The organism is Labrys okinawensis (genome assembly GCF_002982075.1).
Classification (GTDB): domain Bacteria; phylum Pseudomonadota; class Alphaproteobacteria; order Rhizobiales; family Labraceae; genus Labrys; species Labrys okinawensis_A.
In genome coordinates this window covers 57,672-114,361 of sequence record NZ_PUEJ01000012.1, presented here as the reverse complement: position 1 = coordinate 114,361, position 56,690 = coordinate 57,672, and the positions used below count along the sequence as shown (strand labels likewise).

General features: G+C 64.1%; 53 protein-coding genes (2 of these 53 cut by a window edge). 35 read left to right on the top strand and 18 right to left on the bottom strand.

Annotated features, from left to right (window positions below):
• On the top strand, positions 1–1,199 hold the 3' portion of the coding sequence (locus C5L14_RS26035; protein WP_105864973.1) for a glucan biosynthesis protein. Its footprint begins 397 nt before the window's first position; 1,199 of the gene's 1,596 nt are visible here — the last part of the coding sequence; its start codon lies off the left edge, out of view; the stop codon is at positions 1,197–1,199.
• On the opposite strand, the gene C5L14_RS30485 is transcribed toward C5L14_RS26035, so the two are convergent.
• The gene (locus C5L14_RS30485; protein ID WP_181161334.1) at positions 1,184–1,339 is read right to left on the bottom strand and encodes a hypothetical protein; all 156 of its coding nucleotides are present in this window, start codon (positions 1,337–1,339) and stop codon (positions 1,184–1,186) included. The two genes, C5L14_RS26035 and C5L14_RS30485, sit on opposite strands and share 16 nt — an antisense overlap.
• On the opposite strand from C5L14_RS30485, the gene C5L14_RS26030 reads away from it, so the two are divergent.
• The 5 genes from C5L14_RS26030 (at position 1,338) to C5L14_RS26010 (ending at position 5,373) form a co-directional block, all read left to right on the top strand.
• On the top strand, positions 1,338–1,991 hold the full coding sequence (locus tag C5L14_RS26030; protein WP_105864972.1) for an alpha/beta hydrolase: 654 nt from the start codon (positions 1,338–1,340) through the stop codon (positions 1,989–1,991). The two genes, C5L14_RS30485 and C5L14_RS26030, sit on opposite strands and share 2 nt — an antisense overlap.
• 133 nt (positions 1,992–2,124) lie before the next feature.
• On the top strand, positions 2,125–2,649 hold the full coding sequence (gene purE / locus C5L14_RS26025) for a 5-(carboxyamino)imidazole ribonucleotide mutase (protein WP_105864971.1): 525 nt from the start codon (positions 2,125–2,127) through the stop codon (positions 2,647–2,649).
• Complete coding sequence (locus tag C5L14_RS26020) at positions 2,646–3,740, top strand: 5-(carboxyamino)imidazole ribonucleotide synthase (protein ID WP_105864970.1); 1,095 nt, start codon at positions 2,646–2,648, stop codon at positions 3,738–3,740. The genes purE and C5L14_RS26020 overlap by 4 nt, the downstream gene beginning before the upstream one ends.
• Before the next feature lie 136 nt (positions 3,741–3,876).
• On the top strand, positions 3,877–4,110 hold the full coding sequence (gene rpsU / locus C5L14_RS26015) for a 30S ribosomal protein S21 (protein ID WP_068285423.1): 234 nt from the start codon (positions 3,877–3,879) through the stop codon (positions 4,108–4,110).
• A 393-nt stretch (positions 4,111–4,503) separates the two neighbouring features.
• Positions 4,504–5,373, top strand: coding sequence for a tetratricopeptide repeat protein (locus C5L14_RS26010; RefSeq protein ID WP_105864969.1), 870 nt, complete (start codon positions 4,504–4,506; stop codon positions 5,371–5,373).
• Between the two features lie 214 nt (positions 5,374–5,587).
• On the opposite strand, the gene C5L14_RS26005 is transcribed toward C5L14_RS26010, so the two are convergent.
• Positions 5,588–7,045: a hypothetical protein gene (locus C5L14_RS26005; RefSeq protein ID WP_105864968.1), complete on the bottom strand. Its 1,458-nt coding sequence runs from the start codon at positions 7,043–7,045 to the stop codon at positions 5,588–5,590.
• 311 nt (positions 7,046–7,356) lie between these two features.
• Between C5L14_RS26005 and C5L14_RS26000 the strand changes: the two genes are divergently transcribed.
• The 3 genes from C5L14_RS26000 (at position 7,357) to C5L14_RS25990 (ending at position 9,900) form a co-directional block, all read left to right on the top strand.
• On the top strand, positions 7,357–8,412 hold the full coding sequence (locus C5L14_RS26000; RefSeq protein WP_105864967.1) for a CobW family GTP-binding protein: 1,056 nt from the start codon (positions 7,357–7,359) through the stop codon (positions 8,410–8,412).
• Positions 8,413–8,624: 212 nt separating this feature from the next.
• Positions 8,625–9,635, top strand: a complete 1,011-nt coding sequence (locus tag C5L14_RS25995) for a WD40 repeat domain-containing protein (protein ID WP_428832661.1) — start codon at positions 8,625–8,627, stop codon at positions 9,633–9,635.
• Between the two features lie 4 nt (positions 9,636–9,639).
• A complete protein-coding gene (locus C5L14_RS25990; RefSeq protein WP_105864965.1) occupies positions 9,640–9,900 on the top strand; it encodes a hypothetical protein in 261 nt (86 codons plus the stop codon).
• Between the two features lie 59 nt (positions 9,901–9,959).
• Here the strand turns inward: C5L14_RS25990 and C5L14_RS25985 are convergent, their stop codons facing one another.
• Entirely contained in the window at positions 9,960–10,346 is a 387-nt protein-coding gene (locus C5L14_RS25985; RefSeq protein ID WP_105864964.1) for a RidA family protein, read from the bottom strand.
• 153 nt (positions 10,347–10,499) lie between these two features.
• Between C5L14_RS25985 and C5L14_RS25980 the strand changes: the two genes are divergently transcribed.
• From C5L14_RS25980 to C5L14_RS25945, 8 genes are all read left to right on the top strand, one after another.
• Positions 10,500–11,516, top strand: coding sequence for an ABC transporter substrate-binding protein (locus C5L14_RS25980; RefSeq protein ID WP_105864963.1), 1,017 nt, complete (start codon positions 10,500–10,502; stop codon positions 11,514–11,516).
• Positions 11,517–11,640: 124 nt separating this feature from the next.
• Positions 11,641–12,435: an ABC transporter ATP-binding protein gene (locus C5L14_RS25975; protein ID WP_245443594.1), complete on the top strand. Its 795-nt coding sequence runs from the start codon at positions 11,641–11,643 to the stop codon at positions 12,433–12,435.
• 50 nt (positions 12,436–12,485) lie between these two features.
• Positions 12,486–13,325: an ABC transporter permease gene (locus C5L14_RS25970; protein ID WP_105865047.1), complete on the top strand. Its 840-nt coding sequence runs from the start codon at positions 12,486–12,488 to the stop codon at positions 13,323–13,325.
• Positions 13,326–13,327: 2 nt separating this feature from the next.
• The gene (locus C5L14_RS25965) at positions 13,328–14,665 is read left to right on the top strand and encodes a cytosine deaminase (protein WP_245443593.1); all 1,338 of its coding nucleotides are present in this window, start codon (positions 13,328–13,330) and stop codon (positions 14,663–14,665) included.
• A gap of 60 nt (positions 14,666–14,725) precedes the next feature.
• A complete protein-coding gene (locus C5L14_RS25960) occupies positions 14,726–16,135 on the top strand; it encodes an FAD-binding oxidoreductase (protein ID WP_105864960.1) in 1,410 nt (469 codons plus the stop codon).
• Between the two features lie 2 nt (positions 16,136–16,137).
• The gene (locus C5L14_RS25955; RefSeq protein ID WP_105864959.1) at positions 16,138–16,446 is read left to right on the top strand and encodes a cupin domain-containing protein; all 309 of its coding nucleotides are present in this window, start codon (positions 16,138–16,140) and stop codon (positions 16,444–16,446) included.
• Positions 16,446–17,027, top strand: coding sequence for an NAD(P)H-dependent oxidoreductase (locus tag C5L14_RS25950; protein WP_105864958.1), 582 nt, complete (start codon positions 16,446–16,448; stop codon positions 17,025–17,027). Before C5L14_RS25955 ends, C5L14_RS25950 begins: the two co-directional genes overlap by 1 nt.
• A 125-nt stretch (positions 17,028–17,152) precedes the next feature.
• Positions 17,153–17,638 carry a MarR family winged helix-turn-helix transcriptional regulator gene (locus C5L14_RS25945; RefSeq protein WP_105864957.1) on the top strand — a complete coding sequence of 162 codons (486 nt, stop codon included), beginning with the start codon at positions 17,153–17,155 and terminating at the stop codon, positions 17,636–17,638.
• 59 nt (positions 17,639–17,697) lie between these two features.
• Here the strand turns inward: C5L14_RS25945 and C5L14_RS25940 are convergent, their stop codons facing one another.
• The gene (locus C5L14_RS25940) at positions 17,698–18,318 is read right to left on the bottom strand and encodes a glucose-6-phosphate isomerase (protein WP_105864956.1); all 621 of its coding nucleotides are present in this window, start codon (positions 18,316–18,318) and stop codon (positions 17,698–17,700) included.
• Positions 18,319–18,590: 272 nt separating this feature from the next.
• On the opposite strand from C5L14_RS25940, the gene C5L14_RS25935 reads away from it, so the two are divergent.
• The 9 genes from C5L14_RS25935 to C5L14_RS25895 all read left to right on the top strand — a co-directional run bounded on the left by C5L14_RS25935 (position 18,591) and on the right by C5L14_RS25895 (position 30,981).
• Positions 18,591–19,559 (top strand): substrate-binding domain-containing protein, encoded by a 969-nt coding sequence (locus tag C5L14_RS25935; protein WP_105864955.1) that lies wholly within the window; start codon positions 18,591–18,593, stop codon positions 19,557–19,559.
• A 196-nt stretch (positions 19,560–19,755) separates the two neighbouring features.
• Entirely contained in the window at positions 19,756–21,273 is a 1,518-nt protein-coding gene (locus C5L14_RS25930) for a sugar ABC transporter ATP-binding protein (RefSeq protein WP_105864954.1), read from the top strand.
• Between the two features lie 4 nt (positions 21,274–21,277).
• A complete protein-coding gene (locus C5L14_RS25925; protein ID WP_068285370.1) occupies positions 21,278–22,267 on the top strand; it encodes an ABC transporter permease in 990 nt (329 codons plus the stop codon).
• 153 nt (positions 22,268–22,420) lie between these two features.
• Positions 22,421–23,569 carry a glycerol dehydrogenase gene (locus C5L14_RS25920; RefSeq protein ID WP_105864953.1) on the top strand — a complete coding sequence of 383 codons (1,149 nt, stop codon included), beginning with the start codon at positions 22,421–22,423 and terminating at the stop codon, positions 23,567–23,569.
• Positions 23,570–23,624: 55 nt separating this feature from the next.
• On the top strand, positions 23,625–24,641 hold the full coding sequence (locus tag C5L14_RS25915; RefSeq protein ID WP_105864952.1) for a galactitol-1-phosphate 5-dehydrogenase: 1,017 nt from the start codon (positions 23,625–23,627) through the stop codon (positions 24,639–24,641).
• A gap of 188 nt (positions 24,642–24,829) precedes the next feature.
• Positions 24,830–26,347: an FGGY-family carbohydrate kinase gene (locus C5L14_RS25910; protein ID WP_105864951.1), complete on the top strand. Its 1,518-nt coding sequence runs from the start codon at positions 24,830–24,832 to the stop codon at positions 26,345–26,347.
• Positions 26,347–27,345 (top strand): sugar-binding transcriptional regulator, encoded by a 999-nt coding sequence (locus tag C5L14_RS25905; RefSeq protein ID WP_245443592.1) that lies wholly within the window; start codon positions 26,347–26,349, stop codon positions 27,343–27,345. Before C5L14_RS25910 ends, C5L14_RS25905 begins: the two co-directional genes overlap by 1 nt.
• The gene (gene deoC / locus C5L14_RS25900; RefSeq protein ID WP_105864950.1) at positions 27,338–28,399 is read left to right on the top strand and encodes a deoxyribose-phosphate aldolase; all 1,062 of its coding nucleotides are present in this window, start codon (positions 27,338–27,340) and stop codon (positions 28,397–28,399) included. The genes C5L14_RS25905 and deoC overlap by 8 nt, the downstream gene beginning before the upstream one ends.
• 185 nt (positions 28,400–28,584) lie before the next feature.
• Entirely contained in the window at positions 28,585–30,981 is a 2,397-nt protein-coding gene (locus tag C5L14_RS25895; protein ID WP_105864949.1) for an aldehyde dehydrogenase family protein, read from the top strand.
• Between the two features lie 85 nt (positions 30,982–31,066).
• Here C5L14_RS25895 and C5L14_RS25890 read toward each other — a convergent pair whose 3' ends face one another.
• The 5 genes from C5L14_RS25890 to C5L14_RS25870 form a co-directional block, all read right to left on the bottom strand.
• Positions 31,067–34,171 (bottom strand): ABC transporter transmembrane domain-containing protein, encoded by a 3,105-nt coding sequence (locus C5L14_RS25890; RefSeq protein WP_105864948.1) that lies wholly within the window; start codon positions 34,169–34,171, stop codon positions 31,067–31,069.
• Positions 34,172–34,372: 201 nt separating this feature from the next.
• On the bottom strand, positions 34,373–35,149 hold the full coding sequence (locus tag C5L14_RS25885; RefSeq protein ID WP_181161333.1) for a winged helix-turn-helix domain-containing protein: 777 nt from the start codon (positions 35,147–35,149) through the stop codon (positions 34,373–34,375).
• 263 nt (positions 35,150–35,412) lie between these two features.
• Complete coding sequence (locus C5L14_RS25880) at positions 35,413–36,495, bottom strand: helix-turn-helix transcriptional regulator (protein WP_105864946.1); 1,083 nt, start codon at positions 36,493–36,495, stop codon at positions 35,413–35,415.
• 81 nt (positions 36,496–36,576) lie between these two features.
• A complete protein-coding gene (locus tag C5L14_RS25875) occupies positions 36,577–37,044 on the bottom strand; it encodes a GNAT family N-acetyltransferase (protein ID WP_105864945.1) in 468 nt (155 codons plus the stop codon).
• A 28-nt stretch (positions 37,045–37,072) separates the two neighbouring features.
• Entirely contained in the window at positions 37,073–37,993 is a 921-nt protein-coding gene (locus tag C5L14_RS25870; protein ID WP_105864944.1) for a LysR family transcriptional regulator, read from the bottom strand.
• 240 nt (positions 37,994–38,233) lie between these two features.
• On the opposite strand from C5L14_RS25870, the gene C5L14_RS25865 reads away from it, so the two are divergent.
• Both C5L14_RS25865 and C5L14_RS25860 read left to right on the top strand, forming a co-directional pair.
• Complete coding sequence (locus tag C5L14_RS25865; protein WP_105864943.1) at positions 38,234–39,178, top strand: ring-cleaving dioxygenase; 945 nt, start codon at positions 38,234–38,236, stop codon at positions 39,176–39,178.
• Positions 39,179–39,455: 277 nt separating this feature from the next.
• Entirely contained in the window at positions 39,456–39,827 is a 372-nt protein-coding gene (locus C5L14_RS25860) for a cupin domain-containing protein (RefSeq protein WP_105864942.1), read from the top strand.
• A 166-nt stretch (positions 39,828–39,993) separates the two neighbouring features.
• Here C5L14_RS25860 and C5L14_RS25855 read toward each other — a convergent pair whose 3' ends face one another.
• Positions 39,994–40,323, bottom strand: a complete 330-nt coding sequence (locus tag C5L14_RS25855) for a GNAT family N-acetyltransferase (protein ID WP_105864941.1) — start codon at positions 40,321–40,323, stop codon at positions 39,994–39,996.
• Positions 40,316–41,875, bottom strand: coding sequence for a VOC family protein (locus C5L14_RS25850; RefSeq protein WP_105864940.1), 1,560 nt, complete (start codon positions 41,873–41,875; stop codon positions 40,316–40,318). The genes C5L14_RS25855 and C5L14_RS25850 overlap by 8 nt, the downstream gene beginning before the upstream one ends.
• A 204-nt stretch (positions 41,876–42,079) precedes the next feature.
• Here C5L14_RS25850 and C5L14_RS25845 point away from each other — a divergent pair, with 204 nt between their 5' ends.
• From C5L14_RS25845 to C5L14_RS25820, 6 genes are all read left to right on the top strand, one after another.
• Positions 42,080–43,015, top strand: a complete 936-nt coding sequence (locus C5L14_RS25845; protein ID WP_105864939.1) for a pirin family protein — start codon at positions 42,080–42,082, stop codon at positions 43,013–43,015.
• A 285-nt stretch (positions 43,016–43,300) separates the two neighbouring features.
• The gene (locus C5L14_RS25840) at positions 43,301–44,734 is read left to right on the top strand and encodes an extracellular solute-binding protein (protein ID WP_105864938.1); all 1,434 of its coding nucleotides are present in this window, start codon (positions 43,301–43,303) and stop codon (positions 44,732–44,734) included.
• 209 nt (positions 44,735–44,943) lie between these two features.
• Positions 44,944–45,825 carry a carbohydrate ABC transporter permease gene (locus tag C5L14_RS25835; protein ID WP_105864937.1) on the top strand — a complete coding sequence of 294 codons (882 nt, stop codon included), beginning with the start codon at positions 44,944–44,946 and terminating at the stop codon, positions 45,823–45,825.
• Positions 45,825–46,661: a carbohydrate ABC transporter permease gene (locus tag C5L14_RS25830; RefSeq protein WP_105864936.1), complete on the top strand. Its 837-nt coding sequence runs from the start codon at positions 45,825–45,827 to the stop codon at positions 46,659–46,661. Before C5L14_RS25835 ends, C5L14_RS25830 begins: the two co-directional genes overlap by 1 nt.
• Positions 46,662–46,665: 4 nt before the next feature.
• On the top strand, positions 46,666–46,899 hold the full coding sequence (locus tag C5L14_RS25825; protein WP_105864935.1) for a DUF2160 family membrane protein: 234 nt from the start codon (positions 46,666–46,668) through the stop codon (positions 46,897–46,899).
• Positions 46,900–47,150: 251 nt separating this feature from the next.
• The gene (locus C5L14_RS25820) at positions 47,151–48,047 is read left to right on the top strand and encodes an NAD-dependent epimerase/dehydratase family protein (RefSeq protein ID WP_105864934.1); all 897 of its coding nucleotides are present in this window, start codon (positions 47,151–47,153) and stop codon (positions 48,045–48,047) included.
• A 131-nt stretch (positions 48,048–48,178) separates the two neighbouring features.
• Here the strand turns inward: C5L14_RS25820 and C5L14_RS30480 are convergent, their stop codons facing one another.
• The 6 genes from C5L14_RS30480 to C5L14_RS25790 all read right to left on the bottom strand — a co-directional run bounded on the left by C5L14_RS30480 (position 48,179) and on the right by C5L14_RS25790 (position 54,811).
• Positions 48,179–48,481 (bottom strand): helix-turn-helix domain-containing protein, encoded by a 303-nt coding sequence (locus tag C5L14_RS30480; protein WP_281062587.1) that lies wholly within the window; start codon positions 48,479–48,481, stop codon positions 48,179–48,181.
• Positions 48,482–48,802: 321 nt separating this feature from the next.
• Positions 48,803–50,200 carry a porin gene (locus tag C5L14_RS25810; RefSeq protein WP_105864932.1) on the bottom strand — a complete coding sequence of 466 codons (1,398 nt, stop codon included), beginning with the start codon at positions 50,198–50,200 and terminating at the stop codon, positions 48,803–48,805.
• 622 nt (positions 50,201–50,822) lie between these two features.
• A complete protein-coding gene (locus tag C5L14_RS25805) occupies positions 50,823–51,794 on the bottom strand; it encodes a 2-hydroxyacid dehydrogenase (RefSeq protein ID WP_105864931.1) in 972 nt (323 codons plus the stop codon).
• 150 nt (positions 51,795–51,944) lie between these two features.
• A complete protein-coding gene (gene denD, locus C5L14_RS25800) occupies positions 51,945–52,949 on the bottom strand; it encodes a D-erythronate dehydrogenase (RefSeq protein WP_105864930.1) in 1,005 nt (334 codons plus the stop codon).
• A 256-nt stretch (positions 52,950–53,205) separates the two neighbouring features.
• Complete coding sequence (locus C5L14_RS25795) at positions 53,206–53,976, bottom strand: VOC family protein (RefSeq protein WP_105864929.1); 771 nt, start codon at positions 53,974–53,976, stop codon at positions 53,206–53,208.
• A 103-nt stretch (positions 53,977–54,079) separates the two neighbouring features.
• Positions 54,080–54,811 carry a DUF899 domain-containing protein gene (locus C5L14_RS25790; RefSeq protein ID WP_105864928.1) on the bottom strand — a complete coding sequence of 244 codons (732 nt, stop codon included), beginning with the start codon at positions 54,809–54,811 and terminating at the stop codon, positions 54,080–54,082.
• 80 nt (positions 54,812–54,891) lie between these two features.
• On the opposite strand from C5L14_RS25790, the gene C5L14_RS25785 reads away from it, so the two are divergent.
• Entirely contained in the window at positions 54,892–55,413 is a 522-nt protein-coding gene (locus tag C5L14_RS25785; protein ID WP_105864927.1) for a MarR family winged helix-turn-helix transcriptional regulator, read from the top strand.
• A gap of 65 nt (positions 55,414–55,478) precedes the next feature.
• Here the strand turns inward: C5L14_RS25785 and C5L14_RS30475 are convergent, their stop codons facing one another.
• On the bottom strand, positions 55,479–56,690 hold the end of the coding sequence (locus tag C5L14_RS30475; RefSeq protein ID WP_181161331.1) for a beta strand repeat-containing protein. 10,350 nt of this gene lie beyond the right edge of the window; only the last 1,212 of its 11,562 coding nucleotides appear in the window; its start codon lies off the right edge, out of view; its stop codon occupies positions 55,479–55,481.

Genomic DNA, 56,690 nt, shown 5'->3' with positions numbered 1-56,690 from the left:
CCTTCGACATGCCGCCGGACAGCCCGGCACAGGCCATGCCCGACGGTGTCGGTTTTGCCGGTTTCCGTTTCCAGGAGCCGCGCAACGGGCCGGTCGACTGGAAGAAGAATGACTGGGTCGCCTTTCTCGGCGCCTCCTATTTCCGCGCCATCGGCGAGCTCTACCAATATGGCCTGTCGGCCCGCGGCCTCGCCGTCAATGCGGCTGACCCCAACCCGCCCCACCAGGAAGAATTCCCCGATTTCAAGGAGTTCTGGCTGGAAGCCGTCCCCGGCTCCGCCGACCAGGTCAAGGTCTATGCCCTCCTGGACGGCCCTTCCGTCGCCGGCGCCTTCTCCTTCCTGATGACTCGTGCCAAGGCCGTACTGATGGATATCGAGGCGCAGGTCTTCACCCGCAACGACATCAACCGCTTCGGCCTGACGCCGCTGACCTCGATGTACTGGTTCTCCGAGACGGCCAAGCAGACCGCGATCGACTGGCGTCCGGAAGTGCACGATTCCGACGGCCTGGCGATGTGGACGGGCGGCGGCGAGCATATCTGGCGCCCACTCAACAACGTGCCGGCCACCACGACTTCGACCTTCACCGACGCCAACCCGCGCGGCTTCGGCCTCCTGCAGCGCGACCGGCTGTTCGACCACTATCTCGACGGCGTCAAATATGATCTGCGCCCCTCGCTTTGGGTGGAGCCGCTGGCGCCGTTCGGCGAAGGCACCGTCCAGCTCATCGAGATCCCCACCAATGACGAGATCCACGACAATGTCGTGGCGATGTGGGTGCCGAAGGATCCCGTCAAGGCCGGCCAGCAATTCACGCTGAAATATCGCCTGCATTGGGCCGCGGACGAGCCCTTCCCGACCAATCTCGCCCGCGTGGTGGCGACGAGGCTGGGCAATGGCGGCCACCCAGGCACGCAGCGGCCGGTGGGTCTGCGCAAATTCGTGATCGAGTTCCTGGGCGACCCGCTCAAGGACCTTCCCTATGGCGTCAAGCCTGAGCCGATCATCACCACCTCGCGCGGCGAATTGTCCTACATCTTCACCGAAGCGGTACCCGACGGCATCAACGGCCATTGGCGCGCCCAGTTCGACCTGCACGCCACCGGACCGGAGCCGGTGGAAATGCGCTGCTATCTCAAGCTCGGCGACAAGGTGCTGAGCGAAACGTGGCTCTATCAGTATCATCCGTTCGCATAGCGCCGGATGGTCTGAGACATCACGTTCCGGCGATCCGGGGGTACTGCGCCCCGGAAATCCACGGCGGAAATGACGAGATCCTGCCGCGCCCGCCACAGGGCCCGGCGCCAAGGCTCCGCCTTGGGGGAGAACAAGGACATGGCCACCTTTATCCTGATACCCGGAGGCTGGCAGGGCGGCTGGGTCTACCAGAGGGTGGCGGAGATCCTGATCGCGCACGGGCACAAGGCGGTGCCGGTCACGCTTTCGGGCCTCGGCGATGTTCCCGCCCCCACGGCCAATCTCGAGACTCACATCGGCGAGGTCGTTCATGCCGTGGGGTCTCTCGGGGACGATCTCGTCCTTGTCGGGCAATCCTATGGCGGCATGCTCGTGAGCGGCGCGGCTGATGCTGCGCCATCGCAGATCCGGGCATTGGTCTATGTAGACGCTTATGTGCCGGATACCGGCGACTCCGTCTTGTCGCTGACGACGCCGCGTTTTCGGGATCTCTTCATCGCTGGCGCGAAGGCTGACGGGCTGACCTGCGCACCGCCCGCCTCTATGGATCCCCGCTGCAGGCCGCATCCGATCGGAACGTTTCTCCAGTCCATCAGTCTCGGCGGGCGTTGGCGTGAGGTGCCGCGCAAGACCTTCATCGGCGCATTTGGATGGGAAGGCAGCCCGTTCCTCGACCTCCACCGGCGCCTCAGCAGCGAGCCGGAATGGTCGACCTTTGCTTTCGATTGCGGACACAATGTCGCGCGGCTGAAGCCCGAGGCGCTCGCTGAAATCTTGCTGGCCCAGGTTTGAGCACCAGGGACCGCGATCCGCCCGTTCGCGGCCTCTGCATAAAATGCGCCGTGCGGTGAAGCGCAGAACGATGCGCTGCCTTCCCAAAGCCGGCGTCTTGCTCTAGACACCCCTTTTACCGAAGGGAGTCCCGATGCCATCCAGCACTACGGCTGGGCAGGCCGTACCTGTCGCCATCATCATGGGAAGTCAGTCCGATTGGGCCACGATGCGCCATGCAGCGCAGACCCTGGATACGCTCGGCATCGGTTATGAAGCTCGCATCGTCTCGGCTCACCGCACGCCGGACCGCCTCTACGACTTTGCCAAATCGGCCAAGGCGCAGGGCTTCAAGCTGATCATCGCCGGCGCTGGCGGCGCGGCCCATCTGCCTGGCATGGCCGCGGCGCTCACGCCCCTGCCCGTCTTCGGCGTTCCTGTCGAATCCAAGGCGCTTTCGGGCGTCGACAGCCTGCATTCCATCGTGCAGATGCCGGCCGGCATACCCGTCGGCACCCTGGCGATCGGCCGGGCCGGCGCCGTCAATGCCGCCTTGCTCGCCGCTGCGGTGCTCGCCCTCGGCGATGAGGCCTTGGCGACGCGGCTCGAACGCTGGCGCGCCGCCCAGACGGCTGCGGTCGCCGATCATCCCGTTTCCGACGACACGGTGAAGGCATGAGCCAAGGACTGCACACGCCGCGCGTTGCGCCGGGCGGAACGCTCGGCATTCTAGGCGGCGGCCAGCTCGGCCGCATGCTGGCCCTGGCAGCTGGCCAGCTCGGCATACGCTGCCATATCTATTGCCCCGATGATACCAGCCCGGCCTTCCAGGTCGCCGACCGCTTCACCTGCGCGGCCTATGAGGACGAAGCGGCGCTTGCGGTGTTCGCGCAGAGCGTGGACGCCATCACCTACGAGTTCGAGAACATCCCTGCCGCGACGGCAGCCATCCTCTCCGCGGCCCGGCCCGTCCTCCCTGCGGTGCGGGCGCTGGAAACCACCGCGGACCGCCTGACGGAAAAGAGCTTCGTGCGCTCGCTCGGCATCGGTACCGCCGAATTCCGGGCCGTCGACAGCCATGCCGACCTTGCCTCCGCGGTTGCAGCCCTGGGCCGGCCCAGCGTGCTCAAGACCCGGCGCTTCGGCTATGACGGCAAGGGCCAGACCATCATCCGGCCCGGCGGCGACCTGTCGGAGGCGCTGGCGCGCATGGGCGGCCAGCCCGCCATCCTGGAAGCCTTCGTTCCCTTCGAGGCGGAAGTGTCGGTCATCGCCGTCCGCGCCGACGACGGGACCGTTCGTACCTATGACCTCACCGAGAATTTGCACCACGATCATATTCTCGACCAGTCGATCGTGCCTTCGCACTTTTCATCCCTGGTCGAGGTCGAGGCCCGCGACATCGCCGCCCGGATCATCGCCGCGCTTGACTATGTCGGCGTGCTCGCTGTCGAGATGTTCGTGACATCGGACCGCCAGGTCCTGGTCAACGAGATCGCTCCGCGCGTGCACAATTCCGGACACTGGACGCAGAACGCCTGCCTGGTCAGCCAGTTCGAGAATCATGTGCGCGCCGTCTGCGGCTGGCCGCTCGGCTCCACCGAGCGCCATTCCGACGCCGTGATGACCAATCTGATCGGCGACAGCGTGCATTCCTGGCAGGGGCTGGCCGCCGAGCCGAATGCCTCGGTGCATCTCTACGGCAAGCGCGAGGCGCGTCCCGGCCGGAAAATGGGCCATGTCACACGCATCAGCCCGAGATCTCGCTAATCCATGCTAATCAATATGGACAGCGGCCATCCCTTCTGTTATGACGCCGCTTCCAAATTCGGCGGTGCCTTGGCACCGGGGTTTCCTGTTGCCAAGCCGCCGCAGCGATTCACACCAGGATAATAGGACAGCACGCGTGCAGGTTCTCGTTCGCGATAACAATGTTGATCAGGCGCTGAAGGCGCTCAAGAAGAAGATGCAGCGTGAAGGCATCTTCCGTGAGATGAAGCTGCGCGGCCACTACGAGAAGCCGTCCGAGAAGCGCGCCCGCGAGGCTGCCGAAGCCGTTCGCCGCGCCCGCAAGCTGGCTCGCAAGAAGCTGCAGCGCGAAGGCCTGATTCCCGCAACGCCCCGCGTTGTGAAGAAGTAAGTCGGATTTTCCGACCAAACGACTGGTTGGGACGAACGCCCGGGCAATTTGGCCGGGCGTTTGTGTTTGTGCTGCCGCTTGACGGGAATCTCCGGGAATCGCCAGGACGCGTTCGAACAAGAGGGTGGAGCCGGTCGTCAACCGGCAGGATGGGCGGAAAGGTTTTACTTTCCGGCAAGGTTAATCCGGCAGATTGCTCCCCGTATCGCTTTTTCCACTCTGCCCGGACCATCATGGCTCAGTTTCCGTCTTGCCCCCACCGCGCCTGGCCGCAAGGCCGAGCACAGGCATTGCGGGCGCCGGGATGGGGCCGGTAGGATTGGGCAGCAGTTGGATCACGGCCAGATTTGCGGCCTCCTTGTAAAATCGTCTCGATGGACCCGGACCGACAAGATGACACTTTCCACGACAATCACGGCAGAACCCCCACCCAGAAGCTCCATTTCCCGTATCGCCGCCCTCCTGATGCTGGGCGTTGCGGGCTTCGGCCTGGTCGGCTGCGCCTCCACCGGCGGCGGTGGCGATGACGGCGATGCCAGCAGCCGGCAGGTCTCCTCGGCCGATATCGGTTCGCTTTCCTCGGTAATCGAAAAGAACCCCAACGATCCCGAAGCCTGGAACATGCGCGGTTCGGCCTATGCGCGTTCCAACCAGTACGGACCGGCCATCTCCGACTTCAACCGCGCGCTGCAGATCGATCCGAACTTCGTGCAGGCGCTCGCCAACCGCGCTCTGGTCTACCGCAAGACCGGTCAGACCGGCCAGGCCCTTGCCGACTACAATCAGGTGATCACCAACGATCCCAACTATGCGCCCGCCTATGTCGGCCGCGGCAACATCTACCGCCTGCAGGGCCAGACCCAGCAGGCCATGGCCGACTACGACAAGGCCATCAAGATCAAGCCCGAAACGGCGGAGGCCTATTACAATCGCGGCCTGATCCGTCAGGCCGGAGGCAATCACGAGGTGGCGATCGACGACTTCACCTCGGCGATTTCCAACGATCCGCGCGCGGAGGCCCCCTATTATTCTCGTGGCAGTTCCTATCTGCAGTTGCAGAAATACAAGGAGGCGCTGTCCGACTTCGACCAGGCCCTGCAGATCAACAACCGCAACGCCGCCTCCTGGGCCGGCCGCGGCTATGCCCAGGCCGGCTTGAACGACACCCAGAAGGCGCGCGAAAGCTTCCAGCGCGCCCTGGCGATCGATTCGAGCAATGCCGCGGCCAAGAGCGGCCTCAGCCGCCTCGGCGGCGGCGCCTGAGCGCGGACGCGGACTTAAACCGCGTCGAATGGGACACAGCGATCCTTCCCCGGCTTCGGGGAAGGTGTCGTTTTGCGGAAATGGTGGAATGAGAGAGCGGCGCTGCTTGGGACCGTCGGGAATTTCGTGTCCGGGCAGGCGTTTGACCTATGCGGCCCTGACTTTGATGAGGCGCCCGTCGAATTGCCGGTAGATGGCATGACGACGGCGGGTCTTAGACAATCGCCATTCGATGCAGCTTTATACCCAGGCGACGTTCGTCCGAATTGATGCCCTGTTGCCCGGGGCTGAGCGCGGCATCGATGCCGATCGAAATTTCCAGCGTCGAACCAATCGGAGCCGGCGGCAGGGCAATCTGCAATTCGCGTCTTTCAGCGGTTGCCAAGATGATTTTTTCCGTGAACCCGGCGGGGTGAGAAGAAATAGTCAGCTCCTGTTGGCGGTTCGCATCTGGTGCGAACGCGCTGAGTGTCAGAACCAGTGTCGATGCCATCCCGTCATTGCAGGCGGGCATCTGAAGAACGGCCAATGTGCCGTCGCTCCGGACGCCGTCCGGCTCCGTTCCACTCCAGCCGAACACGCAGTAGGGTTGGATATTCGTCGTTGTTTCGCCGCGTGAAAGCGGCGAAGGGAGAATGGCCGTCGCAGGTCGCGGAAGCCCCCAACTCGCCCCGAAAAGACGACGCAACGGGGAAGCTGGGGAAGCACGACTTGGCATCTGGACTGCCTGATCGAGCAGTTCCCCCCAGAAGGAAGCGCTCGAAGCCCGGCCATCGATGCGCTGAAACGGGCCAATCACGCCGGGCTCGACAAACTCCACATCGGGGCTGATCAGCCGGACGCCTGGCTTGTCGAAATACAGGGCTTCCGTCGCCACACTCGATGAAAGAGTGACGACAGCTCCAACCCACGGAGCTGCCATCAAGGCGTAGATGTTGTCGCGCGTGAAGCGGCTTTTGGGCAAGGCGCGATGAAGCATGGCAAGATCGGGATTTCCAGGCGCGTAGGGATGCGGCTTCAGCAGAATTTGGCGCCCGGCCGCGATCTCGTTCACTTGATCGACAAAAGGTGCTGCGCCTTGAATGCGGCTCCCTGCAATCAGGCTGCTGTCATCAGGGACCTGCCCTGCGAACACGATTGCCTCTGGCTGGACGGGCAGCGGCTGCATTCGGGCCTTGAGTCCTGCTGCGCCGGCAACGACCTGTTCGGGGGAAGCGGATCGTTCGGCAAGCAGGGCCTGGAGCGCGGAATCGTTGCTGCGCATGCGCAGGAACAAATCCGCACAGAAGCGAATGGGATCGATCGAGATATCGATCAGTCTTTGTCCGTGGGCATTGAGCGCGCGGATGAGATTGGGGGGCATCTCGAATCCCAGCACCAGATCAAATGCCCGAAGCCGCTCAAGCATCGGCATGATGAGGTTGACCACGTCTGGATGGGAAAAGACATGCGCCCATCCGCTCTTGTCCGGCGGCCAACCATGGCGTGCTGCGAGTTCCTCGAGCAGGGAAGGTTCGCCATTCGGCAGGATGGAGACACGCTCGACCTCGACTCGAAGCGGTCTCAAAATCTGGAGGAATCTATTGTAGAACCAGTGACCAATGACAGGATCCGCTTCGGGCATGCCGAGCACGCTGGAGCGAAAGACATCGTGGATGGTGGCTACTCTCATCGGTTCACATCGGTTGAATCGAGGGATGCACTATGGCCTGGATCTGCACGGGACATCTGCAGTCTGTCGACCGATACAGTATAGTCACGCCCGCTCCGCGGTTCCCAGAGCACAAGATGGCAAGCGGCTCCCAGAGCCAGGGAAAGACAACCGCACTCCATCTTCCGAGCGGCAGGAAGAATCACACTTTGGGGCTTACATCCCACGGCATCGATCCAATATAAGGCTGAGCGAATGCGGCCGGGACGAATGCGCCCCCGGCTGCACGCCTATCCGTTTTTCAAGAGCGCGCCCGCGCTCCGGAGATTGCCATGGCCGATACGATTGCTTCGCAGGATAAGACCTCCGACAAAATTCCCGTCACCGTTCTCACCGGCTATCTCGGCGCCGGCAAGACCACGCTGCTGAACCGCATCCTGACCGAACCGCACGGCCAGCGCTTCGCCGTCATCGTCAACGAGTTCGGCGAGATCGGCATCGACAACGACCTCATCGTCGATGCCGACGAAGAAGTCTTCGAAATGAACAATGGCTGCGTGTGCTGCACCGTGCGCGGCGACCTCATCCGCATCATCGATGGCCTCCTCAAGCGCAAGGGCAAGTTCGACGCCATCCTGGTGGAGACCACGGGCCTGGCCGATCCGGCCCCGGTGGCGCAGACCTTCTTCGTCGACCAGGATGTCGCCGAGAAGACCCGCCTCGACGCCGTGGTCACCGTGGCCGACGCCAAATGGCTGAAAGATCGCCTTAAGGACGCCCCCGAGGCCAAGAACCAGATCGCCTTCGCCGACGTGATCGTGCTGAACAAGACCGACCTCGTCACCGCACCCGAACTGCATGAGGTCGAGATGCGCATCCGCGCGCTCAACCCCTATGCCAAGCTCCACAAGGCGACGCGCTCCAATGTGGCGATCGCAGACGTGCTCGGCCGCAATGCCTTCGATCTCGACCGCATCCTCGACCTCGAGCCGGCCTTTCTCGAAGTCGACGAGCACGACCATGATCATGATCACGACCATCATCATGGCCATGATCATCACCACGATCACGGCCTGAAGCACTATCACGACGAGACCATGCAGTCCCTGTCGCTGAAGATCGACGGCGATGTCGACCCGGCCAAGTTCATGCCCTGGATCGACCGCATCGCTCAAAGCGAGGGACCGAATCTCCTGCGCTGGAAAGGTATTCTCGCCTTTAAGGACGAGCCGCGCCGCTTCGTGCTGCAGGGCGTGCACATGATCGTGGACGGCGACCTCCAGCGCGAATGGAGACCCGACGAGAAGCGCGAGTCTCGCCTGGTGTTCATCGGGCACCATCTCAACCGGGACGAACTCGAAAAGGGTTTCCGCGCCTGCGCAGCGTAGGGAGGAGATTGCACCCCTCATCCGGCTTCCGCCACCTTCTCCCGCACGGAGAGAAGGGATTTCAATGGGATGTGTCGAGCCGAATCAAACTCCTTCTCCCCTTGCGGGTGTCGTCAACTCACTTGAGTTGACTAGAGGTCCCGGCAGGGGGATGAGGGGTGAATCGCCGCGCAACCCCAGAACATCCCCGCCTCTTGTCTATGAGCCCCGCCTTGAACACCACTTCCTTCCCCTCTTTGTCCGAAAGCGTCACCCCGATCGAGGCTGGCAGCCATGTGCTGGCCTGCCATTGGCTGGGCCGCACGCCGGTCTTCGCTTTGGCCGATGGCACGGTGCTCAGGGCGGAGATCGGCGAAGAAAAGCGCGATGCCCTGTTCGGTGATGCGGGCCTGCTCGCCGTCACCGCCAACGCCAGCACGCTCGTCGCCGGCGGCGACGATGGGCGTATCATGGCCCTCTCCGCCAATGGCGAGATCAGCCAGATCGGCGAGGCTGGCAACAAATGGATCGACGCGGTGGCGGTCTCGGCGGGCGGCGCGACAGCCTGGTCGGCCGGCAAGGCCGTCTATGCCCGTGACGAAAAGGGCAATGTGAAGCAGTGGACGGCGCCTTCCAGCGTGCGGGGCCTGGCCTTCATGCCCAAGGGCTACCGCCTCGCCATCGCCCATTACAACGGCGTGTCGGCCTGGTTCCCCAATTCGAGCGCCGCGCCCGAATTCTATGAATGGAAGGGCAGCCACCTCGACATCACGATTTCGCCCGACAACCGCTTCATCGTCACGTCCATGCAGGAAAACACCCTCCATGGCTGGACGGTCGCCGAAAAGAAGCACATGCGCATGTCGGGCTACCCTTCCAAGACGCGCTCCTTCTCCTGGTCGCATGATGGCAATTGGCTGGCGACCTCGGGTGCCGATGCCGGCATCGTCTGGCCCTTCCAGAGCAAGGACGGCCCGATGGGCAAGGCGCCGCGCGAATGCGGCATTCGCCACGCCAAGGTTACGCGGGTCGCCTTCCATCCCAAGGCACTGGTGCTGGCGCTCGGTTACGAGGATGGCTGCGTGCTGCTCTGCCGGCTGACCGACGCCTCCGAGATCCTGGTCCGCCGCGCGGTGCCGGGCTCGGGCATCACGGCGCTGGCCTGGGACAAGAACGGCGCCCAGCTTGCTCTCGGCGCCGAGGATGGCGCCGCCGGCATCCTCACCTTGCCCGGAGCCGCCTGAGGCGATGTTCGGCCTGTTCCGCAAATCCAGCCAGGCCGAGCGCGACAGGGCCGCCGCCATCAAGCAGATGGTTCGGGAGATCCTCGCACTCGGCGAGGAGACCACCATCTCCGTCAGCGAAATCCAGTGCGGCGACGCCGCCTGCCCGGGGACCGAAACGGTGATCCTGGTGATGCAGCCAGGCGTCAAGACCAGGGCCTACAAGGTGCTGGCGCCGCTGTTGGAAGTCGAGCGCGCCGAGGTCGAACAGGCGCTGGCCGGGTAGCGCTTGAGGTCCGTGGAACTACAGGTGCCAGGGCAGGATATCCGCTGGGAGCGCCGCGCTCATGCCTTTGCCGCCACCACCTCCACCTCGACCTTGAACGCCTCCCGTGTGAAGCCGGAGACGATCATCAGGGTGGAGGCCGGCGGCGGATCGGCGACCACAGCGTCGCGGGCCTTCATGTAGCCGGCCATATGTTCGCGGCCGGTGACATAGGCATTGATCCTGACGATGTCAGCGAGCCCCATGCCGGCTTCCGCCAGGATGGCTTCGATGGCCTTGAAGATCAGCCTGGCCTGCGCCTCGGCGCCCTCCGGGATAGTCTCGTCCGGGCCGATGCCGAGCTGGCCGGAACAAAAGACCAGGCGGGCGCCGGCCGGCACCTCCATGGCGTGGCTGTAGCGGGCGAAGGGCGCGCGCAGCGCGGGCGGCGTGATGGCGCGAAGCATGGCGGGAAGGATCTCTTCGAAAATCTCGTCGGCGCAAAATTAATCGTGATTACGACTTGTGCAAGTATGAATTGGCGCTAACAATCGGGCCTCGGCGTTACGGCCTTTCAATACCGGCGCCTCGCAAGACGAACCCGAACTGAGGCGACAGGAATGAACAGCATGCTCAAGACCGCCGTGCTTGCAGCGACGGCAGTGGTTTTTGCCGGCTTGAACGGCGCCTATGCCGAGGACCTCGTGAAGGTTCGCTTCGGCACCAACTGGCTGGCCCAGGGTGAGCATGGCGGCTACTACCAGGCGGTGGCGGACGGCACCTATAAGAAGTTCGGCCTCGACGTCGAAATCGTGCAGGGCGGCCCCACCGCCAACAACGCCACAGCTCTGGTCGCCGGCAAGAACGATTTCTACATGGGCGGCAATCTGGTCGAGGTCTTTTCCGCCGCCAAGGAGGGCATTCCCCTCGTCGCGGTGGCGGCCACCTTCCAGAAGGACCCGCAGATCCTGATGACGCATCCCGGCGTCGGCCTCGACAGCTGGGAAGATCTGAAGAAGGCTAAAACCATCTTCATCGGCCCCGATTTCCAGGCCACCGGCTATGCCTGGATGAAGGCGGCCTTCGGCTTCACCGACGAGGTCGTCAAGCCCTACGACTTCAACCCCGGCCCCTTCATCGCCGACAAGGGTTCGGTCCAGCAGGGCTATGTGGCGTCCGAGCCGCTCCAGGTGGAAAAAGGCGGCGGCTTCAAGCCCAATGTCTTCCTGATCGCCGACCAGGGCTGGAACACCTATTCGACCCTGATCGTCACCCGCCAGGACATCATCGACAGCAAGCCCGACGTGGTGCAGAAATTCGTCGATGCCTCGGCGATCGGCTGGGCCACCTATCTCTATGGCGACAACAAGCTCGGCAATGCGGCGATCCAGAAGGACAATCCCGACATGACCGACGAGAACCTCGCCTTCGCCGTCAAGCAGATGAAGGCCTATGGCATCGTCATGTCGGGTGACGCCGAGAAGAGCGGCATCGGCGCCATGACCGACGAGCACATGAAGTCCTTCTTCGACAAGATGGTCGCGGTCGGCCTCTACAAGCCCGATTTCGATTTCAAGAAGGCCTACACGCTGAAATTCGTGAACAAGAATGTCGGCTCCGACCTGATCAAGAAGTGAGTATTGTGGACTGTATCTCATCGGCCGGGTGGAAGCGCTCTGTTTTGCTGGGGCAGCGCTACCTTTACTGTGAAAATCCGTCTCGCGAGGGCGACCCACCGATCGGATATGCCGGAGGCCCGTCTTGAACCCTCCTGCCCGCCCGACCGTCGTCTCGCTGCGCGACGTGGGCAAGACGTTCTCCTCGGGCACCACCGCGCTCCAGCATCTCGATCTCGACATCCGCCAGGGTGAGATCCTCTCTCTGCTGGGGCCGTCGGGCTGCGGCAAGTCGACGGCCCTGCGCATCATCGCCGGGCTTGGCGAGGCCTCCAGCGGCAATGTGGCCTGGGCGGGTGGCGGCATGGATCACTCCCGCGACGTCGGCTTCGTCTTCCAGGAACCGACGCTGATGCCCTGGGCCAGCGTGTTCGACAATGTCTGGCTGCCCTCACGGCTCAAGGGCGTGTCGCGAAAGGCTGCCCGCGATGCGGTGATGCAGGCCCTCGACAGCGTCGGCCTCACCGCCTTCGCGCAGGCCTATCCGCGCGAGCTCTCCGGCGGCATGCGCATGCGCGTCTCCATCGCCCGGGCCATGGTGACCCGCCCACGGCTCCTCCTCATGGACGAACCTTTCGCCGCGCTCGACGAGATCACCCGCCAGAAGCTCAACGACGACCTGATGCGCCTGCAGGCCGAACTCGGCTGGACGGTGGTGTTCGTCACCCATTCGGTGTTCGAAAGCGTCTATATTTCCGACCGCATCGTGGTGATGGCAGCCCGGCCGGGACGTGCTTTCGCCGAACTCATCATCGATGCCGAACGCCCGCGTGGCGCAGCCTTCCGCACCACGCCTGTTTATGTCGATTATTGTCGCCAGGCCTCCGCCGCGCTGACCTCGGCCATCGGCAGGGCCGCCGAGACCGTCGACGGACATTGATCGCCAAGAATTTGGATCGCAAAGGTTGGATCGAGAGGACCGGGAACAGGATGAGCGCGATCAGTTCGGCGGACGATGCCGTCACCCCTTCCGCACCATCCCGCCAGGGCCCGCCGGCCCTGCTGAAATGGCTGTTGCCGTTCGCCTTTCTGGTGGTTGTGCTGGGACTTTGGGAATATTGCGTCGCCGCCGGCCTCACGCCGATGAAGGTCGTACCGGCCCCCAGCGAAATCTGGGCCGCCTTCTTCCGTGAATGGGAAACACTGGGGCCGGCCTGGCTCTTCACCCTGGAAGTGACCTTGAAAGGCTTCGTGCTCGCCGTGGCGGGCGGAGTTTGCCTGGCCATCCTGTTCTCGCTGTCGCGGCTGGTCGAATATACGCTCTACCCCTATGCCATCATCCTGCAGGTCACGCCGGTCCTGGCCCTGGCGCCGCTGTTGCTGGTGATCTTCTCGCAGGCCACCGTGCTCCTGATCTGCGTGTGGCTCGTCGCCTTCTTCCCGGTGCTGGCCAACACGCTGATCGGCCTGCGCTCGACCGACCATAACCTGCTCAATCTGTTCGAGCTCTACCGCGCGTCGTCCTGGCAGAAGCTGTGGCTGCTGCGGCTGCGCGGCGCGCTGCCTTACTTCCTCGGCGGCGTACGCATTGCCGGCGGCCTGTCGCTGATCGGCGCCGTGGTATCGGAGCTCGCCACCGGCGCGGGCGGCGCCCGCGGCGGGCTTGGTTATATCATCTATCTCGCGCCGCGCTATTTTGCCTATCCGCGGGCCTATGCCGCGCTGGTGCTGCTATCGCTGAGCGGCATCGCCATCTTCCTCGCCCTGTCCTATCTGTCGCATCTCCTGCTGCACAAATGGCACGAGAGCGCGCTGAAGCGGGAAAACTGACCGTGTCCAGATCCGTCCAGACTGCCGCCAAGATCCCACCCGCTGGCCGCTGGGCGGTCGAGGCCAGCGTGCCGGCCTGCCTGGTGCCACAGAGGCTCGCCGGCATCGACCAGGACGGCCTGGCGCGCATATCCCTGACCGTCGCCGACGGACGCATCGAGGCGATCGAGGCCGTGACGGGCTCCTCCGATGCGCTCAGCACCGGCATGGTCTTTCCGAGCTTCGTGGAACTGCACACCCATCTCGACAAGGGCCATATCTGGCCGCGCCGCCGCAATCCCGACGGCACCTTCTTCGGCGCGCTCGACAATGTCACCCTGGACCGCGAGGCCCATTGGTCGGCCGCTGACGTCGCCGCCCGCATGGATTTCTCGCTGCGTTGCGCCTATGCGCATGGCACGTCCGCCATCCGCACCCATCTCGATTCGATCGGCAAGCAGATCGGCATCTCCTGGCCTGTCTTTGCCGAGATGCGCGAGAAATGGGCCGGCAGCATCGAGTTGCAGGCGGTGGCGCTGTTCTCCATCGAGCATGTGGCGGATCGTGCGCATATGTCCGAGATCGCCGCTGCCCTGCGCACGCATGACGGCATTCTGGGCGGCGTCACCTATATGGTGCCCGAACTCGACCAAGGCCTGGATACGCTGTTCCGTGTGGCCGCCGACAATGGCTTCGACCTCGATTTCCACGTCGACGAGACCCAGGACCCCACCGCCCGCTCCCTGCATCACATCGCCGAGGCGGTCTTGCGCCATCGTTTCGCCGGCCGGGTCACGGTCGGCCATTGCTGTTCCCTTGCCCGTCAGGAAGAAGACGAGATCAAGGCGACCATCGAGAAGGTGGCCGAGGCCGGCATCGCCGTGGTCTCCCTGCCGATGTGCAATCTCTATCTGCAGGACCGCGTTTCCGGCCGCACGCCCCGCTCGCGCGGGGTGACGCTGCTGCATGAATTGAAGGCCGCCGGCGTTGATGTCGCCGTCTCCTCGGACAATACCCGCGACCCCTTCTATGCCTATGGCGATCTCGATGCTCTCGAGGTCTTCCGCGAGGCTGTCAGGGTGGCCCATCTCGACCACCCCTTCGGCGACTGGCCCAAGGCGATTACGGCGACGCCGGCCTCGGTGATGGGCATCGATGCCGGCCGGCTGCGCGTCGGAGGGCCAGCCGATTTCGTGCTGTTCAAGGCCAGGAACTGGACGGAGCTGCTGTCCCGGCCTCAGGCAGACCGCATCGTGGTGCGCAATGGCCGGGCCATCGATACCACTTTGCCCGATTATGAAGAGCTGGATGCGCTGCTGGGGGGCGGGTCTTCAGACCTGCCTGCTTCCAACCACCCCTGATCGCTCGAATCGGCGGGTCTGAAGACCCGCCCCCCGAAAATCTCCGCCAGGTTCGATCGCATGACCGATATCGCCGCCCTCAAGGCCCGCCTGCCTGACATTCGCATCGAGGATCACCCGACCCTGGTCAGGCAGAAGAGCCGTGACTTCTTCTGGTATTCGCCGGTGCTCAAGCGCGAGCTCGACCACGTCACCGGCGATTGCGTCGTCTTCGTCAAATCCACGGACGATGTCGTCGCCACGCTCGCCGCCTGCTATGCGCTCGACATCCCGGTCACGCCCCGCGGCACCGGCACGGGCAATTACGGCCAGGCCATGCCGCTGTCGCGCGGGGCCGTGCTCGACCTGTCCTTCATGGACAAGATCGTCTCGATCGAACCGGGCGTGCTGGTCGCCGAGGCCGGCGCGGTGATGGCCGAGATCGACAAGCAGACTCAGGCTGATTCCGGCCAGGAATTGCGGCTGCACCCCTCGACGGCCAAAACCGCAACCATCGGCGGTTTCGTCGCCGGCGGCTCCGGCGGCGTCGGCTCGATCACCTGGGGCGGGCTGCGCGACTGGGGCAACGTCACCCGTCTCAAGGTGGTGACGATGGAGGCCAGCCCGCGCATCCTCGACCTCACCGGCGAGGATCTGCACAAGGTCAGCCATGCCTACGGCACCAATGGCATCATCACCGAAGTCGAGATGCCGCTGACCACGGCCTTCAAATGGATCGACGTGATCGTCGGCTTCGATACGCTCGCCGAGGCGGCTGCCTTCGCCAACGAGACGGGCGAGGCCGACGGCATCCTCAAGAAGCAGCTCGCCGTGGTCGCCGCGCCGGCCGCGCATGACTACTTCAACCGGCACCGGCGCTGGATCCCGCGCGACAAGCACGTGGTCTGCGCCATGATCGCCCCCCAGAACTACGATGCCTTCCTCACCATCACCCGCCGCCGAAGGGGCGCCCAGCTGCTGTTCTCGACGTCCGATATGAGCGAGGCGGACCGCAAGGGCCTGCCCGACATCTACGAACTCGGCTGGAACCACACCACGCTGCGCGCCCTCAAGATCGACCCCGCCATCACCTATCTGCAGACGCTCTATCCCTTCCCCAACCAGCTCGAACTCGTCTCCAAGATCCATGCCGTCTTCGGAGACGAGGTGGTGGCCCATCTCGAATTCGTGCGTTTCGACGGCAAGATCACCTGCTTCGGCCTGCCGCTCGTCAAGTTCACCACCGAGGCGCGGCTCGAGGAGATCATCCGCATCCATGAGGACATGGGTGCGCCGGTGTTCAATCCGCACCGCTATACGCTCGAGGAAGGCGGCATGAAGCAGACCGACGAGGCGCAGCTCGCCTTCAAGCGCGAGGCTGATCCCAAGGGCCTGCTCAATCCCGGCAAGATGATCGCCTGGGACGATCCCGATTATGATTATTCTTCGAACCGGACCTATCTGTTCCGGGGCATGCAAATGGAGGTCTGAGTATGTGTGGCGCTCATAATCAGGATGACACCAATCTGGCGACCGGAACGTTGCAGGTCGATGACGAGCGGGTGCGAATCACCCGCTACGATTTCCAGCCCGGCCAGGAAACGGGCTGGCACCGGCATGAATATCCCTATGCCGTGGTGCCGCTGGTCGACGGCACGCTGCGCATCGTCGACGCCCAAGGCGAAAAGCTGGTGCCGCTTTCCGCCGGCATATCCTATTCGCGCCCGGCTGGCGTCGAGCACAACGTCTTCAACGGCGGTCAGGCCCACATGGCCTTTGTCGAGGTCGAGATGAAGGGCTGATGCGGGTTCTCGTCCTCTTCTCGCATCCCTGCGAGGAATCCTTCGGCGCGGCGCTGCATGGCTGCGCCGTGGAGGCCTTGCGCAAGTCTGGTCACGAGGTCGATGATTGCGATCTCTATGCCGAAGGGTTTCAGCCCGTGCTCACGGCCGCCGAGCGGCGCACCTATCACGACACGGCGAAAAACCGTGACGGCGTGGCTGGCTATGTCGAGCGCCTGCAGCGCGCCGAGGTGCTGGTGATCGTCACGCCGATCTGGAACTATGGCTTTCCGGCCATCCTCAAGGGCTTCTTCGACCGGGTCTTCCTGCCCGGCGTGTCCTTCACTCTGGTCGACGGCAAGGTCCAGGGCAATTTGCACAACATCACCAAGGTCGTGGCGGTAACCACCTATGGCGGTTCGCATCTCAAGGCGTTCCTGATGAGCGATCCGCCGCGCCGCGTGGTTACGCGCATGCTGCGGGCGGCGGTGAAGCCCTTCGCGCGCTTTCACTATCTGGCCCATTACTCGATGAACCTGTCGACGGATCGTTCGCGCGCCGCCTTCCTGGCCAAGGTGGAGCGGACGCTGGCCAAGCTTTAAGAACTGCACCGGATAAGAAGTTTCTACCGGATTTCAGCGAAAAGCTTACGAAATCCTCGACATTTTCTATCAGAAACTGTATCTGAAGCCGGCTACAGCAAATCATCAGCCGGCGGATCATTGCCATGCGACATCCGGCCTCCAAGACACTTGGTTATCAGTTGATCCACGTGGCCCGGCTGCATCGGGCCCGCACCGCCAAGCTCCTCGAAGGACTCGGCCTGTTTCCGGGCCAGGAACAGGTGCTCGAAGCCCTGGCCGGGCGGGACGCCCTGTCGATGAGCGAATTGGCGGAGATTCTTCGCGTCAGGCCGCCCACCGCCTCCAAGACGATCGCGCGCCTGTCGGCCGCCGGCCTGATCGAGCGCAAGGCGACCGATGGCGACGGACGCGTCGTGCGCGTCGGCCTGAGCGCGGACGGCAAGGAAAAGGCCGCCGCCATCGCCGCCTTGGCCCTCGACATCGAGGCGGAAGCCACCAGCCATCTCGACAACAAGGACCGCAAGCGCCTGCGCAAGCTGCTCAAGCGGGTCGAGAAAGGCTTCAAGCACGCGCTCGGCGGCGAGATCGACGCCGATGACGACGACGAGGGCGATACCGACGAGGCTTGAAGGGAAGTTTGTGGCGCGACAAGCCTTCTCCCCTTGCGGGAGAAGGCTTAGGGCGCTCCTCACCTCGCCATAATACTGTCGACCAATTCCTTCGCACGGAAGCGGTAACCGGCATTGTCGACGGCCGTCCAGCCGCCCTTGCCGTCATCGACGATGCGGCTGCGCATGCCGCCGGCCTTGGCGATGATGTCGTAGTCCTGCCCCGAATCGGCGGGATAGGCGAAGGTCATCACCAGATCCGTCGAACCGACATTGACCGAGCGGTGGATCCAGTAGGGCGGCACATAGCACAGGCTGCGCGGCCCGATCTCGACGGTGCGGATCTCCCCGGCTGGCGATTCCAGCAGCATGATGCCGTGCCCGCTCTCACCGTAATACATCTCCGGACGGTTGGGATTGGCGTGGATATGGCCGCGCGTGAGGAAATATTCCCGCCCCACCTTGCCGGGAATCATGCGGGTGACCCCGATGATCATGTCGCCCGCGTCCGCCGAGGGTTTGTAGTCCGTGACCTCATAGACGACCTTGTCGCCGAGTTCGGCGAGGACGGCCTGATAGGCAGCCTCGTCTTCATAGAGGCCGGCAAGATCACCCATCGTCTTGGTGTAGCGGTTGGTCGCCCCCCGCAATTCCCCCTTCTCGACATCGACGACGCACAGACCTGGCTCGCGCATGGACATATCAACCAACCTTTCTTTTGACAGCGGCAATCTGGGAAGCTCGCCATTTTGTAGCATCACTACATTTTTATCGGCACCTCGACAACCCCGACCGCATTATCTTAACTCATTTTGAGCTAATTTCCGCAATATTGCGTTGCAATATTTCACGTATGTGATTTTATTTCAATTTTTTAAAAATTGGTTCGCTTGACCCCTGTCAAAAAATGTACTTATGCTACAGAACAGGGCCGGAAAAAATGCCCTGACAGACGACGTGGAGGAGAGAGCCGATGAAGAAGACCCTTTTGGGCGGCAGCCTGGCCGCAGCACTGCTGGCCGGCACGATGGGCATGGCGAGCGCCGCCGACTGCAAGATCGGCGTGGCGATGTACACGCTGAGCGCCCCCTATTTCGCCGCCCAGCAGGCCGCCGCCATCGACCAGGGCAAGAAGGCGGGTTGCGAGGTCACCACCTCCGACGGCCAGAACGACATGGGCAAGCAGATTTCCGACGTCGAGGACATGGTCGCCAAGGGCGTCAACCTCCTGATCCTCAACCCGCGTGATCCGGAAGGCCTCGTCGGCGCCGCCAATGCCGCCACCGCGGCCGGCGTGAAGGTGGTGGTGATGGATTCCTCGATCAACACCAAGGCCAACATCGTCACCCAGGTGCGCTCCTCCAACGACCAGAACGGCTTCCTGGTCGGCCAGTGGCTGGCCAAGAAGATGCAGGGCAAGCCCGTCAAGATCATCCTGCTCTCGGGCTCTCAGGGCAACGAAGTCGGCCGTGATCGCCGCCTCGGCGTGTTCCGCGGTTTGGTCGAGGGCCAGCTCGTCAATGATGGCAAGGCCAGCTTCGAAGTGCTCGGCCAGGGCTGGGGCAATTGGGCGACGGAGGATGGCCTCAAGGCCGCCGAGGACCTGCTGCAGGCCCATCCCGACGTCACCGTGCTGCTGGCCGAGAACGATTCGATGGCTCTGGGCGGCATGAAGGCGCTGCAGGCTGCCGGCAAGAATGACGTGCTGGTCCTCGCTGCCGCCGACGGCCAGAAGGAAGCGCTCGCCCTCATCAAGGAAGGCAAATATGGCGCGACCGGCCTCAACGATCCCGATCTGGTGGCCCGCACGGCGGTCGACATCGGCCTGAAGGCCCTCAAGGGCGAACTCGGCGCCGACACGCCCAAGCTTCAGCTCACCACCCCCGCGGTGATCACCCAGGAGAACGTCGACAAGTTCTACAAGAAGGACGCGGTGTTCTAAGTAGCGACTTCGACACGAGATTTGCCTTCTCCCCTTGCGGGAGAAGGTCCCGGCAGGGGGATGAGGGGTGAAGCACAGACTCGGCAAAGTCGCGTGTCTCCCCTCATCCGCCCCTTCGGGGCACCTTCTCCCGCAAGGGGAGAAGGACAGGCGCGCCGTTTTTCCTACTCGACGACTCCAAACCAGCGAGGACATCATGTCCGAACTCGCCAGGCTCACCGCCATAACCAAATCCTTCGGCGGCGTGCACGCCCTCAAGGGCGTCGATTTCGACGTCCAGAGTGGCGAGGTCCATGCCTTGCTCGGCGAGAACGGGGCCGGCAAGTCGACGCTGATGCGCGTGCTGGGCGGCGAACTCCAGCCGAGCAGCGGCGAGGTGAAGATCGCCGGCAGCCATGTCGATTTCCGTGATCCGCGCATGGCCAGGGCGCTCGGCATCGCGGTGATCCACCAGGAACTGGCGCTGGCCCCCGATCTGTCGGTGGCGGAGAACATCTTCCTGGGCGAATTGCCTGGCGTCTTCGCCGGGCCGGGGCTGAAGAAGCGCGCCGGCGAACTGATCAAGCGGCTCGGCTTCGATATCGATCCGGGCGAGCGCGTCGGCAATCTCGCCGTCGCCCATCAGCAGGTGGTCGAGATCGCCAAGGCGCTGTCGCGCGAGGTCAAGATCATCATTTTCGACGAGCCGACGGCTGTGCTTTCCGATCGGGATGCCGCGCGCCTGCACAAGGTCATCGCCGACCTCAGGGCCCATGGCGTCGGTGTCGTCTATATCTCCCATCGCCTCGAGGAGGTGATGCGCATCTCCGACCGCATGACGGTGATGAAGGACGGCCAGCTCGTCGGCACCGTCGCCGCCAAGGAGGTGAGCATCGACGACATCATCCGCATGATGGTCGGCCGCCCGCTCTCCGCCCTGTTCCCCGAGAGGGGAGAGCGCAAGATCGGCGAGGAAGTGGTCAGCGTCTCGGCCCTCCATGCCGGCCGCAAGGTCCGCAATGTCAGCCTGGCCGTGCGCGCCGGCGAAATCGTCGGCCTCGGCGGCCTGGTCGGCTCCGGCCGCACCGAGGTCGCCCGCCTGATTTTCGGCGCCGACAAGCCCGACAGCGGCGCCATCAAGCTCAAGGGCAAGCCGGTGCATTTCCGCTCGCCCCGCGACGCCGTCGCGGCGGGTGTCGGGCTGGTGCCCGAGGACCGCAAGCATCAGGGCGTCATCCTGGACAAGCCCATAAGGGTGAACGCCACCATGGCGCGGATGTCGTCGGTCACCACCGCGCTCGGCTTTCTGCGCCGGGGCCTGGAACGGCGCACCGTCAGCGAACTCGGCCAGAGCCTGCGCCTCAAGGCCGCCAGCGTCGAAGCGCCCGTCTCGAGCCTGTCGGGCGGCAACCAGCAGAAGGTGGTCCTGGCCAAGTGGTTCCATGCCGATGGCGATCTCATCATTCTCGACGAGCCGACCCGCGGCGTCGACGTCGGCGCCAAGACCGAGATCTACGCGCTGGTCAATCGCCTGGCGGAAGCCGGCAAGGCCGTGCTGGTGATCTCCTCCGAGCATCAGGAACTCTTCGGCCTGTGCGACCGCGTGCTGGTGATGCGCGAGGGCGAGATCCGCGGCGAACTCAAGCCGGACGACTACAGCGAGGAAAACCTGCTTTCCCTGGCCATGAGCGAGGGCGGACAGCCCGGCAAAACAATTCAAGCTGGAACGGTATAGGACAATGACAGCTCTCAGCGAGAACCGCGGCGACGGCAAGCGCGGCTATGATCTCGGCGCCCTGGTGCAGCGTTTCGCGACCCTCGGCATCTTCCTGGTCCTGGTCATCGTCGCCTCCCTGTGGACCGACAGCTTCCTGACCAAGAACAACATCCTGAACGTGCTGCGGCAGGTCGCCTCCGGGGCGGGCATCATGTCGGTGGGCATGCTGTTCGTCATCCTCACCCGCGGCATCGACCTTTCCGTCGGCTCGGTGCTGGCGCTGGGCTGCGTGCTGACCGCCTATTTCATCGCCAAGCTCGGCTATGGCGTCGGCGTCAGCATCGCCCTGGTGATCCTGTGCGGCGCCGCCTGCGGCCTCGCCGTCGGCTTCTTCGTCGCCTATATGCGCCTGCCCTCCTTCGTGATGTCGCTGGCCATGATGGCGATCGCCCGCTCGCTCTCCTTCATGATCTCGGAAGGGCGGCCGATCTCGATCGGTGACGGCGGCCAGGCCCTCGCGGACTTCGGCGCCGGCTACTGGCTCGGCATCCCGCAACCGGTCATCCTGATGTTCGCGGTGTTCATCGTCGGCGGCATCGTGCTGTCCTTCACGCGCTTCGGCCGCATCATCACCGCCATCGGCTCCAACGAGGAGGCCGTGCGGCTCTCCGGCATCGCGGTGCCGCGCTACATCCTCTCCGTCTATGTGATCTCCGGAGCGCTGGCCGGGCTCGCCGGCGTGATCTCCGCCAGCCGCACCACCATCGGCTCGGCCCAGGTCGGCGTCGGCATGGAGCTCAACGTCATCGCGGCGGTGGTAATCGGCGGCGCCAGCCTGATGGGCGGGCGCGGCGACGTGGTCAACACGCTGCTCGGCACGCTGGTGATGGGCATCATCGCCAACATCATGAACCTCGCCGGGGTGCCTGGCTACAGCCAGCAGCTCTACACCGGCCTGATCATCGTGGTGGCGATGCTGCTGCAATACGCCACCGGCACCCTGAAGCGATAGAACACGACCCGACGCGCTGCCGACTCCGTGCTGCGGACTCCGTTGACAGCGCGTCTCTTTTTGTCTAGTTTTTCACATAAATGATCATATTTCACAAATGTGAATATCGATCATTCACCGCCGCCGGGCGGTGCGACCCAGGGAATCCCTCCAATGGCTGCAACTCAAGGATGGCACAGCGCACAGGGCCGGGCCTTCGGCGGTCCGCTCAAATACATCCAGCGCGCCGGTGAAATCGGGCGCCTCGCCGATCATCTCACTCCGCTCGGCAGCAAGGCCTTCCTGCTCGTCGACGGCTTCGTCTTCGAGAAGCTCGGCGCCTCGATCCTCGCCTCGCTGGAGGGCAGCGGCCTCGGCCTCACCATGGAGAAGTTCAACGGCGAATGCTGCCGCGAGGAGATCGACCGGGTCACGGCCCTGGTGGCCGAAGCCAAGGCGGACATGGTCGTCGGCATCGGCGGCGGCAAGACGGCCGATACCGCCAAGCTGGCCGCGATCGCCAACAAGGCCCGCATCGCCATCGTGCCGACCATCGCCTCGACGGACGCGCCGACCAGCGCCATCGCGGTGACCTACACGCCGCAGGGCGTGTTCAAGGAATCCTTCATGCTGCCGCGCAATCCGGACGTGGTGGTGGTCGACAGCGCCCTGATCGCCAAGGCGCCGGTTCGCTTCCTGGTCGCCGGCATCGGCGACGCCCTCTCCACCTGGTTCGAAGCCCGCTCCAACCTGGAATCCCGCTCCGACAACTTCATCGCCGGCGGCTATCCCGCCCCGCTTGCCGGCATCGCCATCGCCAAGACCTGCCATGAAGTGCTGATGCGCGATGCCCTGGCGGCCAAGCTCGCGGTCGAGAAGGGTGCGCTGACGCCGGCTGTCGAGAACATCATCGAGGCCAATACGCTGTTGAGCGGCCTCGGCTTCGAGAATTGCGCCGTTTCCGCCGCCCACGGCATCCATGATGGCCTGACGGTGCTGGAGGAAAGCCACGGCTTCTTCCACGGCGAGAAGGTCGCCTTCGGCGTGCTCTGCCTGCTGATGCTGGAAGGACGTCCTCTCGCCGAGATCGAGGAAACCGCCCGCTTCTGCAGATCCCTGGGCCTGCCTACTACCCTCGCCGACCTCAGGCTCGGCAAGGCCTCCGCCGCGGACATCGAGCGCGTCGCCAAGGCGGCCCTCAAGGAGGGCTCGATCACCTGGCGGGTCGCCGTGCCCCTGTCGGTGGAGATCGTCCGCGACGCCATCATCGCCCTGGACGCCTTCACCTCCTCGCTCTTCGGTGCCGAGCGGCAGGCCCACTGACGGCCGCCGCTTCGCTTTTCCCGATTCCGCCATTCCCTATCCAAGGATTTTGACCATGCGCGCAGCCGTCATGTATTCGCCCGGTGACATTCGTCTCGAGGACGTTCCCAAGCCGGTCGCGGCAACCGGGGAGGTGCTGCTGCGCGTGGCGGCCGTCGGCGTATGCGGCTCGGACCTGCCGCGCATGCTCACCAAGGGCGCCCATCGCATGCCCATCATCTGCGGGCATGAATTCTCCGGCCATATCGCCGAGGTCGGCGCCGGCGTGACCGGTTTCGAGAAGGGCGAGCTCGTGGGCGTCGCCCCGCTCATTCCCTGCCGGGTCTGCGATCAATGCGCGACCGGCAATTTCTCGCGCTGCCGCAACTATGACTATTTCGGCAGCCGACGCGACGGCGCCTACACCGAATTCGTCTCGGTGCCCGTCGGCAACCTGCTCAAGGCCCCGGCCGACGCCGATCCCCGCGCCATCGCCATGACCGACCCGGCCTCGATCGCCCTCCACGCCGTCTGGAAGGCGCCGCCCACCATGGGCCAGCGCGGCGGCGTCATCGGTTGCGGCCCGATCGGCCTGTTCGCGATACAGTGGATGAAGCTGATGGGCTGCACGGAAGTCGTCGCCGTCGACGTCTCCGAGCAGAAGCTCGAACAGGCGCGCGAGGCGGGCGCCACCCACACCCAGCTGATCACCGATCCGCTGCCATCGGGGCTGAACTGCGACCTCATCGTCGAGGCGGCCGGCCATCCCTCCTCGATCAACTTCGCCGCCAAGCTGGCCGGCCCGGGCGGCCATGTCGTGTTCATCGGCATTCCCGTCGGCGAGGTCGCGCTGGAGAACCAGACCTTCCAGCACTTCCTGCGCCAGGAAGTGTCCCTGCACGGCGCCTGGAACTCCTTCGGCGCGCCCTTCCCCGGCAAGCAGTGGACGGTGTCCCTCGACGCTCTCGCCACCGGCGAGCTCAAATGGCAATTCATGATCACCCATGAGCTCACGCTCGAGGAACTGCCCGGCATGTTCGAGAGCTTCAAGCGCAAGAACGAGTTCTTCTCCAAGGTGATGTTCAGGCCGTAGACTAAGTTCCTTCTCCCCTTGCGGGTGTCGTCAACTCCCTTGAGTTGACTAGAGGTCCCGGCAGGGGGATGAGGGGTGTCGGCGGATACCCGGCAAGCGCGCGGCTCCCCCCTCATCCGGCACTTCGTGCCACCTTCTCCCGCAAGGGGAGAAGGAAGTCGCCCCATTTCCGGCAATCGGGAGGTCCCATGCCACGTCTTCTCGGCCTGGATTTCGGCACCGGCGGCATCAGGGTCGGCGTGTTCGACCTCGACAGCCGCACGATGCTCGGTGAGCGGGAGGTCCAATACGCCACCCGACACCCCCATCCGGGCTGGGCGGAACAATCGCCGACCGAGTGGTGGGAGGCGCTGGGCCGGGCCAGCCGCGGGCTGATGCGCGATCTCGGCTCGCCCGTCATCGACGGCGTCTGCGCCGCGACCACGGCCTCGACCGTGGTGGCGTGCAAGCGGGACGGGACGCCGCTCCGCCCCGCCCTCCTGTGGATGGACTGCCGGGCCGCCGACGAAGCGGCGCGAACCGCGCGCTCGCAGCACCCCGTGCTGGCCTATGCCGGCGGCAGCGATGCGGCCGAATGGCTGGTGCCCAAGGCGATGTGGCTGTCGCGCCATGAGCCGGACGTCTATGCGAGCGCCGAGATCATCTGCGAGTGCCTCGACTACATCAATTTCAAGCTGACGGGCCTGTGGGTCGGCTCACGCATGAACGCGACCTGCAAGTGGAATTACGATTCCGTTACCCGCCGCTTCCCGGACGAGCTCTACGCCGAATTCGGCATTCCCGACCTCGCCACGAAACTGCCAGGCGACATCAAGGCGGTGGGCATGCCGATCGCCCCTGTCAGCGCCGCTGCGGCCGAGCATCTCGGCCTTGCCAACCGGCCCATCCTCGCCCAGGGCGGCATCGACGCGCACACCGGCATCGCGGGTGCCGGCACGCTGCGGCCGGGCGAACATCTGCTGATCGGGGGCACCTCGATCGTCCATCTCTTCCAGCTCGCGGCCGAAGCGCCGGTCACCGGCTTCTGGGGTCCTTATCCCCATGCCCTGGTCGACGATTACTGGCTGGTGGAAGCCGGCCAGGTTTCGGCCGGCTCGGTGATGTCCTGGTATGCGCGTGACATGTTCGGGCTCGACCAGCAGGAGCGAGCCGCCCTGGTAGGGGAAGCGAGCGCCCTGCCCGTCGGCGGCACCGGGCTGCTGACGCTCGATTATTTCATGGGCAACCGCACGCCCTATCGCGACCCCCTGCTGCGCGGCGCCGTGCTGGGCCTCGCCCTCAGCCATACCCGGGCGGACCTTTATCGCTCCGCCGTCGAAGCGGTGGCGCTGGGTTCGGCAAACGTGTTCCGCCGCATCCAGGAGCTCGGCATCGCCTGCAACCGCATCGTCTCTTCCGGCGGCTATGCCAAGAATCCGCTGTGGCTAAGGGCTACGGTCGACGCCATGGGCATGCCCGTCGAACTCCTCGGCCAGACCAATCTCACCCTCGTCGGCACGGCCGCCTCGGCCGCCACCGGCGCCGGCCTGTTCGGCGATCTCTTCGCCGCGGCGGATGCGGTGGCCCAGCCGGTCACCCTGGTCGAGCCCGACCTCGCCGCCCATGCCCGCTATGGTGAATTGCTGCAGGATTATCTTGAAGCAACGGAGCTTCTTGCGCCACTCTCGCGCAAGCTGGCATCCAGACAGCTTGAAGGATCGCGTTGATGAGTGTCGGCAATCTCGACCATGACGTCCAGTTCAGGACGATGTCCGGCGAGCAGCGCGAGCTCCTGATGATCCAGGTCGCCAAGCGCTACTACGAGCTCGACATGACCATGGGCGACCTGGCCAAGGAGCTCAACCTCACACGCTGGCAGGCGAGCCGCCTTTTGAGCGAGGCACGCGAGGCGGGCATCGTGCGCATCGAGATCGTGCCGCGGGCGCCGCGTTCTCCCGACATCGAGTCCCGGCTGCAGCGGCGCTGGAATTTGAAGGAAGCCGTCGTTGTCCCCAACAATGGCGAGGAGGACGAAGGCCTCCTGCTCGATGCCGTGGCGCAGGCCGCCGCGCGCATGCTCGCCGGGCTCGGCAAGGTGCCGCTGATCGGTGTTTCCTGGGGCCGGACCATGAGCGCGGTGGCCCACCGCCTGCCGCCCTTCTGGAACGAAGGCGTGGAAGTGGTGCTGCTCAACGGCGCCATGAACATCCGCTCGCCCTCGGTACGCACCAACAACACCGCCGAGCTCTTCGCCCGCTCGGCCAATGGCACGGCAACCCTGCTGCCGGTGCCGGCCATTCTCGGCCATGCTGCCACCCGCGTGGCGCTGGAGCAGGACCCCACCATCGCCAGCGTGCTGGAGCTCGCCCGCCAGGCCCCGGTGATCTGCTTCGGCATGGGCACGATCAGCCCCGATTCCGTCCTGGTGCAATCGGGTTTCGTCACCGAGGCGGAAACCGCGGCGCTCAAGGCGAAAGGCGCCGTCGGCGACATCCTCAGCCGCTATATCGATGCCTATGGCAATATCGTGGATGCCGACATCGATGCCCGAACCATCGGCCTGGACCTGCGTTATTGCCGGGAGCGCAAATTCTCGATCGGCGTCGCTGCCGGCAAGTCCAAACAGCCCGTCACCCTTGCCTGCCTCCGGGCCGGCTATGTCAATGTGCTCGTCACCGATGAAGAGACGGCACGTTTCCTCCTGGATGAAAGCCACCATGGATAAGACCGACAAAGGCACGCCGGCTGCCTCCAAAAAGCCTGCTCCGGCCGCCCCGGCCCTCAGCGTGGTGCCCACCGGCTCCGCCCTCATCGTGTCGGGTCAGGGGGCCCATGCCCGTAATCCCGGCACGGCCCTCAAGCCGGAATGGTTCGAGGCGATCGAGGTCAATCTCAGCGCCACCGAACGCCGGGCCGCAACTCTCGGCGGGCGCCGCACGGTGAAGAAGGAATACCAGGCCGCCTGGCTGGTGAAGGCGGTTCAGTGCATCGACCTCACAACTCTGGCCGGCGACGACACGCCCGGCCGCGTCCATCGCCTCGCCCTGAAGGCGCGCCGCCCTATCCGCGAGGATATCGTTGAAGCCCTCGGCCTCGCCGATGCGCCGCCCACGGTGGGAGCCGTGTGCGTCTATCCCACCATGGTCGCCCCCGCCGTCAAGGCGCTCGCCGGCTCCGGCATTCCCGTCGCCTCGGTGGCGACCGGCTTTCCCGCCGGCCTCACCCCCCTGCCCCAGCGCCTCGCCGAAATCCGCTACGCGGTGGACCAGGGGGCCCAGGAGATCGACATCGTCATCAACCGCGCCCAGGTACTGACGCAGGACTGGAACGCCCTCTATGACGAAATCCGCGCCATGCGCGAGGCCTGCGGCGAAGCCCATCTCAAGGCCATTCTCGCCACCGGCGACCTCAAGACGTTGCGCAACGTCTACAAGGCCTCGATGGTCGCGATGATGGCGGGCTCCGATTTCATCAAGACCTCCACCGGCAAGGAGGACGTCAACGCCACCCTGCCCGTCAGCCTCACCATGATCCGCGCCTTGCGCGACTATGGCGAGTTCACCGGCGAGGCGGTCGGCTTCAAGCCGGCCGGCGGCCTGAGGACGGCCAAGGATGCCCTCGCCTGGCTGGCCCTGATGAAGGAAGAGCTCGGCCGCCCCTGGCTGGAACCCAACCTTTTCCGCATCGGAGCCTCCTCGATGCTCGCCGACATCGAGCGCCAGCTCGAGCATTTCGTAACCGGGCGCTATTCGGCGCTGACACATCACGCTCTGGCTTGATTTCTCACCCTCCCCTGGAGGGGGAGGGTCGGTCCGCAGGACCGGGGTGGGGTGACTTCCCCCCTCGCCTGCCGGCACCACACGATCAATGTCTTAACCATTTTTCACCCCACCCCGACGCTTCGCGTCGACCCTCCCCTCCAGGGGAGGGTGATACAGCCCTCTCCGGCTGGAGGAACACGCCGATGCCCACCGTAAAGGAAATTCTGCAAACCATGGACTATGGTCCTGCGCCCGAAGCCGACAATCACGTGACGGCGTGGCTCGCCAGCCACGAAAAGGGCTTCAAGCACTTCATCGGCGGTTCCTTCGTCGCCTCCAAGGGCAAGGACACCTTCGAGGTGGTCAATCCTGCCCGGGACACCCTGCTCGCCAAGGTGGCCGCCGGCACGGCCGAGGATGTCGATGCCGCCGTCAAGGCCGCGCGCAAGGCGTTTCCCGCCTGGTCGGCGTTGCCGGGCCATGAGCGCGCCCGTTATCTCTATGCCATCGCCCGCCATATCCAGAAGCGCGAGCGCTTCCTCTCCGTGCTGGAGACTCTGGACAACGGCAAGCCGATCCGTGAGAGCCGCGACATCGACATTCCCCTGGTCGCCCGGCATTTCTATCACCATGCCGGCTGGGCCGAGCTGGTCGAGACCGAATTCGCCGGCTACGGCCCGGTTGGCGTCTGCGGGCAGATCATTCCCTGGAACTTCCCGCTCCTGATGCTGGCTTGGAAGATCGCCCCGGCTCTGGCCGCCGGCAACACGGTGGTGCTCAAGCCCGCCGAGTTCACCCCGCTGACGGCGCTGGCCTTCGCCGAGATCTGCCGCGAAGCCGGCCTGCCGGATGGCGTGGTCAACATCGTCACCGGCGACGGCGCCACGGGTGCGGCCCTCGTCGCCCACCCGGATGTCGACAAGATCGCCTTCACAGGTTCCACCGAAGTCGGCCGCCTTATTCGCCAGGCCACGGCGGGCTCAGGCAAGAAGCTCTCGCTGGAACTCGGCGGCAAATCGCCCTTCATCGTCTATGAGGATGCCGATCTCGACGGCGCCGTGGAAGGCGTCGTCGATGCGATCTGGTTCAACCAGGGCCAGGTCTGCTGTGCCGGCTCGCGCCTGCTCATCCAGGAAGGCATCGCCGAGCGCTTCCTCGGCAAGCTGCGCCGCCGCATGGAGACGCTGCGCGTCGGCGATCCTCTCGACAAGTCCGTCGATATGGGCGCGATCGTCGCGCCGGTGCAGCTCCAGCGCATCCAGGCCCTCGTCAAGAAGGGCGAAGAGGAAGGCGGCACGCTCTGGCAGGCCGATTGCGCGCTGCCGGCCAAGGGCAACTTCTTCCCGCCCTCGATCTTCATCGATGTGGAACCGTCCTCCACGGTGTCGGAGGTCGAGATCTTCGGCCCTGTCGCCGTGGCAATGACCTTCCGCACGCCCGACGAAGCGGTCCAGCTCGCCAACCACACCCGCTACGGCCTCGCCGCCTCGATCTGGTCGGAGAATATCAACCGCGCCCTCGACACCGCCGCGCGCATGAAGGCCGGGGTTGTCTGGGTCAACTCCACCAATCTGTTCGACGCCGCCGCCGGCTTCGGCGGCTATCGCGAGAGCGGCTTCGGCCGCGAGGGCGGCCGCGAAGGCCTCTATGAATATCTCAAGCCCGACTGGGAGAAATCCCTGCCGGCTGCCGAGGACAGCAAGGCCGCCGCGCTGGGCGTCGCCCCAGCCGAAGCGCCTGCCGTCACCGGTCTGCCCAGCATCGACCGTACCGCCAAATTGTTCGTCGGCGGCAAGCAGGCCCGCCCGGATTCTGGCTACAGCTACACGGTCAAGAGCACAGCCGGCGCCACGCTCGGCCAGGCGGGCCTCGGCAATCGGAAGGACATCCGCAACGCGGTCGAAGCGGCGACCAAGGCGGGCGGCTGGGGCGCCGCCACGGCGCATAACCGCGCCCAGGTGCTCTATTACATCGCCGAGAACCTGTCGGCCCGCGCCGCCGAGTTCGAGCAGCGCCTCGTCAGCTACGGCCACAGCGCCAAGGCGGCCAAGGCGGAGGTGGAGAAGGCGGTCAGGCGCATCTTCTACTACGCCGCCCAGGCCGACAAATATGACGGCCGCGTGCATTCCACCCGCTCGCGCAATGTGACGCTGGCGATGAACGAGCCGTTCGGCGTGGTCGGCATCCTCTGCCCGGACGAGGCGCCGCTGCTCGGCTTCGTCTCGCTGGTGCTGCCGGCGATCGCCATGGGCAACCGCGTCGTCGTGGTGCCCTCGCCGGCCTTCCCGCTGGCGGCAACCGACTTCTACCAGATCCTGGAGACCTCGGACGTGCCGGCCGGCGTGATCAACATCGTCACCGGCGCGCGCGACGAGCTCGCCAAGACCCTGGCCGAGCACGACGACGTCGACGCCCTCTGGTATCACGGCTCCAAGAGCGGCGCCGCTTCTGCCGAGAAGGCCTCCGCCGGCAACCTCAAGGCGACCTGGACCAATCAGGGCCGCGCCATCGACTGGCTTAGGGATGCGCAGGCCCAGGGCGCCGACTATCTGCGCCATGCCACCCAGGTGAAGAACATCTGGGTGCCCTACGGCGAATAGGGCTGCACCAAGACAGGCAGCGCGATTTCGGCGAGAGGGAGTGAACGACTCCCTCTCAACTTTTCCGGAGAACGCCCGAGCACTCTTATGGCCGATCGGCGGCGATCTCACCGGGTTGCTTAGGCTTGTAGGCGCCCTTGGTGATCACCTCCTCGCCGACCTCGACCAGGTGATGACCGACGGTGCGCAGAAGATGCAGCGCGACGGTGATGTCGCTTTCGACGATGTCGAGGAATTCGCGCGTGCCGATGCGCAGGCCGGTCAGATCGGCCGTCGCGATCATCGATACCATGCGCGTCTGGCCGAGGATGACGGCGAGGTCGCCGATCAGGCGTCCGGGCAGGATGGTATCGATCAATTCCTCCTCGCCCAGCGAATTGAGCCAGCGCAGCTCGGCGCTGCCGGAGGCGACGACATAGGCGCCATCGGGTACCTCGCCGGTGCGGAAGACATAGTCGCCGGCTTTCGTCGACATCCAGCGCGAGGCATAGGCGAGCAGCTCGATCTGGCTGCGCTTGAGGCCACGGAAGCTCTCCACCGCCGAGAGCACCTCGACCTTGGCCTGCAGATCGCCCGAAATCGAGGCGTGATAGGCCGGTGCCGGTGGACGGCTGGCCCCATTGATCAGGCGGCCGTCGCGGATGGTGACCACCAGGTCGAAATCCTCGCTCTGGGCGATCTGCGGCTCCAGCACGATGATGGTGCTCTCGGGCAGCAGGGCCCGGAGCCTGAGCCAGATGGCGCGGCGGTCCGCTTCCGAGGCGCTCGCCATGGCGTGATCGAGCAAGACGAGATCGGGCCGGCGGATCAGGGCCCGGCCGAGACCGATGCGCTCGCGCACCGCCGGCGAGAGATTGGTGCCGGCGATCGCCGTGCGCACTTCCCCCACCAGCAGGCGCAGGGCGCCGGCCAGGCCGTGCGCCTCCACCACGGCCATCAGCACGTGATGGATCTGCCGGCGGGTCGCCTCCGACGGCGCCACGAACAGGCCGAACACCAGGTTCTCCAGCACGGTCAGGTCGTAATTATAGGCGCCGGCCTCGATCGACGAGAAAGTCCCACCGGCCAGCTCCCTCAGACGCGCGCCGTGGCGAGCACGCGCGGCTACGATGGCGGCTGCGAGTTCGGCGGGAAAATCGGTGCCGAGATCGCTCGGCGCGATGTTGAAGAGCAGCGACAGCAGCGTGGCACGTTCGGCGGCGCTCATGCCAGCGACATCGCGGGCCTGCTCCTTGGATGCGACCGATCTCAGGCGCTCGAACAGCTCGGGGCCGATGGTGGTGAAGCGGCGCAGCAGCGGATGCCGCGGCCCGACTTCGCCGAAGGCCCTGACCAGCGTCGATGCGAGGTCGATCGAGAAGGCCAGGAGCTGCTCGGCAATGTCGAGACTGGCGATTTCGGCCAGGAGAGCTTCACCTGGATGACTCGATTCGGTCTCGCCATGATGATGGACGCCGTAGAGCAGGTTCTCGCCGATGGTCAGGCCGGGATTGATGGCGCCGGGCTCGAAACGGTCGATCTGTCCGGCGAGCCCATCCGCCTCCAGGCGCCGCGCCACTGCCTCCCTGAGGGCGAGGACGCGGCCGGCGAGATCGTCATGCTGACCCGAGACAAGATAGCCGTCGAGGGCACGATCGAGCAGCATTTCCGAACGGCCGATCACCTCGATGACGTCGAGCCACCAGGCATCGACCTCGCTCTCGTCCTTGAAACCGACGAGCCCGCCGTCACCCCAGGCAATGTCGAGCCGATCGGGGCTGTTGGCGGTCTCCGTCGCTTCGGCCAGGGCCTTGGCGACCTCGCCTGAGGGCTCGTCGGACGGCCGGGGTTCGAGGTAGAGCGGCATCCTGGTGTTCTGGGCGATCGTGCCGCGAAACAGATAGGGCGTGCTGTTGGCGACGCCGATGCGCGCAGCCAGGACGGCCGGGCTGACGCCGGCGAGGTCGAGGTCCGATATGGCCACCTGCCCGGCGCTCGGCGGCGAGGCGCCCGAGAAGAGGTCGCACAGGGCCCGCCGCACCAGCATGTCCGCACTCTGGATGGCGACGAGCGACCCGCCGGGAATGAGGAGGTCGACCTGGTCGAGCAGGGGCACCCCGCCAAGCCCCGCCACGGTGACGTCGCGCAGATGGATGGCGCCGTTCAGGCGCGGAACATCGGCATCCGCCACCGCCGGGGCGGGTGCATCGGGCACTTCGAACTGTTCCAGGAGGGCGTCATAACGCGACGAGGCCTCCTGGGCCTGGTTCCAATAGGTCAGCAATTCGCGCCAGGGATCGGCGATGTCGCGGGAAGCGGCCAGCGCCGCGATCAAGGCGCCGACGCTGAGCTGGCCATGGATGACCAGATAGCCGCCGATCAGGAAGAACAGGAAGGGGGTGAGCTGCGTGATCGAGTTGTTGACGAACTTGATCAGGAATTTGCGCTCGAAAATGCGCAGCCGGATCGTATAGAGCTCACCCAGCTGCCGGCTGAACTCGGCGAGACGGTAGCGCAAGCCGCCATTCTGCCTGAGATCGGCCACCCCGGCGACGCTCTCCCCGATGCGCTCCGACAGAGCCCGCACCCGGCTGACACGCTGGTGATGCAGCCTGTTCACATAGCGCTGCATGCGCGGGATCAGATAGGCCTGCACCGGGATGAGGCCGATGCCGGCAATGCCGAGCCAGACATTCTGAAGAAAGAGGAAGGCGACGATGGTCAGGATCTGGCCCGCCTGGAACACCGGCTGGGCGAAGGCATCGCCCATCACGCCGCTCAACGGCTCCGCCTCGGCGGTGACCATCGAAACGACTTCCCCCTGCGAGACGGTGTCGAAGCGCTGCAAGGGAAAACGCAGCACCTGCGCGATCAGCTTGTAGCGCAGCCGCCGGATCAGCCTCTCGCCGATGACGCCCCGATAGATGCTGAGCTGCATCTTGATGACGCCATTGGCCAAGGTGCAGACCAGAAAGGCCAGGCACAGCACCACGAGAAGCGTGGTCTGGTCGAGATGCAGGCCCAGATGGTTGAGCGGTGTGACATGCCCCTGAAGCGCTCCGTTCAGGATATATTTCGGCAATTCCAGGGAAAGATACAGCACTGGAAAGGAAGCCACGGTGGCGGCCAGCAACATGAGCTGATGCCGTTTGCTGTGCCGCCAGACGAAGGAAAACAGCCCGGATCTGTCCGGATCGCCATTGCTGGACAAAAGTCGCCTCCCGCCCGTTGCGAGATCCCCACATCTTCATGTGTGACTACAACCCACAATAGCAAGCCGCCGGCAGGCGAAAAGCGCTAGAGCAAAGCGCGTTCAAGCATGAACGCTTATTTGCTCCAGCTCATTGTTCCGACGCGTCTTGGCGATTCCTGGTGACTCCGTCTAATCGCAAAACGCTATAACGCGAGACTGTCACCACATATGCAGGGACGTCGTGCCCTGCGCCGTGCCGTGCCAGGAGGCCGTCTCGATATTGAAAACGAGCGCACTGACCACTTGCCTGGCGACGTTCTGGTGGAACGCCATGACGTTTTCGGCCTTGAGGAAGAAGGATTGCGTCAGCAGGCGGCGTCCCGATCGGGCATCGGACAGCGTCACGACGACATTGAGATGCGGCTCGCCGGTCATGACCTGGCCCTCGACCAGATAGTCGACCCCGGCGGCCGTCCTGGGTGAAGGCCTGCGCCGCGCCGGGGTCTGCACCACGATCACGCGCGAATTGGCGATCGCGCCCCTGATTTCCTGTACGATGGTGTCGAAAGCGGGCTTCAACCCGCCATCCACGCCGCGCAGACTGAACGGCATCACCGCGACCTTGGGCTCCGCCGCGCCGGCATCGAGATCGAAGTCGTCGGGCACCCGTTCCGGCGTGTCGGCAAGGCTGCCGGACGGCAGATACATGTATCCCCGCCCAGGCACGGTGTGGATGATGCGGTGCTCTTCGTCGCCAACGCTCTGGCGTGCATCGCGAATGCAGCGCAACAGAGCCCCCTCGGTGACCACTGCGTGCGGCCAGACCGCCGCGAACAATTCGTCCTTGCGAACGACCCTTCCGGCATTGCGGGCAAGATAGCTCAGCAATTTGAAGGTCCTGGAACGCACCGGCACGCGTGCACCGGCCTTGCGCAATGTACCTCGGCTGAGATCCAGAACGGATTCGCCGAGCCTGAATGTCAGCTCCTGATCCATGTCTCTACTCTCTCGGCAGTGGGTCCGGCGGGGTTTGCCCCGCTCCATCTGTGGTGCCGCCGAAAAGCGCAGGAGGATCTGCAGGGAGCCTCCGGCTGTCTCAGCCGCCGCTCCAGTTTCGCTATTCCTGTCGGAGAAACATCATCAAAACAGATGAGAAGCAGCCGGATTTCTTGCGATCAAGGTGCTCATCGAGAGCAAAGCGCCGATCGACATGATCGCACCCGGCGGGCAGGGTAGCGCAATTCCCCAGCCCCCGGACATCACGCCATGCGCGGCAGCGGCGCCAGGCCGGCCAGCAGGGCGACCACCTCGGCCTGGCGGCTGCAGCCGGTCTTTTCCAGGACGCCGCGCACCTGCGTGCGCACCGTGTTCGGCGTCACCCCGCTATGCTGGGCAATGTCCTCGACGCTGTCGCCCGTGGCGAGGCTGCGGGCAACGCGGGCCTCTGCCGGCGTGAGGTCGAAGAGGGACTGCACCAGTTCCACCGGCGGCGCCTGCGGCGCGGTCACCGGCGTCAGGATCAGCGTCGCCGCGCTGCTGACGAAAATGTCGCGCGCGCTCAGGCGGATCGGCACGATATGGGCGACCATGGCCTCCGTCTCCCCGCGCACCGGGAAGGAGCGCACGCTCGCGCCATGCGGCTGATCGATGGTGACGATGGCGTCGCGCAGGAGCTTGTCGGCCGCCCGATCGACGAAGGAAACGCCGTCGAAGGCGCGCCAATGCACGAACGCGCCGAGATCCTCGATCAGGCTGTTGGCGGCCAGCACCTTGCCCATCCGGTCGAGCACCAGCGCCGGCAGGCCGAGAGCGGCCAGGGTCTGGCTGGCAACGCGCGCCCGCTCGAGCTGCAGGCGGGCAGTCATCAGGGCACTGCGGGCCAGATGGGGGCGCAATATGTCGAAACGGTCGACTAGGCTCCGCTCGGCCGGTCCCTGCGCCAGCCAGCGCGTGAACAGCAGCAGCAGCATTTCCCGCGTCGGCAGTTCCACCGTGGTCACGATCATCGAGCCAATGCCCGAGGGGCGCCAGAAATCGCGATAAAGCGGCTCCCGTTCGAGCTCCATCTCGGTCATGATGTCCCGCTCGGTGATGAAACCCGCGCGCGAGGATGCCAGCACACGCGAAAGGCCGTGGCCACGCTGGGCAAAACCACCCGCCAGCGCCGCCTTGGCCCTCTCCCGGGCGCCTGGCGAGGCCGTGAGCATGGTGGCGTCCTTGCCGAAGACATAGAGGCTGCCGCCCGCGCCCGCCGTCATGCGCGAGAGCGTGTCCAGCGTGCCCGGCCATTGCTCCGGCACGAAGGCACATTCGTAGATCCGATCGACCAGTTGCTGATCCATGACGGCTTCCTCTCGAAAGCAACGCCTGCATTATTCCAGATCACGCCGTCAATTCATCAGAAAAATATCGATTTCTTTCCTTTAATCCGCAAGTCTCAACTCGAAAAACACCTGATCGCGTAAGACTATACCATCAACCGTGAGGCCGTCGGGGTAACCCGTCTCCGGCCGGAAGGCATCCGGCACGATCCGGGTCATGCGAAAGCCCCTGCGCTGGTAGAAGCGCAGATTGCCGATATCGGCCGTGGCCGTCGAGACGACCAGGGAACGGGCGCGCCGCTCCCGGCTGAAGGCGACAGCCGCCTCGACCAGGTCTCGCCCGATGCCCCTGCCGCGATGCTCGGCCAGCACCGCCAGGCTCTTGAGCTCGAGCACGCCGGGTTCGTCTGTCGCGATGATCTGCACATGGCCGATGATCGCGCCCTCCCGGCGGGCCACCAGCACGTCGCCCAATCCGACATAGACGGCGATCTGAAGCGGTGAATCATCGGCCAGGCCGAACAAGGCCTGCAGGGCGTCACGCGGCCCCTCATACCGTTCTATCGTCATGGGGCATATCCACAGGCGGGATCGGGCATCATCGCACCGGTTCGCGCAGCCAGTCCGGCACCTCGCCGAAACCTTCGACCAGGTGATCGACGATCGCCCGCAGCTTGCGCGGCATCGGCTTGACGGGCGGCCAGACCGCGGCGATCGGCAAGGGCAGCGGCGGATGGTCGGGGAGCAGGGCGACGAGGCGGCCATCGGCCAGGGCCTCATGGGCGATGAACATCGGCAGCAGGGCCAGCCCCAGGCCGGCGATCGCCATGTCGCGCATCACCTCGCCATTATTGGCGGCGATCCGCCCGCGCATCGGCACGCCGACGACACCGCCGGCCCCGTCGGCCAACTGCCAGACCTGGGTCGCCTGCAGGTTGCGATAGCCGATCGCGGGGTGATCCGGCAGGCTGGCCAGGTCCTTCGGCGCCCCCCGCCGCTCCAGATAATCGGGGCTGGCGCAGACCACCCGCGGATCGTCGCAGAGCTTGCGGGCGATCAGGCCGGAATCCGACATCTGGCCGATGCGCACGGCAAGGTCGAAGCCGCCGCGCACCAGGTCGACGAAGCGATCCTCATAGTCGATCACCAGCTCGAGGTCGGGATGCCGCAGGGCGAAGGCTGCCAGCAACGGGCTGAGATGACGGATGCCGAAGCTCATCGGCGCCGAGATGGCGAGTGAACCGCGCAGGCCCGCCATGCCCCAGGCCACGCTCTCGACCGCATTGGTCATCTCGGCCAGGGCCGGCCGCAGCCGCACCGCCAGTTCAGCCGCCGTCTCATTGGCGAGAATGCGCCCGGCATGACGCTGGAACAAGGGCGCGCCCAGAGCCAGCTCCAGATCGGCGATGCGCTTGCTGACCACCGATTTCGACAGGTTCGCCCGCGCCGCCGCGCCGGAAACCGTGCCAGTCTCCATCACGTCCAAAAAGGTCTTGATCTCGTCGATGGTCCATTTCATGGCGGCAATCTGGATTGGTGTGCCGATCTCCCTACCGCCATCAAGTGATGGAGTGTGATCGGCACATTGGAGCTAGGAATGCCGATCTGGAGATCGGCACACCAATTGCCTAGCCCGTCTCCATGGTCTTTCCAAGCCCAGCTGTTCGAAATCTTCGAACGCAGCGTGTGCAAGGATCAAGCTACACGGCCCGACCGTTCGCGCCGATATTGCGGGCAACGTAACACGAAGGAGGCTGCCATGCAGCTCACCGGCATCCATCATCTCACCGCAATCACCGCGAATGCCCCGGCCAACAAGCGCTTCTACACCGACACGCTCGGCCTGAGACTGGTCAAGAAGACCGTCAACCAGGACGACACCAGCGCCTATCACCTGTTCTACGCCGATGGCGAAGCCACGCCCGGCAGCGACCTCACCTTCTTCGACTGGCCGGTCGCACCCGAACGCCGCGGCACCCATTCGATCAGCCGCACCGGCCTGCGCGTTTCCGGCGAGGACAGTCTGAACTATTGGGCGGCCCGCCTGAAGGATCTGGGCGTGACCGCCGGCGATGTCGGCCTGATCGACGGCCGGGCCAGCCTCGAATTCGAAGATCCCGAAGGCCAGCGCTTCAGGCTGGTGGACGATGGCGGCAACGGCGCCCTGCATCCCTGGAGCCGCAGCCCCGTGCCGACTGAACACCAGATCAGGGGCCTTGGCCCGATCACCATCTCGGTGCCGAAGAAGGAGCCCACGGATGCCGTGCTCACCCGCGTGCTCAACATGAAGGAGGAGCGCGACTATGCTTCGCCCGACGGCGAGGGCCGTGTACATGTCTACCGCATGGGCGAAGGCGGCGCTGCCGCCGAGCTGCATGTCGCCGTGCAGCCGGGGCTCGGCACGGCCCGCCAAGGCGCCGGCGCCGTGCATCACGTCGCCTTCCGCACCCCTGACGTGGCGGCGATCCATGCCTGGACCGAACGCCTCGGCCAGTTCGGCATTCCGAGCTCGGGCGAAGTGGAACGCTACTATTTCCGCTCGCTCTACTTCCGCGAGCCCGGCGGCAATCTCTTCGAGATCGCCACCGATGGTCCCGGTTTCGCCGTCGATGAGCCGCTGGAGAGCCTGGGCGAGCGCCTGTCGCTGCCGCCCTTCCTCGAAGGTCGCCGCGCCGCCATCGAAGCCGGCCTGCAGCCCCTGTAATATCGGCCACAACCATAGTCCAACCAACGCAAGGCCAGCGCCGGGTATCCCCCGGCGCTGGTTTCTTGTTGGAGGCAAGCCTGAAGCGTTTTGCGATTTGATGGAATCACCAAGAATCGCAAAGACGTGTCGAAACAGGAAGTTAGAGCAAATGGGCATTCGCGCTTGAACGCGCTTTGCTCTAGAAACCGCACCGCGGCGGAAGCGCACAATCGTTCAAGATCGCAGCCGCAGCAGGCTCCATAAGTCGCATCCTTCGAGAACGGAGCAAGGCACCATGGAAACCACGCCCAAGGCGATCAACTTCGCCGAGAAAATCGCAACGATCGGCGATTTCTGGCAGCCCCGCGTGATTGCCGAAATGAACGACTACCAGTTCAAGCTGGTGCGAATCGAGGGGGATTTCATCTGGCACGATCATCCTGAAACGGACGAGACCTTCATCGTCCTCAGCGGCCGGCTGCGCATCGATTTTCGTCATGGCGCCGTCGTGATCGGGCCCGGCGAGATGGCCGTGGTGCCCAAGGGCATGGAGCACAAGCCCTACGCGGAAAGCGAGGTCCATCTCCTGCTGATCGAACCGCGCGGCACGCTCAACACCGGTCATGAAGGCGGCGAGCGCACGGCGCAGAACGACGTCTGGGCTTGAGATTGCGGCGCGGTTGCGCGGAGCTGGCGCCCACACGGCAAGCAGCGGGGCAGGTCACTGCTGCACCGGTCATCCCGTGCGCGATGCGGCACCTAGTGCTGCACTACGTCCGGGATGACCTCGCAGGCAATTGCCGTAGCGCTTGATCGCCTCCACATGAGGCTGTCTACGCCCCTGCAGGCGGGTCCTCGCCCGGTGCCAGGGTCATCACGTCGGCCCAGTCGGGGTGCTTGCGATATTGCGCTCGCACATAGGGGCAGAGCGGCAGGATGCGCGAGCCGTTCCGGCGTGCGTCCTCCACCATGTAGGCCACCAGGGCGGCGGCAGCGCCGGTGCCGCGCATCGTCTCGGGAGCGCCGGTGTGGTCTGCGCTGATCAACCCGGCCGCGTGCCTGGTGAAGACGAGCTCGGCCTCCCCTTCCACGCCGTCGATGCGTGCGACATAGCGCCCACGCGGCTCGGCAAGTTCCTCACGACGAATGTCGATCTCAGCCATTGCGGCCTCCCTTGTTGGTTTCGAGCCATTGACGTGCCTCCGACAGGTCGGCGGGCGACAATTCATGGCCTGCGTCGATATTGTGAGCGGTGACCTCGGCGCCCTGTTCCCTAAGCCAGGCCTCGAGCCGCGGCGCTTCCTGCCCAAAGGGGTCGCGCGCACCGGTCAGCATCAGGGCCTGCGTTCCGGACAGATCGGCCTGCGGCAAGCTTTCGAGCACCGGCATCGCCCGCAGCAGAATGGCCCGCCTGATGACGCCGGGATGCAACCCCATCATGGCGGCGATGAAGTTGGCACCGTTGGAATAGCCGAGGAAGGTCAGGCGGGCGGGATCGAGCCCATAACCCGTCACGGCCCCTTCGACGAAAGCCGCGAAGGCCTTCGCCTCGAAGGCGATGTCGGCCTGATCGAACTTCGTCATCCCAAAGCGCCGAAACCAGCGCAGCACGCCTTCCTCGTGGCTGCGCCCACGCACGCCCAGCAAGGTCGCATGGGGCGCGATCCGACTGACCGGCGGCATCAGATCAGCCTCGTTGCCACCGGTCCCATGCAGCAGGATCACGGTGCTGCCGTCGGGCTGGTCCGGCGTGAAGAAGCGATGCACGAAGGGAAGATCCCGGTGCGGCAGTCGCGGCTCTCCCGGCAGGGAGAATTGCGGCAGCATGGCTTTCAGATCCTCGGCCCGCCCGGCATCCCCAGGCGGCACGAACAGGCGCTCGCCGAGACGATCGGCTTCCTCGTCGATGGCAAAACCCGGACCATCCGTCGCCACTTCGATCAAGGTGCCGCCGGGCTCGCGCACATAGAGCGAGGTGAAGTAGTTGCGATCGTGGAAATTGGTCGGCGATGAGTTGAGACGCGACAGCGCAGTCTCGTGCTTGCGCACCTCAGCCACGTCCGCCGCACGAAAGGCGACATGATCGGCCGTGCCGGTGCCCGGAGCACCCGGCACATAGCCCGAGGCATCGCGGATATCGACGGCATCCGTATCCGACAGCAGACGCTGGACATTGCCCTCGCGCGGCCCGGGCCGATAGCCAAAACGCGTGACGAAGGCTGCCGTCTCCTCAGGCTGGTCGGTCAGCAGGGTCACGGCACGCAGGCGCCGCGGCGCGATCGCCTCGCTGCCCCAGGGCGCGGCAGCGGGCAGGTCGGCGCCCACCAGCTTGACGATGACACCATCGGGATCCTTGAGCCGGAGAACGGATTCGCCGAACTCCTGCGACGGACCCGTCATCGGCACGCCATGGCTGAGCGCCCGCGTCATCCAATCGCCGATGCTGGCCGAAGGCACGGCAAGGGCGATCTCGGCAACCTGGCCATTGCCGACACGACCCGGAGCGCCGTCCTCCCAGACCAGGAAGGTGACGATGGAGCCGGGAGAACCGAGACGGTCGCCATAGAAAAGATGGAGCTGCTCGGCGTCTTCATAGCCGCCCGTGCGTTTGACCAGGCCCAGGCCGAGGAAACCGACATAGAAATCGACATTGGCCTGCACGTTGCGGGTCATCAGGGTGACGTGGTGGATGCCGCTTGCGGCAATTGCCGTCATGATCGCTTCTCGTCTCTACGCCAGTCGATAGTCCCAACCTCGCATGATCGTTTGTGTTCGTCCAAGCCGCCGATGACGAACTCGGCGTTCGCGGTTGCCGAACGGCAAAAAGGTTTTGGCCGGATGGCTCCCTGTTTATGGTGAGCCATGGGCCGCCCGAGCAGAGTTTGAGATCTTGCGGCCGACAACGCCCCGGAGGATCGAATGAGCTGGAACCCTGCCCTGACACCCGGCTGCCCCGATGCGATCGGCATCGACGCGATCGAAACCCTGATCGTGCCGCGTTCGCGCGATCTCGGCGGCTTCGAGGTGCGTCGCGCCCTGCCCGCCCCCAAGCGCCAGATGGTGGGGCCCTTCATTTTCTTCGACCAGGCGGGTCCGGCCGAGTTCCTGACCGGCCAGGGCGTCGACGTCCGCCCGCATCCCCATATCGGCCTGGGCACCGTCACCTATCTCTATCGCGGCGATTTCCACCATCGCGACAGCCTGGGCACCGACCAGGTCATCCATCCCGGCGCCCTGAACTGGATGGTGGCCGGGCGCGGGGTCACCCATTCCGAGCGGACCTCGGCGGAAGCCCGCCGCGGCCCCAACAGCCTGTTCGGCATCCAGACCTGGATCGCCCTGCCGGAAACCCATGAGGACATGGCGCCGATGTTCGAGCATCACGGCAAGGAGACTTTGCCGGTGATCGAAAGCGAAGGGGTCAGCGTGAAGCTGATCCTGGGCAATGCCTATGGCGAGAAAGCGCCGGCGACAATGTTCTCGGAAACCTTCTATGGCGATGTCGTCCTCGCCCCCCGTGCCAGGCTGCCCATGCCGGATAATCATGAGGATCGCGGTCTCTACATCACGCAAGGCTCCGTCACCATCGCCGGCCAGGATTTCGCTGCCGGACAGATGATGGTCTTCCGTCCCGGTGACGCCATCACCGTTGCGGCCGGCGACCAGGGTGCCCGCCTGATGATCCTGGGCGGCGCCACGCTGGGCGGGCCGCGCTATATCTGGTGGAACTTCGTCGCCTCATCGAAGGAACGCATCGAAGAAGCCAAGGCGCAATGGCAAGCCAAGAAGTGGGGCCAAGGCCTGTTCGATCTGCCGCCGGACGATCGGGCCGAATATATTCCTCTACCCGACTGATACCAGACTGAGGCTGCATCCGGGGGCGGGTCGGAAGACCCGCCCCCGGACGGCGCTGGCACTCTGCGAGGAACCTTCTTCATCATATGGAGAAGGTTCGTCATTTTTTGGGGATGACTTTGCGCAAGATTCCTCATATAAGTTGACGTTGCGCGTGACCTTGCCGATTGACTCAGTTTGTGGAAATGCGCAACAAAATGAAGGGCGCCCTCAAGACGTGGCTCAGGCGCCTGTCCCGTCGCCACGCGGGCAATAAGAAACAAGCCATTTCCAGGGAGAAACCAGATGTACAGGAAGATAGGAGCCGGCCTCGCCGCGCTGACGGTCAGCGTCCTGCTCGCCACCACCTCCGCCTACGCCGATTTTTGGTCCGATGCCTCCAAGGACCTGCAGGGTGTCACCATCCACGGCATTTCGGAAAGCACGCCGCCCTCGAATTATGTGAAGAATGTGCTGGGCCCCGCCTTCACCAAGGCCACCGGCATCAAGGTGGAGTTCGAAGCCACCTCCTGGGACCAGATGTACGACAAGGCGATCAAGGACATGGAGGCCAAGACCGGCGTCTATGACTTCGTCTATATCGAACAGGATATCATCTACAGCTATCTCGCCCGCAACTTCCTGGTCGACATCACCAAGACCCTCGCCGACAAGCCGGCGCTGAAGGCGCCGGACTATGATCCCGCGAAGTTCACCACCTTCGCCAACTACTTCAAGGACGAGAAGGGCGACCTCTACGGCGTGCCGATGGAGGCCTTCATCAAGATCTACCTCTATCGCAAGGATCTGTTCGACGATCCGGCGGTGAAGGAAGCCTACAAGAAGAAGACCGGCAAGGATCTCGCGCCCGCCAAGACCCATGAGGACTACAAGGCCATCGCCGATTTCTTCACCGAATGGGGCAAGGACAAGGGCGAGGAATTGTGGGGCTCGACGGTGCAGGCCAATACCGGCCACCCCGCTTCCTGGTACGAGTTCTTCGAAAGCGTCGCGCCGACCTTCGGCGTCTATAATTGGGGCATCGACGCTTCCAAGAACTATGCCGCCACCGTCGCCAATGGCGGCTCGATGAACAGCCCCGAAGCCAAGAAGGCCCTGGAATACTGGCTGAGCCTGCTGCCGGACGCGCCGCCCGAATCCACCGCCAGCACCTGGGACGAAGTGGCCGCCACCTTCGCGGCCGGCCGCGCCGCCCAGGGCCTGGTCTATGGCGAGAACGCCGCCTGGATCGCCACCGATGCCGCCAAGTCCAAAGTCGTGGGCAAGGTCGGTGTGGCGCTGCCCCCGACCTCCCCCGGCGTGATCGAAGCCGCGGAAGCCGGCAAGGGTTATATCGGCTATTATGACGGCGGCGCATTCGGCATCTCCTATGCCTCCAAGAACAAGGAAGCCGCCCTGCTCTTCCTGCAATATATCGCCCAGGAGAGTGTCCAGGCCGATTGGGCCGTCGCCGGTTCGCGCATCACCCACACCGCGACCTATGACGATCCCAAGGTGAAGGCGCAGGACGAGAAGACCAACGGCTACTATTCGCTGATGAAGAAGGACGGCAAGCTCTTTGCCGGTGCCCCGCCCTACCCCTTCCACGCCCAGGTGCGTGAAGCGACCGCCTCGATCTTCTACAAGGCCATCACGGGCGACCTTTCGGCCTCCGACGCCCTCGACCAGATGGCCGCCACGACGGAAGCCGAACTCAAGAAGCTCGGCTATCGCAAGTAAGGACGCTGCCGACCTCCGTTCGTATAGTCATCCCGGACGCACTGCAGCGCCAAGCGCTGCGGTGCAGGTCCGGGATCGCATGACGATAAAGCGCATATTTCCGAACGGTTCCGCGTCTGCGGTGCACCATAGCAGGCTGCATCGGGCGCGGAATGACCAAGAGATGGCAATTACTCCAACCCTTTTGCCTCGCGGGTGAAGGAACCCTCATGCGATCGTCGACAACCGGCTGGCTGCTGCTGGCACCCACCCTGTTCATCCTCGCTCTGTTCGGTGTCGTGCCGTTCATCTACGTGATGGTGGTCTCCTTCACGCAGTGGAACAGCTTCGCTGCCGATCCGACCATGCATTTCAACGGGCTCGACAATTTCCGCGCCCTCGTCTTCGATGCCGACTTCCTCAAGTCGATCTGGGGCACGTTGAAATTCGGCTTCTTCGCCGTGGTCAGCGAGATCGTGCTCGGTTATTTCCTCGCCCAGCTCTTCATGCGCGACTTTCCGGGCAAGGGCTTCTTCCGCACCATCCACACCCTGCCGCTGGTGATCGCCCCGATCGCCGTCGGCGCGATCTGGCGCCTGCTGCTGACGCCGGGCCTCGGCCCGGTGCCGAGCTATCTTCGAGCCTGGTTCGGCTACGACCTCAATATCAGCCGCTTCTCGGACCAGGCCTTCACCGCCGTGGTGATCATGGATATCTGGCATTGGACGCCGTTGGTGACGCTGACCCTGCTCGCCGCCCTTTCGTCCCTGCCCAAGGATCCCTTCGAGCAGGCGCAGATCGACGGCGCCAGCCGCTTCCAGATCTTCTGGCACATAACCTTGCCGATGCTGAAGCCGGCCATCCTCGCCACCGTCTTCATCCGCCTGATGGACGCCCTGCGCACCTTCGACGAGATCTTCATGCTGACCTCGGGCGGTCCGGGCGATGCGACCCGCTTCGTCGGCCTCTATATCTTCCGCGTGGTGTTTCCGAAGAAAGACTACGGCTATGGCGGCGCCATGTCCGTGCTGGTGCTCTATCTCACCATCGTGATGTGCTGGCTGCTCTATTCGGCCCTGGTGGCCCGCCGCGATCTCAGGAGGCCCGAGTGATGCGTAAGCCCAACGTCTTCGTCAGCCTGTTGCTCTGGATCGTGCTCAGCCTGATCACGCTGGCGCCGATCTACTGGCTGTTCGTCGTCTCCGCCAAGAGCCGCGTCGAACTCTTCGGCAGACCGAGCTTCCTGCTAACCTCCTTCTTTCCAGACAATTACGCCAACGCCCTGACCGATCCGAACCTGCAGAAATACATGCTGAATTCGGTGATCGTCGCCACTTCCAACGCCGTGCTGGTGAGCCTGCTCGGCTTCCTCGCCACCTATGCGCTGACGCGTTACAAGCTGGTCGGCAAGGAGAACATCTTCTTCTGGACCATCACCAACCGCATGGCCCCGCCCGCGGTGTTCCTGCTGCCCTTGTTCCTGCTCTATACGCAGGTCTTCGTCGTCGGCAATTGGAAGCTGTTCGACACCCGCATCGGCCTTATCCTGCTCTATTGCGTGTTCAACCTGCCTTTCGCGGTGTGGACGCTGCGTCCGGTGCTCGATTCCATCCCGCAGGAACTCGATGAAGCCGCCACCATCGACGGCGCCTCGACCTTCCAGCTCCTGACCAAAGTGATCTACCCGCTGGCCCGGCCAGGCCTCGCCGTCACCATGATCCTGACCTGGATCTTCGCCTGGAACGAATATCTGCTGGCCGCCACCCTCACCAGCGTGGAGGCCCGCACCATCACCACGCTGCTCGCCGAATATGTCTCGGTCACCGGCACGAACTGGGGCCAGCTCGCCGCCACCGCCATGCTGACGCTGATCCCCGCTCTGGTGATCCTCGGCATGGTACAGCGCCATATCGTCGCCGGCCTGACTTTCGGCGCCGTGAAGGGATGAGGCCATGAACCAGTTCGCCAATCTCGACAAGCAGGATGAGGAGCTCGAAAAGGCTCCCGTCGAAAAGACCGGCTTCCTGCCGATCCACACCAACGGCTTCGACCGCGGCTTCATCGCCGTGGTGCTGCTGATCGCCATCCATCTGTTCTGGATGCGCTTTGTCGAGCAATCGCTGTCGATCTATTTCGCCACCGCGATCTCGCTGGTGCTCGGCTATGTGATCATCAAGAAGGGGTGATGCCGCTGGCGGTGATACATGGCCCAAGCGTCATTGCGAGCGCAGCGAAGCAATCCAGGTGCCGCCGCGGCCGCGTTTTCCAACTCTGGATTGCTTCGCTGCGCTCGCAATGACGGTGCTTGATCGGTCAAGCATCAAGACCGCTGGGATGGCTCCCCTGCCAAGGCACAAACCCAAGGTAGCCCTTGCGCTTCAGGCTCCGCCCACTATTGTCATACAAAATACGATGGCAGGACTGGAGGGAGCGGATAATGGCCAAGCGCATCATGTTCACCGGCGGCAGCGGCAAGGCCGGCCGCCATGTGGTGAAGGATCTCCTCGACCATGGCTATGAGGTGCTCAACATCGACACCCGTCCGCTGGACGATCCGCGCGTTCGTACCCTGATTGCCGATATCACCGATGGCGCCCAGGTCTTCAACGCCCTCTCGAGCTATATGGGCACGCATGAGTTCGACGCCTCGCTGCGCCCGCAGAAGGTCGATGCCGTCGTTCACTTCGCCGCCATTCCGCGCATCATGATCGTGCCCGACAACGAGGTGTTCCGCGTCAATGCGCTCGGTACCTACAATGTCATCGAAGCGGCAACCAAGCTCGGCATCTCCAAGGTCGTGATTGCCTCGAGCGAGACGACCTATGGAGTCGTCTTCGCCCACGAGCACCGCAATCCCGCCTATTTCCCGCTCGACGAGGATTATGACGTCGACCCGATGGACAGCTATGCCCTCTCCAAGGTGGTCAACGAGAAGACGGCCCGGGCCTTTGCCCTGCGCGAGGGCATCGACATCTACGCGCTGCGTATCGGCAACGTCATCGTTCCCGAGGACTACACCGAGAACTTCCCCAAATGGTTCGCCGATCCCGGTTTCCGAAAGCGCATCGCCTGGAGCTATATCGATGCGCGCGACCTCGGCCAGATCACCCGGCGCGCCATCGAGAAGGACGGTCTGGGCTTCCAGGTCTTCAATGCCGTCAACGACGACACCTCGTCCAATCTGCCGACCGCCGAACTTCTGCGGCGCTTCTATCCCGATGTGCCGGTCAAAGGCACGCTCGGCGAGTATGAGACGCTGTTGTCCAACAAGAAGGCCCGCGAATTGCTAGGTTTCCGGGAAGAACATCCCTGGCGACGTTATGTGAAAGGCTAGAGCAACGTGCAATTTGGCGAAATCGCCAAAAAACGCAAAGACACGTTCGAACAAAGAGCCAGAGCAGAACAGCGTTTCCGTTTAGGCGCCCTTCCCCTCCGCCTTCACAACGCCGCGATCGCACGCGCCGATCAGGCCGCATCCGTCTCCTGTGCGAGCCCGCCGCTCACGCCGGTCTTGCCGCGGATTGCATAGGCCAAGGGGTCGCGGCCCATCTCCACCGCCAGCGTCATGAAGGTTTCGGCATTACAGGGAAGGTAGGAGGATTCGAGGCGTGCCAGCGTACTGAAAGTCACGCCCGTGAGCGCACCGAATTGTCGATAGGTCATCCCGCGCATTGCCCGCGCTTTCCGCAAATCGTCGCCAAATCGCTTCCAATCGATTTGAAGCGACGTGGAGTTCTTCTGGAAGGGACGGTTCGCTCTTTCCTGCATTTCTTCACTCACTTCACGCCCGGTGAGATCGCGCTACATTGCCTGACACTCTTGCAGAAAACATTTTGAAATATTTCATCGCGACTTCTTCAGAATCGAGAAGGTTTCGCAAAACGCACTGGACTTCAATAGCTATACGTAAGGCACTCCAATAAACCTTACCATATCGGAACGCATTCAGCGTTACAGATCAAACTCGTAACATCACAATTTCTTGAAGACGCTGCAAAAGCGCACAGCACAACTTCAACACAGCAAGCACAATAGACCAAACGGGGCCCGGCTCACGCCAGACCCCGCTCTCAGATCGTCCAGTTCGGATCAGAAGACACGCTTCAGGCGAACGCCACCCTGCCAAGAGCTAGCGGAGCCATCCGCAGACCCCAACGGCCCGATGCCAAGTTCCTGTTTGGTGTGGGTGTAGGATACTTCGCCTGCCACTGACAGACCCTTGACGATCGTATAGGTCAGATTGCCCGCAATGGTGTATTCCTTGAGGGAGATATCGATACCCGGGACGACGTTTCGCAGGATGCCGTCGGCCTTCACGTCGATGTAGCTGCCCACAAGATTGGCGTTGAGCTGCGGCGTGATATTGCCGCCGAGTTCGGCCACGATCGACCAGCCCTTGGTTCTGTCATAACCCGTAATACCGCCCGGCCCGATCGACGAGGGGAAGAGGTCCGACAAGCCGATGAGCGTGCCCAAGCTGTTCTTGACACCGAGATATTCGGTGGCGCCATCAGCATACTGACCTTCAACGATGAAATGACCGCCGTCGATGACAGGTATTTTAATGAGGGCCGTACCGCCGATGGCGTAGCCGTATTTGCTGTCATGAGTCGTGGGGATCGAAAAGGGCGCGGTGACGCCGCCCAACGTAACCGACCCGTCGACACTCTCGGGTGCGCGCAACTGGTGGAGAGCCCCCTGGAGGGCCAAGGATCCCCAACTCGAGTCATAGCGCAGTTGACCGACGACGTCGGGAATTTGCTGGCCGCCCTGCAGATTGATGTCAAAGGCGGCAGGACCGAAGACGGGGGACGTGCCGCTGATGCCGACGTCGTTGACACGGTGGTCGCGACCATCTTCGATCGACAGCGTGGCGCTGAAGCCACCGCCGAACTGAGCGGTGTAGGCGATGAGGTTAACCGTGCTGGTTTCAGAGTAGTAGGCCGCCCAGATCGTATTGCCGTAGTCGTTATCGTAGAAGCCGAAGAACGAATGGGCGTAACCAGCGGTCAAGCCACCGAACTGAATGAAGGCCTTGTCAATCGTGAAGGTGTTGCCGTTGTAGATGCCACCACGGCCTTGAGCCGAAATCGGATGCGAGTCGGCGTTGATCTGGAAGTATGAGCGCAGCAGGCCCCAATCGGTCTCGGTGCGGGCATCGAACCAGATGCGGGCCTGCGTGTTGAAGGCCGAGCGATCATCATTCCGGTTCTGCCCACCATTGGTCAAGACATTGTTGATTGATGTCGCAGACGTATTAATGCCCACCCGGTCGCCGCCGAACGCGCGATAGTCGGCACGGATCTCGCCGCCGATCTTGAGGCAGGTGTCGGAGCCAGGGATATAGAAGAAGCCGGGACCGAAAGCCGAGCAGACTTTCACATATTCAACGGCTTCGCCCTTGGTCATGGGCAGATCGGCGGCCTGGGCGGCGCCGATGGCGGCAATGCCTGCCGCAGCACCGAGAAGTACGGATTTTATCGTCATCAGAAATCCCTCCGGGAATTATTTTACTTGCGCAAAGGGGGGTTTCTTGACCTCGCACCCCGTTTGCAACGCCGACCGAACTTGGCGATGCTTGAAAAGCACTTGGTCGCCACGTGAATCGTCGCCATGAAGGTGCGATATTCTGGAAAGCGCTACAATAGAGTTTTGCAACCTCGGCCATGGTAGAAAACATTTTGGCAAATATGTGTCACTTAAAAGACACATCTAGACCAGCCCAGCTTACGTTACAAAAACATCTATCCTTTTCGGTAGAATCAAACTTTATCGCAACAAAATAAAAGTCTATTTCTACGTTTTATAATTGCAACACATAAAACGAATACGCAAAATCCCTATCTCGCAGGCAAAAGCCAACACACGACTCCCATCGCGGGAAAATCACTTTCCGCGTGGTAATATAAGACTTATCGACCCGCCGCTGCCGCCCACCGATGCCAGAGCGAGTCCGGAAAAACTCCTATCCGGCATCCCGTTTTGCTTGCAGGCGGCAGGCCTTGCAACGTGACGAAAAATCTCGCTCGGGTCGAACGCGGGCAAGCTCCGCAGGATCAATGATCCGGCAGAGCTTGCCTGTCCTGTCTGCGGTTGAAGCTGGCGGCCCTCAGGCCTTCTCTCGGGGCCAGGGCGTCTCGGCCACCGGCGTCAGCGGGCCCTTGCCGTCTCGCCAGGAAACGAGATTGTCGACCACCAGCTGGCCCATGGCGCGGCGGGTGTGAATGGTGGCCGAGCCGACATGCGGCAGCAGCACCGCATTGTCGAGAGCCATCAGCGCTTCGGGCACGTTGGGTTCGTCGGCGAAGACATCGAGCCCCGCCGCGAGAATGGTGCGATTGCGCAGCGCTTCGACCAGGGCATTCTCGTCCACGACCGAACCGCGGGCGACATTGATCAGCACGCCCTCGGGACCGAGAGCCTCGAGCACCTCGGCATCGATGAGATGGCGCGTCTCGGCCCCGCCGGGAACGATGATCATCAGCGTATCGACCGCCTCCGCCAGCGCCTTCACGCTGGGGTGATAGGCATAGGCAACGTCCGCCTGGCGACGGCGCCCATAATAGGCGATCTTGAGGCCGAAGGCCTCGGCGCGGCGGGCGATCGCCTTACCGATTCGCCCGAGGCCGACGATACCGAGTGTACGCCCGCGCAGCGTCGCCGGCGTCAGCGGATAGTTTTCGTTCAGCCATCTGCCCTGCCGCAGGAAGCGGTCGGCCTGCGGCACTTCGCGAATGGTCGCCAGCAGCAGGGCCATGGCGAGATCGGCGACGTCCTCGTTGAGGACCTCGGGCGTGTTGGTGACGACGACACCATGCCGCGCCGCCGCAGCGGCATCGACGGAATCATAGCCCACACCGAAATTGGCGATGATTTCGAGCTTGGGCAAAGCCGCGATCAGGGCTTCGTCGACATGGGCATGGCCGCCCGCCGCGATGAAGCGCACCCGGTCGGCAATCCCGGCCAGCACGGCATCGGGATCCTGCGCCTGCCAGAGCTTGTGCACGGTGAAAGCCCGGTCCAGGGCCTCGACTGTTTGGGCAAGCATGGGCTTGGGCATCAGGAGATCGGGTGCGGACATGCCGGGGGGCTCTCACGGAACGGAATTGATCGAAAGAAGGCGCCAAGGCCTAAAGCGTTTTGCGATCCGGCGAAATCACCAAATCGCAAAATGCATCAGAACAAGGCGTGAGGGCAGGCCGACACCGTCAGGACACCTGCCCGCCAATGCTTACAGGGCCGGCAGCTTGCCGCCGAGCTCGTCCTCGATATGGGCCTGCACGATGGCATCCATGTCACGATCAGCGACGAAGCCGAGTTCGAGGGCGCGCGCCGTGTCGAAATCGCGCGGCCAGCCGGCCACGATCTTCTCGATCACGGGATCGGGCTGGTGCTTGATCAGCGCCACGGCCTTGTCGCCGGCCGCACGCCGCAGGGCCTCGATCTCCTCGGCCACCGTCGCGGACAGGCCAGGCATGGAAAGATTGCGCCGCGCGCCCAGGCGGGCCGTGTCGATCGCCGCGGAATGGTGGAGGAAGCCGACCGCCGAACGCGGGCTGGCGAACCAATGGCGCACATCGTCGGAGACCGGCAAAATGGCTTCCTGCCCGTTCAGCGGCTCGCGCAGAATGCCCGAGAAGAAGCCGGAGGCTGCCTTGTTGGGCTTGCCGGGGCGCACCGCGATTGTCGGCAGGCGGATGCCGATGCCGTCAAAGAAGCCGCGGCGGCTGTAGTCGGCGAGCAGCAGCTCGCCGATCGCCTTCTGGGTGCCATAGGAGGTCAGGGGCGTGTTGAAGAACTCGTCACCGATGCGCTCCGGGAAGGGCGCCCCGAACACGGCGATGGAGGAGGAAAAGATCACGCGCGGATAATAGCCCTCACCCGGCCTGGCATCGCCATGGGCCTGGCGGATCGCCTCGAACAGGCGCTGGGTGCCTTCCAGATTGATGCGATAGCCCTTGTCGAAATCGGCTTCCGCCTCACCCGAGACGATCGCGGCGAGATGGACGATCACGTCGGGGCGCGCACCGATCAGGCGTTCGACCGTGCCCGGTACGGGCAGATCGTCCTGGCTGGCGCTGCAGGCGAACGGCAGACCGTCGGGCACCTGGGGCAGCACGACATCGCTGAGCAGGGCTTCGCTGACGGGCTTGCCGCCCAGCTTGCCGTCGCGGCTCATGCTTTCCAGCAATTTGCGGCCAACCATGCCGGCCGCACCCAGGATCAGGACTTTCATCGCCTCGCCTCGTCATTTCCCCGCGACCGAAAACCGCCAGCCGAAGCTGCGCATCGCGCCGCACCCTTTGTCTCATGATGCCCGTTCCGGGCCCGAAGGACGGCTCGAATCCGCCGTTTCTCAGCCCTAGCGATAAGGCCTTTGCCGAGGTGAGGCAAGTTCTTGTCTTACAAATTCAGCAAGGATGTGATGGCGCATGACAAAGGCCCCGTCATCGCTTCCGGGGCCTCGCCATCATTCGCCCCGGGGAGCGCGATCAGGAACGCGGCCCGAGCATCGCAGTCAGCGCGCCCTGCGGATCACGGCATTGGATCACCCACATTTCGCCGGGCACTTCCATCGGTTCAATCAGGATCTTGCCGCCATTATCGGCAACGCGTTTGGCCGTCTCGTCGATGTTCTCGACCTGGATGTAATAGACCCAGGTCGGCTCGCCCATGTCCTTGGTGCGGGTCATCATGCCACCATAGTCGGTGCCGTTCTGGCCATAGAGCTGATAGACGCCCATCGGCCCCATATCGAGACCCTGGTGCTTCTCCCAGCCGAACAGCCCCGCATAGAATTCGAAGGCGCCTGGGCCATCCCCGGCCTGCAGCTCGCGCCAGGCGATATGGCCGGGCGTGCCCAGCCCCGGCAATTCCGGCGCCTCTCCCTGTCCCTTGAACAGGCCGAACACGGCCCCATAGGGATCAGCGGCAATGGCGAAGCGGCCGACGCCGGGAATGTCATCCGGCGCGCGATGGACCTTGCCTCCGAGCTTCACCACCTGGGCAGCGGAGGCATCGACATCGTCGGCGGCGACGAAGCCGGTCCAGTTCGGCGGCACATTGCGGGCGGCGGCATCGGGCGGAATGTCCATGAGGCCGGCTACCAGCGCGCCCTTGTTGGAGAACAGCGTGTAGGTGAGGCCCGGCATGCCGGAATCCGCAGCCTCCCAGCCCAGCACGGCGGTATAGAAGGCCGCCGCTGCCTTCACATCCGTGGTCATCAGTTCGTACCAGACAAAACTTCCATGTGTGACGGACATGATAGGCTCCCTTGGAGGCCGGTTTCGGATCAGGTTCCCGGTGGAGGAGGATAGGCCAGCACCATGACGGGCCGAGTACAGCCAGCCTCGCCGGCCATCGGTGTCAGCCGCAGCAGCCATGCGCGGCAGGCTTGTCCTCATATTCGTCGTGCCGCCGCACGAAATCCATGGTCGAAGCTTCGTTCCGCCCCTTGGGAGCCCGGTCGAGGATCATCAGGGTACCGATCAGTTCCTCGGGACCGCGGGCATAGCTCGAATAGGTATGGAACACCTCGCCCTGCTCGTCCCTGTAGAAGGCACTCAGCCCGGGCAGTTCGTCATGGCCCTGAGCGCTGGGCAGGCTGGTGAAATTATAGACGATCTCCTCACCCGCCAGGTCTTCCCGGCTGAAGGAGACGTGATAGTCGAAATTGAAATCGCTGCCGAAGGCGGACACCCACGGAAAGCGCCAACCCATGCGCGCCTTGTAAGCCTCGATCTTCGCCAGCGGCGCACGCGAAACGGCGGTGAGCGTGACGTCGTGATGATTGAGATGGGCCAGCGCACCGTCGAGATGATCCGCCAGGAAGGAGCAGCCGGTGCAGCCGGCATCCCAGTCAGGCCCCAGCATGAAATGATAGACGATCAGCTGGCTGCGGCCTTCGAACAATTCGGCCAATGTGCACCGCCCGTTGGGCGTGTCGAACAGATAGGCCTTGTCGACCTTGACCCAGGGCAGTGCCATGCGCTCGGCATTCAAGCGGTCACGCGCCCGTGTCGCCTCCTTCTCCTTGATCAGCAACGCCTTGCGCGCCGTCAGCCATTCTTCCCGAGACACGATCTGGTGGGCTGGCATATCGACCTCCCTGCAGCAGCTCCTGGATTGCAATTTCTGGATTGCTTGACTAAATAGGTTGATATCAACATTATCGGCACATGTCAAAACGCGTCGACCACCAGCGCTTTTCACCCCAGCCGGGCCTCGATGAAGTCGATCCGCCGGACGCCGAGGGCGAAAAAGGCCCCCTTGTTCCGTTCGCCACGACCCTGCTCGTGCGCGATACCTGCCTGTGCCTGCACGTCCAGAGGGCAGCGCGGATGCTGGCCCGCCGTTTCGACGACGCCCTCCGCCCGGCCGGGCTGACCAACAGCCAGTTTTCATTGCTGATGGCGCTCAACCGCCCTGCCCCGCCGCCGATGGGGCCGGTGGCGGCGCTGCTCGCCATGGACCGCACCACTCTCACCGCCGCCCTCAAGCGGCTCGAAGCCCGCGGCCTCGTGCAGGTGATGCGCGACCCGGCGGACAGGCGCTCTCGCCTGCTCGCGCTCACGCAGGCGGGACAGGCGCTTCTGGCGCGGGCCACGCCGATCTGGCAGGAGAGCCATGCCCGGCTCGAAGCGAGCCTGGCGGACGGCCAGGTCATCCGCCTCAGGCAGGATCTCGCCGCGCTGGGCTGAACGCGCACAGGCAAAGGCCCCGGTTTCCGGGGCCTGAGTTGGGCGATGATCCGACGTCTTCCGCGTCAGTTGAAAGTGTAGGACAGGCCACCCATCACGCCGAAGTCGGGCTTGCGACCGCCCGGCGAATAGGTGCCGGCGAGGTTGGCGCGCCACTTGGCGTCCTCCGAGGTCCAGCCGAGACCGGCAGCGATACCGACCTGGCGGTGATAGACTGCCATGCCGGCTGCCGCCGAGACCTTGCCCGGCCTGTCGTCATAGCGCAGCGCCGAAGCGGCCATCGCCGAGGCGATGCCCTTGCGGGCTTCCTTGAGATTGTTGGAAACCTGGCTCTGCAGATTGGCGATGCTGCCACCGATGCCGTTGAAGCGATCGTCCAAGGCTTTGATCGCACCGCCGACATTGTCATAGTTTGCGTTGTTGACCGTATAGGTCGGCGCGCTGAGCTTGCCCGTAGTCGGATCGAGCGCAGCCCCTCCGCCCAATGCACTGGCAACGGTAGAGGCCGTATTATAAAGCTGCGAGCCATTGATGGCCTGTTTTGAAGCGCTCGATATCTCCCCATTCGCAACATTGTTTACGGTCACCGGCGTACCGGCATTGCCCAGGGTGACGCTGGTCCTGGTCGACGGATCGTCATATTTCACAGCTGCATTGGCGAGATTGGTCGTATTCTGGTCAAGCTGCGTCAATGCACCCGACACGGTACTGAACTGGGTTGGATTATCCGCGACATTACCGCTGGCATCAACGGCCTTCACGTTCTGCGTGAAGCCCGAAATCGTACCCGTTTTCGCATCATATGTCGCATTGCCACCCAATGTCGTGGCCGTCGAGGTGCCGAGATTGTTGACGTTGTTGCCGAGCTGCGTGACCTGTTGGTTGGCGGCTTCGATCGCCTGGTTTGTGGCATAGAGCTGCGAACCGTTGACGGCATCGGTCGAGGTCGCGGTTATCTGGCCGGCTGCGACATTGGTCACCGTCCGCTCATTGCCGGCCGACCCGACGCTGACCGTACTGGTCGCATTTGTACCGGCGAAGGTATAGTTGGTGCCGTTGATCGTCGTGCCGGTGGTGTTGACCACCGTCGAGGTGACCGAGCCAGCGCCGAGCGCGACATCGCCGTCATTGGCCGAGGCCTGGGCGCCATTGCCGATGGCGGTCGAGTTGGCCGTCGTCGCGCTCGAATTGGCGCCGATCGCCGTGGCGCCATCGGCCAAGGCCTGGCTGCCCGCGCCTATCGCGGTGGAACCGGTGCCGCTGGCCTCGGCGTTCTT

Excerpts from the sequence above, each read along its gene's own strand:
- C5L14_RS26030 (WP_105864972.1), top strand. The coding sequence starts at position 1,338 with ATGGCCACCTTTATCCTGATACCCGGAGGCTGGCAGGGCGGCTGGGTC.
- C5L14_RS30485 (WP_181161334.1), bottom strand. The coding sequence starts at position 1,339 with ATGTCCTTGTTCTCCCCCAAGGCGGAGCCTTGGCGCCGGGCCCTGTGG.
- purE (WP_105864971.1), top strand. The coding sequence starts at position 2,125 with ATGCCATCCAGCACTACGGCTGGGCAGGCCGTACCTGTCGCCATCATC.
- C5L14_RS26020 (WP_105864970.1), top strand. The coding sequence starts at position 2,646 with ATGAGCCAAGGACTGCACACGCCGCGCGTTGCGCCGGGCGGAACGCTC.
- C5L14_RS26010 (WP_105864969.1), top strand. The coding sequence starts at position 4,504 with ATGACACTTTCCACGACAATCACGGCAGAACCCCCACCCAGAAGCTCC.
- C5L14_RS26005 (WP_105864968.1), bottom strand. The coding sequence starts at position 7,045 with ATGAGAGTAGCCACCATCCACGATGTCTTTCGCTCCAGCGTGCTCGGC.
- C5L14_RS26000 (WP_105864967.1), top strand. The coding sequence starts at position 7,357 with ATGGCCGATACGATTGCTTCGCAGGATAAGACCTCCGACAAAATTCCC.
- C5L14_RS25990 (WP_105864965.1), top strand. The coding sequence starts at position 9,640 with ATGTTCGGCCTGTTCCGCAAATCCAGCCAGGCCGAGCGCGACAGGGCC.
- C5L14_RS25985 (WP_105864964.1), bottom strand. The coding sequence starts at position 10,346 with ATGCTTCGCGCCATCACGCCGCCCGCGCTGCGCGCGCCCTTCGCCCGC.
- C5L14_RS25980 (WP_105864963.1), top strand. The coding sequence starts at position 10,500 with ATGAACAGCATGCTCAAGACCGCCGTGCTTGCAGCGACGGCAGTGGTT.
- C5L14_RS25970 (WP_105865047.1), top strand. The coding sequence starts at position 12,486 with ATGAGCGCGATCAGTTCGGCGGACGATGCCGTCACCCCTTCCGCACCA.
- C5L14_RS25960 (WP_105864960.1), top strand. The coding sequence starts at position 14,726 with ATGACCGATATCGCCGCCCTCAAGGCCCGCCTGCCTGACATTCGCATC.
- C5L14_RS25955 (WP_105864959.1), top strand. The coding sequence starts at position 16,138 with ATGTGTGGCGCTCATAATCAGGATGACACCAATCTGGCGACCGGAACG.
- C5L14_RS25950 (WP_105864958.1), top strand. The coding sequence starts at position 16,446 with ATGCGGGTTCTCGTCCTCTTCTCGCATCCCTGCGAGGAATCCTTCGGC.
- C5L14_RS25945 (WP_105864957.1), top strand. The coding sequence starts at position 17,153 with ATGCGACATCCGGCCTCCAAGACACTTGGTTATCAGTTGATCCACGTG.
- C5L14_RS25940 (WP_105864956.1), bottom strand. The coding sequence starts at position 18,318 with ATGTCCATGCGCGAGCCAGGTCTGTGCGTCGTCGATGTCGAGAAGGGG.
- C5L14_RS25935 (WP_105864955.1), top strand. The coding sequence starts at position 18,591 with ATGAAGAAGACCCTTTTGGGCGGCAGCCTGGCCGCAGCACTGCTGGCC.
- C5L14_RS25930 (WP_105864954.1), top strand. The coding sequence starts at position 19,756 with ATGTCCGAACTCGCCAGGCTCACCGCCATAACCAAATCCTTCGGCGGC.
- C5L14_RS25925 (WP_068285370.1), top strand. The coding sequence starts at position 21,278 with ATGACAGCTCTCAGCGAGAACCGCGGCGACGGCAAGCGCGGCTATGAT.
- C5L14_RS25920 (WP_105864953.1), top strand. The coding sequence starts at position 22,421 with ATGGCTGCAACTCAAGGATGGCACAGCGCACAGGGCCGGGCCTTCGGC.
- C5L14_RS25915 (WP_105864952.1), top strand. The coding sequence starts at position 23,625 with ATGCGCGCAGCCGTCATGTATTCGCCCGGTGACATTCGTCTCGAGGAC.
- C5L14_RS25910 (WP_105864951.1), top strand. The coding sequence starts at position 24,830 with ATGCCACGTCTTCTCGGCCTGGATTTCGGCACCGGCGGCATCAGGGTC.
- C5L14_RS25905 (WP_245443592.1), top strand. The coding sequence starts at position 26,347 with ATGAGTGTCGGCAATCTCGACCATGACGTCCAGTTCAGGACGATGTCC.
- deoC (WP_105864950.1), top strand. The coding sequence starts at position 27,338 with ATGGATAAGACCGACAAAGGCACGCCGGCTGCCTCCAAAAAGCCTGCT.
- C5L14_RS25895 (WP_105864949.1), top strand. The coding sequence starts at position 28,585 with ATGCCCACCGTAAAGGAAATTCTGCAAACCATGGACTATGGTCCTGCG.
- C5L14_RS25885 (WP_181161333.1), bottom strand. The coding sequence starts at position 35,149 with ATGGATCAGGAGCTGACATTCAGGCTCGGCGAATCCGTTCTGGATCTC.
- C5L14_RS25880 (WP_105864946.1), bottom strand. The coding sequence starts at position 36,495 with ATGGATCAGCAACTGGTCGATCGGATCTACGAATGTGCCTTCGTGCCG.
- C5L14_RS25875 (WP_105864945.1), bottom strand. The coding sequence starts at position 37,044 with ATGACGATAGAACGGTATGAGGGGCCGCGTGACGCCCTGCAGGCCTTG.
- C5L14_RS25870 (WP_105864944.1), bottom strand. The coding sequence starts at position 37,993 with ATGAAATGGACCATCGACGAGATCAAGACCTTTTTGGACGTGATGGAG.
- C5L14_RS25865 (WP_105864943.1), top strand. The coding sequence starts at position 38,234 with ATGCAGCTCACCGGCATCCATCATCTCACCGCAATCACCGCGAATGCC.
- C5L14_RS25860 (WP_105864942.1), top strand. The coding sequence starts at position 39,456 with ATGGAAACCACGCCCAAGGCGATCAACTTCGCCGAGAAAATCGCAACG.
- C5L14_RS25855 (WP_105864941.1), bottom strand. The coding sequence starts at position 40,323 with ATGGCTGAGATCGACATTCGTCGTGAGGAACTTGCCGAGCCGCGTGGG.
- C5L14_RS25850 (WP_105864940.1), bottom strand. The coding sequence starts at position 41,875 with ATGACGGCAATTGCCGCAAGCGGCATCCACCACGTCACCCTGATGACC.
- C5L14_RS25845 (WP_105864939.1), top strand. The coding sequence starts at position 42,080 with ATGAGCTGGAACCCTGCCCTGACACCCGGCTGCCCCGATGCGATCGGC.
- C5L14_RS25840 (WP_105864938.1), top strand. The coding sequence starts at position 43,301 with ATGTACAGGAAGATAGGAGCCGGCCTCGCCGCGCTGACGGTCAGCGTC.
- C5L14_RS25835 (WP_105864937.1), top strand. The coding sequence starts at position 44,944 with ATGCGATCGTCGACAACCGGCTGGCTGCTGCTGGCACCCACCCTGTTC.
- C5L14_RS25830 (WP_105864936.1), top strand. The coding sequence starts at position 45,825 with ATGCGTAAGCCCAACGTCTTCGTCAGCCTGTTGCTCTGGATCGTGCTC.
- C5L14_RS25825 (WP_105864935.1), top strand. The coding sequence starts at position 46,666 with ATGAACCAGTTCGCCAATCTCGACAAGCAGGATGAGGAGCTCGAAAAG.
- C5L14_RS25820 (WP_105864934.1), top strand. The coding sequence starts at position 47,151 with ATGGCCAAGCGCATCATGTTCACCGGCGGCAGCGGCAAGGCCGGCCGC.
- C5L14_RS30480 (WP_281062587.1), bottom strand. The coding sequence starts at position 48,481 with ATGCAGGAAAGAGCGAACCGTCCCTTCCAGAAGAACTCCACGTCGCTT.
- C5L14_RS25810 (WP_105864932.1), bottom strand. The coding sequence starts at position 50,200 with ATGACGATAAAATCCGTACTTCTCGGTGCTGCGGCAGGCATTGCCGCC.
- C5L14_RS25805 (WP_105864931.1), bottom strand. The coding sequence starts at position 51,794 with ATGTCCGCACCCGATCTCCTGATGCCCAAGCCCATGCTTGCCCAAACA.
- denD (WP_105864930.1), bottom strand. The coding sequence starts at position 52,949 with ATGAAAGTCCTGATCCTGGGTGCGGCCGGCATGGTTGGCCGCAAATTG.
- C5L14_RS25795 (WP_105864929.1), bottom strand. The coding sequence starts at position 53,976 with ATGTCCGTCACACATGGAAGTTTTGTCTGGTACGAACTGATGACCACG.
- C5L14_RS25790 (WP_105864928.1), bottom strand. The coding sequence starts at position 54,811 with ATGCCAGCCCACCAGATCGTGTCTCGGGAAGAATGGCTGACGGCGCGC.
- C5L14_RS25785 (WP_105864927.1), top strand. The coding sequence starts at position 54,892 with ATGTCAAAACGCGTCGACCACCAGCGCTTTTCACCCCAGCCGGGCCTC.